The sequence below is a fragment of the Clostridium nigeriense genome (assembly GCF_050585265.1).
GTDB classification, from domain to species: domain Bacteria; phylum Bacillota; class Clostridia; order Clostridiales; family Clostridiaceae; genus Clostridium; species Clostridium nigeriense_B.
Map to the genome: position 1 here is coordinate 57,672 of NZ_JBNOOE010000012.1, position 55,758 is coordinate 113,429.

General features: G+C 26.6%; 50 protein-coding genes and 1 other annotated feature (1 of these 51 cut by a window edge). Of the genes, 41 read left to right on the forward strand and 9 right to left on the reverse strand.

Going from position 1 to position 55,758, the window contains the following annotated elements; all coding sequences use genetic code 11:
• The 4 genes from ACQPVP_RS11800 to ACQPVP_RS11815 form a co-directional block, all read left to right on the forward strand.
• On the forward strand, nucleotides 1-1,395 hold the 3' portion of the coding sequence (locus ACQPVP_RS11800; RefSeq protein ID WP_430850177.1) for a hypothetical protein. 231 nt of this gene lie to the left of the window's left edge; 1,395 of the gene's 1,626 nt are visible here — the last part of the coding sequence; its start codon lies off the left edge, out of view; its stop codon occupies nucleotides 1,393-1,395.
• Nucleotides 1,396-2,109, forward strand: a complete 714-nt coding sequence (locus ACQPVP_RS11805; RefSeq protein WP_430850179.1) for a DUF6063 family protein — start codon at nucleotides 1,396-1,398, stop codon at nucleotides 2,107-2,109.
• Complete coding sequence (locus ACQPVP_RS11810; protein ID WP_430850181.1) at nucleotides 2,102-6,487, forward strand: hypothetical protein; 4,386 nt, start codon at nucleotides 2,102-2,104, stop codon at nucleotides 6,485-6,487. Before ACQPVP_RS11805 ends, ACQPVP_RS11810 begins: the two co-directional genes overlap by 8 nt.
• Before the next feature lie 63 nt (nucleotides 6,488-6,550).
• On the forward strand, nucleotides 6,551-7,018 hold the full coding sequence (locus ACQPVP_RS11815; RefSeq protein WP_430850183.1) for a DUF3990 domain-containing protein: 468 nt from the start codon (nucleotides 6,551-6,553) through the stop codon (nucleotides 7,016-7,018).
• 133 nt (nucleotides 7,019-7,151) lie between these two features.
• On the opposite strand, the gene ACQPVP_RS11820 is transcribed toward ACQPVP_RS11815, so the two are convergent.
• Nucleotides 7,152-7,307, reverse strand: coding sequence for a hypothetical protein (locus ACQPVP_RS11820; protein ID WP_430850184.1), 156 nt, complete (start codon nucleotides 7,305-7,307; stop codon nucleotides 7,152-7,154).
• 297 nt (nucleotides 7,308-7,604) lie between these two features.
• On the opposite strand from ACQPVP_RS11820, the gene ACQPVP_RS11825 reads away from it, so the two are divergent.
• The 11 genes from ACQPVP_RS11825 to ACQPVP_RS11875 all read left to right on the forward strand — a co-directional run bounded on the left by ACQPVP_RS11825 (nucleotide 7,605) and on the right by ACQPVP_RS11875 (nucleotide 22,014).
• The gene (locus ACQPVP_RS11825) at nucleotides 7,605-9,599 is read left to right on the forward strand and encodes a YgiQ family radical SAM protein (protein WP_430850186.1); all 1,995 of its coding nucleotides are present in this window, start codon (nucleotides 7,605-7,607) and stop codon (nucleotides 9,597-9,599) included.
• A gap of 52 nt (nucleotides 9,600-9,651) precedes the next feature.
• On the forward strand, nucleotides 9,652-10,452 hold the full coding sequence (locus tag ACQPVP_RS11830; protein WP_430850188.1) for a RelA/SpoT domain-containing protein: 801 nt from the start codon (nucleotides 9,652-9,654) through the stop codon (nucleotides 10,450-10,452).
• A 343-nt stretch (nucleotides 10,453-10,795) separates the two neighbouring features.
• The gene (locus tag ACQPVP_RS11835; protein WP_430850190.1) at nucleotides 10,796-11,977 is read left to right on the forward strand and encodes a class I SAM-dependent methyltransferase; all 1,182 of its coding nucleotides are present in this window, start codon (nucleotides 10,796-10,798) and stop codon (nucleotides 11,975-11,977) included.
• Nucleotides 11,978-12,244: 267 nt separating this feature from the next.
• Nucleotides 12,245-12,520: an ArsR/SmtB family transcription factor gene (locus ACQPVP_RS11840; RefSeq protein WP_430850192.1), complete on the forward strand. Its 276-nt coding sequence runs from the start codon at nucleotides 12,245-12,247 to the stop codon at nucleotides 12,518-12,520.
• A gap of 4 nt (nucleotides 12,521-12,524) precedes the next feature.
• Nucleotides 12,525-13,862: an MATE family efflux transporter gene (locus ACQPVP_RS11845; protein ID WP_430850194.1), complete on the forward strand. Its 1,338-nt coding sequence runs from the start codon at nucleotides 12,525-12,527 to the stop codon at nucleotides 13,860-13,862.
• Entirely contained in the window at nucleotides 13,837-16,155 is a 2,319-nt protein-coding gene (gshAB, locus tag ACQPVP_RS11850) for a bifunctional glutamate--cysteine ligase GshA/glutathione synthetase GshB (protein WP_430850196.1), read from the forward strand. Before ACQPVP_RS11845 ends, gshAB begins: the two co-directional genes overlap by 26 nt.
• Nucleotides 16,156-16,421: 266 nt before the next feature.
• Entirely contained in the window at nucleotides 16,422-17,459 is a 1,038-nt protein-coding gene (locus ACQPVP_RS11855; protein WP_430850198.1) for a M42 family metallopeptidase, read from the forward strand.
• A gap of 123 nt (nucleotides 17,460-17,582) precedes the next feature.
• The gene (locus tag ACQPVP_RS11860; RefSeq protein ID WP_430839757.1) at nucleotides 17,583-18,083 is read left to right on the forward strand and encodes a DedA family protein; all 501 of its coding nucleotides are present in this window, start codon (nucleotides 17,583-17,585) and stop codon (nucleotides 18,081-18,083) included.
• 65 nt (nucleotides 18,084-18,148) lie between these two features.
• The gene (locus ACQPVP_RS11865; RefSeq protein ID WP_430850200.1) at nucleotides 18,149-19,786 is read left to right on the forward strand and encodes a multicopper oxidase family protein; all 1,638 of its coding nucleotides are present in this window, start codon (nucleotides 18,149-18,151) and stop codon (nucleotides 19,784-19,786) included.
• A 78-nt stretch (nucleotides 19,787-19,864) separates the two neighbouring features.
• On the forward strand, nucleotides 19,865-20,467 hold the full coding sequence (locus tag ACQPVP_RS11870; protein WP_430850202.1) for an HAD family hydrolase: 603 nt from the start codon (nucleotides 19,865-19,867) through the stop codon (nucleotides 20,465-20,467).
• Nucleotides 20,468-20,568: 101 nt separating this feature from the next.
• Nucleotides 20,569-22,014: a DEAD/DEAH box helicase gene (locus tag ACQPVP_RS11875; RefSeq protein ID WP_430850204.1), complete on the forward strand. Its 1,446-nt coding sequence runs from the start codon at nucleotides 20,569-20,571 to the stop codon at nucleotides 22,012-22,014.
• Between the two features lie 69 nt (nucleotides 22,015-22,083).
• On the opposite strand, the gene ACQPVP_RS11880 is transcribed toward ACQPVP_RS11875, so the two are convergent.
• The 4 genes from ACQPVP_RS11880 to ACQPVP_RS11895 all read right to left on the reverse strand — a co-directional run bounded on the left by ACQPVP_RS11880 (nucleotide 22,084) and on the right by ACQPVP_RS11895 (nucleotide 24,215).
• Nucleotides 22,084-22,761, reverse strand: coding sequence for a GntR family transcriptional regulator (locus ACQPVP_RS11880; protein ID WP_430839761.1), 678 nt, complete (start codon nucleotides 22,759-22,761; stop codon nucleotides 22,084-22,086).
• 41 nt (nucleotides 22,762-22,802) lie between these two features.
• The gene (locus ACQPVP_RS11885) at nucleotides 22,803-23,261 is read right to left on the reverse strand and encodes a DUF3284 domain-containing protein (RefSeq protein WP_430839762.1); all 459 of its coding nucleotides are present in this window, start codon (nucleotides 23,259-23,261) and stop codon (nucleotides 22,803-22,805) included.
• 161 nt (nucleotides 23,262-23,422) lie between these two features.
• Nucleotides 23,423-23,737, reverse strand: a complete 315-nt coding sequence (locus ACQPVP_RS11890; protein ID WP_430839763.1) for a PTS lactose/cellobiose transporter subunit IIA — start codon at nucleotides 23,735-23,737, stop codon at nucleotides 23,423-23,425.
• A 175-nt stretch (nucleotides 23,738-23,912) separates the two neighbouring features.
• On the reverse strand, nucleotides 23,913-24,215 hold the full coding sequence (locus tag ACQPVP_RS11895) for a PTS sugar transporter subunit IIB (RefSeq protein ID WP_430839764.1): 303 nt from the start codon (nucleotides 24,213-24,215) through the stop codon (nucleotides 23,913-23,915).
• Between the two features lie 332 nt (nucleotides 24,216-24,547).
• Between ACQPVP_RS11895 and celB the strand changes: the two genes are divergently transcribed.
• From celB to ACQPVP_RS11925, 6 genes are all read left to right on the forward strand, one after another.
• Complete coding sequence (gene celB, locus ACQPVP_RS11900) at nucleotides 24,548-25,825, forward strand: PTS cellobiose transporter subunit IIC (protein WP_430839766.1); 1,278 nt, start codon at nucleotides 24,548-24,550, stop codon at nucleotides 25,823-25,825.
• Nucleotides 25,826-25,849: 24 nt separating this feature from the next.
• Nucleotides 25,850-26,749 carry a haloacid dehalogenase-like hydrolase gene (locus ACQPVP_RS11905; RefSeq protein WP_430850206.1) on the forward strand — a complete coding sequence of 300 codons (900 nt, stop codon included), beginning with the start codon at nucleotides 25,850-25,852 and terminating at the stop codon, nucleotides 26,747-26,749.
• Nucleotides 26,750-27,052: 303 nt separating this feature from the next.
• Complete coding sequence (locus tag ACQPVP_RS11910; protein ID WP_430839770.1) at nucleotides 27,053-27,322, forward strand: ATP cone domain-containing protein; 270 nt, start codon at nucleotides 27,053-27,055, stop codon at nucleotides 27,320-27,322.
• Between the two features lie 84 nt (nucleotides 27,323-27,406).
• A complete protein-coding gene (gene yidA, locus ACQPVP_RS11915) occupies nucleotides 27,407-28,216 on the forward strand; it encodes a sugar-phosphatase (RefSeq protein WP_430839771.1) in 810 nt (269 codons plus the stop codon).
• A gap of 264 nt (nucleotides 28,217-28,480) precedes the next feature.
• Nucleotides 28,481-30,319 carry an asparagine synthase (glutamine-hydrolyzing) gene (gene asnB / locus ACQPVP_RS11920; RefSeq protein ID WP_430850208.1) on the forward strand — a complete coding sequence of 613 codons (1,839 nt, stop codon included), beginning with the start codon at nucleotides 28,481-28,483 and terminating at the stop codon, nucleotides 30,317-30,319.
• Nucleotides 30,320-30,407: 88 nt separating this feature from the next.
• A complete protein-coding gene (locus ACQPVP_RS11925; RefSeq protein ID WP_430850210.1) occupies nucleotides 30,408-31,262 on the forward strand; it encodes a CorA family divalent cation transporter in 855 nt (284 codons plus the stop codon).
• Nucleotides 31,263-31,435: 173 nt separating this feature from the next.
• On the opposite strand, the gene alr is transcribed toward ACQPVP_RS11925, so the two are convergent.
• Complete coding sequence (gene alr / locus ACQPVP_RS11930; protein WP_430850212.1) at nucleotides 31,436-32,593, reverse strand: alanine racemase; 1,158 nt, start codon at nucleotides 32,591-32,593, stop codon at nucleotides 31,436-31,438.
• A 121-nt stretch (nucleotides 32,594-32,714) separates the two neighbouring features.
• Between alr and ACQPVP_RS11935 the strand changes: the two genes are divergently transcribed.
• Together ACQPVP_RS11935 and ACQPVP_RS11940 are read left to right on the forward strand one after the other, a co-directional pair.
• Nucleotides 32,715-34,109 carry a PLP-dependent aminotransferase family protein gene (locus tag ACQPVP_RS11935; protein ID WP_430850214.1) on the forward strand — a complete coding sequence of 465 codons (1,395 nt, stop codon included), beginning with the start codon at nucleotides 32,715-32,717 and terminating at the stop codon, nucleotides 34,107-34,109.
• Between the two features lie 51 nt (nucleotides 34,110-34,160).
• Nucleotides 34,161-35,351, forward strand: a complete 1,191-nt coding sequence (locus ACQPVP_RS11940; RefSeq protein ID WP_430850216.1) for a pentapeptide repeat-containing protein — start codon at nucleotides 34,161-34,163, stop codon at nucleotides 35,349-35,351.
• 98 nt (nucleotides 35,352-35,449) lie between these two features.
• Here ACQPVP_RS11940 and ACQPVP_RS11945 read toward each other — a convergent pair whose 3' ends face one another.
• Entirely contained in the window at nucleotides 35,450-35,782 is a 333-nt protein-coding gene (locus ACQPVP_RS11945; RefSeq protein ID WP_430850218.1) for a winged helix-turn-helix transcriptional regulator, read from the reverse strand.
• A 244-nt stretch (nucleotides 35,783-36,026) separates the two neighbouring features.
• Here ACQPVP_RS11945 and ACQPVP_RS11950 point away from each other — a divergent pair, with 244 nt between their 5' ends.
• The 15 genes from ACQPVP_RS11950 to ACQPVP_RS12020 all read left to right on the forward strand — a co-directional run bounded on the left by ACQPVP_RS11950 (nucleotide 36,027) and on the right by ACQPVP_RS12020 (nucleotide 45,718).
• A complete protein-coding gene (locus tag ACQPVP_RS11950; protein WP_430850219.1) occupies nucleotides 36,027-36,521 on the forward strand; it encodes a DUF2975 domain-containing protein in 495 nt (164 codons plus the stop codon).
• A gap of 13 nt (nucleotides 36,522-36,534) precedes the next feature.
• Nucleotides 36,535-36,741 carry a helix-turn-helix domain-containing protein gene (locus tag ACQPVP_RS11955; RefSeq protein ID WP_430850221.1) on the forward strand — a complete coding sequence of 69 codons (207 nt, stop codon included), beginning with the start codon at nucleotides 36,535-36,537 and terminating at the stop codon, nucleotides 36,739-36,741.
• A gap of 12 nt (nucleotides 36,742-36,753) precedes the next feature.
• A complete protein-coding gene (locus ACQPVP_RS11960; RefSeq protein WP_430850223.1) occupies nucleotides 36,754-38,604 on the forward strand; it encodes a DUF4153 domain-containing protein in 1,851 nt (616 codons plus the stop codon).
• Nucleotides 38,605-38,712: 108 nt separating this feature from the next.
• Nucleotides 38,713-38,832, forward strand: a complete 120-nt coding sequence (locus tag ACQPVP_RS11965) for a DUF5412 family protein (protein ID WP_430850255.1) — start codon at nucleotides 38,713-38,715, stop codon at nucleotides 38,830-38,832.
• A 182-nt stretch (nucleotides 38,833-39,014) separates the two neighbouring features.
• The gene (locus ACQPVP_RS11970) at nucleotides 39,015-40,235 is read left to right on the forward strand and encodes a S41 family peptidase (RefSeq protein WP_430850225.1); all 1,221 of its coding nucleotides are present in this window, start codon (nucleotides 39,015-39,017) and stop codon (nucleotides 40,233-40,235) included.
• A 293-nt stretch (nucleotides 40,236-40,528) separates the two neighbouring features.
• Complete coding sequence (locus ACQPVP_RS11975; protein ID WP_430850227.1) at nucleotides 40,529-40,711, forward strand: hypothetical protein; 183 nt, start codon at nucleotides 40,529-40,531, stop codon at nucleotides 40,709-40,711.
• A 56-nt stretch (nucleotides 40,712-40,767) separates the two neighbouring features.
• The gene (locus ACQPVP_RS11980; protein WP_430850229.1) at nucleotides 40,768-41,361 is read left to right on the forward strand and encodes a hypothetical protein; all 594 of its coding nucleotides are present in this window, start codon (nucleotides 40,768-40,770) and stop codon (nucleotides 41,359-41,361) included.
• A 139-nt stretch (nucleotides 41,362-41,500) separates the two neighbouring features.
• Nucleotides 41,501-42,283, forward strand: a complete 783-nt coding sequence (locus tag ACQPVP_RS11985) for a phosphorylase (RefSeq protein WP_430850231.1) — start codon at nucleotides 41,501-41,503, stop codon at nucleotides 42,281-42,283.
• Between the two features lie 45 nt (nucleotides 42,284-42,328).
• Entirely contained in the window at nucleotides 42,329-42,484 is a 156-nt protein-coding gene (locus ACQPVP_RS11990; protein ID WP_430850233.1) for a hypothetical protein, read from the forward strand.
• Nucleotides 42,485-42,779: 295 nt separating this feature from the next.
• Complete coding sequence (locus tag ACQPVP_RS11995; protein WP_430850235.1) at nucleotides 42,780-43,331, forward strand: GNAT family N-acetyltransferase; 552 nt, start codon at nucleotides 42,780-42,782, stop codon at nucleotides 43,329-43,331.
• A 118-nt stretch (nucleotides 43,332-43,449) separates the two neighbouring features.
• Nucleotides 43,450-43,851 carry a type VII toxin-antitoxin system MntA family adenylyltransferase antitoxin gene (gene mntA, locus ACQPVP_RS12000; protein ID WP_430850237.1) on the forward strand — a complete coding sequence of 134 codons (402 nt, stop codon included), beginning with the start codon at nucleotides 43,450-43,452 and terminating at the stop codon, nucleotides 43,849-43,851.
• 474 nt (nucleotides 43,852-44,325) lie between these two features.
• Complete coding sequence (locus tag ACQPVP_RS12005) at nucleotides 44,326-44,508, forward strand: hypothetical protein (RefSeq protein WP_430850239.1); 183 nt, start codon at nucleotides 44,326-44,328, stop codon at nucleotides 44,506-44,508.
• Nucleotides 44,509-44,771: 263 nt separating this feature from the next.
• Entirely contained in the window at nucleotides 44,772-45,179 is a 408-nt protein-coding gene (locus tag ACQPVP_RS12010) for an NUDIX domain-containing protein (RefSeq protein ID WP_430850242.1), read from the forward strand.
• 24 nt (nucleotides 45,180-45,203) lie between these two features.
• Nucleotides 45,204-45,356: a hypothetical protein gene (locus ACQPVP_RS12015; protein WP_430850244.1), complete on the forward strand. Its 153-nt coding sequence runs from the start codon at nucleotides 45,204-45,206 to the stop codon at nucleotides 45,354-45,356.
• 68 nt (nucleotides 45,357-45,424) lie between these two features.
• Entirely contained in the window at nucleotides 45,425-45,718 is a 294-nt protein-coding gene (locus ACQPVP_RS12020; protein WP_430850256.1) for a GNAT family N-acetyltransferase, read from the forward strand.
• A 100-nt stretch (nucleotides 45,719-45,818) separates the two neighbouring features.
• On the opposite strand, the gene ACQPVP_RS12025 is transcribed toward ACQPVP_RS12020, so the two are convergent.
• Complete coding sequence (locus ACQPVP_RS12025; RefSeq protein WP_430850246.1) at nucleotides 45,819-46,976, reverse strand: glycoside hydrolase family 3 protein; 1,158 nt, start codon at nucleotides 46,974-46,976, stop codon at nucleotides 45,819-45,821.
• A gap of 193 nt (nucleotides 46,977-47,169) precedes the next feature.
• Nucleotides 47,170-47,395, forward strand: a binding site (T-box leader).
• Between the two features lie 202 nt (nucleotides 47,396-47,597).
• Here ACQPVP_RS12025 and gltX point away from each other — a divergent pair.
• The 3 genes from gltX to ACQPVP_RS12040 all read left to right on the forward strand — a co-directional run bounded on the left by gltX (nucleotide 47,598) and on the right by ACQPVP_RS12040 (nucleotide 54,735).
• A complete protein-coding gene (gltX, locus tag ACQPVP_RS12030) occupies nucleotides 47,598-49,259 on the forward strand; it encodes a glutamate--tRNA ligase (protein WP_430850248.1) in 1,662 nt (553 codons plus the stop codon).
• A gap of 391 nt (nucleotides 49,260-49,650) precedes the next feature.
• Nucleotides 49,651-54,378, forward strand: a complete 4,728-nt coding sequence (locus ACQPVP_RS12035) for a discoidin domain-containing protein (RefSeq protein ID WP_430850250.1) — start codon at nucleotides 49,651-49,653, stop codon at nucleotides 54,376-54,378.
• Between the two features lie 174 nt (nucleotides 54,379-54,552).
• Nucleotides 54,553-54,735: a MarR family transcriptional regulator gene (locus ACQPVP_RS12040; RefSeq protein WP_066895046.1), complete on the forward strand. Its 183-nt coding sequence runs from the start codon at nucleotides 54,553-54,555 to the stop codon at nucleotides 54,733-54,735.
• A 172-nt stretch (nucleotides 54,736-54,907) separates the two neighbouring features.
• On the opposite strand, the gene ACQPVP_RS12045 is transcribed toward ACQPVP_RS12040, so the two are convergent.
• Nucleotides 54,908-55,510, reverse strand: a complete 603-nt coding sequence (locus ACQPVP_RS12045) for a DUF445 domain-containing protein (protein ID WP_430850252.1) — start codon at nucleotides 55,508-55,510, stop codon at nucleotides 54,908-54,910.
• Nucleotides 55,511-55,758: the final 248 nt, after the last annotated feature.

Below are 55,758 nucleotides of genomic sequence, written 5' to 3' on the forward strand. Positions count from 1 at the left end.
TCTATATATTATAAGAAAAGTATTTCTTATGAGGAGTGTAAAGAACTTGCAGAGTTTGTTGTTAATGTAATTCTTTGTGATGAAGGAAAGGCAATGTATTTTAAGGCTTTAAATTATAAAAAAGCAGAATATGATGATATAAATGTAAGCTTCTTAAAAAACTCTATGGAATATATAGAAGGAGTTAGACGTGTATCTTATTCTTTAACAGATGCAGGCTATGAATTAATTTTATCAACATTAGAAGTAGAAGAAAGCTTAAAATTAACCATTCAGGAAATAATATTTAAACTTCATTTAGATAAAGCTTCCTATGATAAAGCTTTAGATGATATGAAAAATATTTTTAATAATATGAGAAGAAGAGTTCAAAAAATGGAAGATGACATAAGAAGAATTAAGGAATCTCCACTTACTTATTCTGTAGGTGAATACAAATCAATGATGGAAGGTAATATTGAAATTCTAAATGAGAATAAAAAGAAATTTTTAGCACATAAGCTAGCCATTGAAGAAAAAATTCAGGTTTTTGAAGAAAAAGATATTCATATTAAAGATTTAAATGAGGAAGAAATGGAAAACTTAATGAATTTAAGATTTATAAATGAGTATCTTGGTAGAACTATAGATGAAGAACAAAGAATATTAAAAAGTCATTTTGACTTAAAAAGAATTTATGGTGAAGAACTTGAAAATATATCAAAAATGGCTCTTATTGAAAGATTCGATATTAAAAAGGAAGTATTTAATAAGATATTAGAAAATCCAAATAAATTAGATAATATTCATTTATTATTTTCAGCACTTTTTACTAGAAATCCAGATAAAAATTATAATTTAAATAAAGCATTTCAATTTCAACAGCCAGTAAGAGAGAAGGATAATGAAGATGATGAAGAGATTTTATCTTTTAATGAGGAAGATATAATAGAAGCAGAAAATAAGAAAAAGCTAGAGCGTATTGAAAAATGTAACAAGATAATTGAATTAATATTAGAGTTTGCATGTGAAAAAGATAAAATTACTTTAAGTGAAATTAATAATAAGATTAAGGAAAGTGAAGTATTAAAAGATGTACTTATACCAACTGTAGAGATATTTAGAGAAGTTATTATTGAAATGCTAAAAGTTAGAGATATAAATATTAAGGAGCTACAAGAAGAAAGAAAAACTTCAATTGATAATAATGAAATAGAGTTTCAACTTAATAAAAGTATATTAGAGATTATTGATAGAAATGATTTATTATCAAATATATTAGAAATTAGAATAAATAAAGTAGAGTTTGGTGAAGATGTTAAGCTTGAACATGTAAAAGATAAAAATGGAGATTATAAAAATTTTATTTGCTCTGATATAGTTTTTGAAGTTTATAAGAAAAGAGGGGTTATATAAATGGATTATTCAATAGAAGAAATAAAGGTAAGTAATAAAATATTATATTATTTATTAAAAAATAAAGAATTAAAAGAAAATGAAAAAGAACTATATAAAGCTTATTCTGAAAATGAAAATATAGCAGATCTTGTAAAAGTAGCGGGAGAAGAAGTAGAGTGTGAAGTTAAGAAGTTTGGAGCTACTATATATTTAATTCCTAAAGAAGATAATGACTTTTTAGGCTATTCTAAAGGGGAATTAAAGAAAGAACTTTGTAAATCAGGGGCTAATGATAAAGATTATTATTTATCACAATTTATTATTTTAACATTAATAGTTTTATTTTATGGCTCAACAGGTCTTAGCAGTAAGTGTAGAGAGTTTATTAAGGTTGGAGAGTTTTTAAATATTATAACTGACAAGTTAAGAGAAGGTGTTGAAAGATCTGGTGAAGCTGATGAAGATAAAAATGGTATAGCTTATACTAATATATTAGAAAGATTTGAAGCTTTAAAAGCTAGTGATAAAAAAAGTACATCTAAAACAACAAAAGAAGGTTTTGTACATACTATATTAAGCTTTTTAGACAAACAAGGGTTAATTTATTATATTCAAAATGATGATATGGTAAAAACAACTCAAAAATTAGATAATTTTATGGATTGGCATTTATTAAATAAAAATAATTATAATAGAGTTCTTAGGGCGTTAGGAGAGGCAGTATATGAGTAATATAAATAATATTAGAATTGTAAATTTAAATTACAATAATAATACTATGAAAATAGATGATGAAATATTTTATTTTGATGGTGATAATACCATGCTTAATTTAAGAAATGGTGGAGGAAAATCAGTTTTAGTTCAAATGATGATGGCACCATTTGTTAATAGAAGACATAGAGATTTAGGGGATAGACCATTTGAGAGTTATTTTACTAGTAAAACTCCTACATACATATTAGTTGAATGGAATTTAGAAGATAATGCAGGTTATTTATTAACAGGAATGATGGTTAGAAAAAAAGAGTCATCATCAGATGAAAATTCAAAGGATAAGTTAGATATAATTAATTTTATTTATGAATATAAGAATAAAAATGAATATGATATAAAGAGAATTCCAGTAATAGAAGAGGATAGTAAACATAGAAGAATAAAAAGTTTTGCTAATTCAAAAAAACTATTTGAAGATTTAAAGAAGGATAATAATTATAATTTCAATTATTATGATATGAATAATTATACTACATCAAAAGCATATTTTAATAAACTTCAGGAATATGCCATTGATAATAAAGAATGGGAAAATATTATTAGAAAAATTAATTTAAAAGAATCGGGATTATCTGAGCTATTTAAGGAAGCTAAAAATTCAGAAGGATTAATAAAAAATTGGTTTTTACCAACTATAGAAAAGAAGTTAAGTAAAGATGAAGATAGAATAAAAAATTATAAGGAAATAATAACGAGATATATTATTCAATATAAAACTAATAAAAGTAATATAGATAGAAGAAACAAAATAGAGTTATTTAATGAAAGATCTATAGAAATTTTAGAAATAGCTAATAATTTTAAAGAAATGATTTTAATTAAGGAAAGTCATGAAAATAAGATAGCTAATTCAAAAAAATACTTTTATGATGAGATTTTATCTAATGAAAATATTTTAAATGATATTGAAAAATTAATAGAAAATGTACTTAATGAAAAAAGAGAAATTAAATATCAAGAGCTTTCTATGAAAATATATAACTTTTTAGATGAATTAGATGTTATTAATGAAAAAATTAATAATGATAATAGAGAAAAAGAAAAGTTTGAAGAAAAAGTAAATTTATTAAATAAGGAAAGAAATATATTAAGATGTGCAGAAATTTACGAAGAGTATAGAAATACATCTAAAGAGTTATTAGAAGTAGAAAATAAAATTAAGGTTTTAAAAGAGGAACAGGGAGATAAGGAACCAAGGATAAATGATTTAGGATTTTCTATTTTAAATTTATTAAACTTAGAATTAAGTAAGTTAGAAGAAGAAGTGTCAGTATTAGAAGAGGAAAAAGATGCTTTAAATAATAAGCAAATAAATTTAAATATATCACTAAAAAATAATAGAGTTTTTGAAAATAATTTAAATAAGAATATTGGTTCATTAAAAGAAAAGTTAAATAGTTATAATAAAATTGAAGATAAATTTAATAAAAAATATGGAGATAATTTATCAAGAAATATTACAGGATACTATAACGATGAGGATTTAATATCATTATCTACAGAAATTATTAACTCGATAGATTCACTTAATAAGAAGAAGATTGATGAAGAAAAAAGAAATTCAGATTTAAATGAAGAGCTTAAATCAAAAAAATCTTTAAAGGAAATTAAAAATAATCAAATAAGTCAATTAGAGTTAGAGCAAGATTATAAAAATAGAAAGTTAATAGAGTATGATAATGAACTTGAAAAAAGAAAAGATATATTAAAATACTTAGATGAAGATGAAAGTATAATTTTTAATCAAGATATAATTATTGAGAAATTAGAGAAAAAAACTCAAATATTAAATAATGATATAAGAGAATTTAATAAAATTTATGATAAACAAGCAAAAGAATTAAATACGCTAAAAACAGGTAAGGTTTTAGAGTTACCAAAAGAGCTTGAAATAGAGTTAAATAAAAGAGATATAGATATTATTTATGGGATGAAATGGCTAAAGAATAATGGATATTCAAAAGAAAAAAATGAAGCTATTGTAAAAACAAATCCTTTTATTCCTTATTCATTAATTATGGATAGAAATAAAATAGAAATTTTAAAGGAAGAGAAGCTTGAAGCTTTTACATCAAGTCCGATTGCAATTATTGATAGAGAAAAGTTAGAAGAGAGCTTAATTAATGATAATTATAATATTATAGAATGTAATGGAGTTAATTTTTATATTTCCTTTAATAATAAACTTTTAGATGAAAAGGAGTTAAATAACTTAATAAAAGAATATGAGGAAAATATAAATAGTTTAAATAAAAAAATATCAGAAAAAGAAGAGGTAAAAGACTTCTATTTAGATAAAAAAGCTTTTATAAAAGAATCATCTTTAACTAAAACAATCTATGACCAATTGCTAGATGAAATAGATAAAATTAAAGAGAAGATTCTAACCAATAAAAAGGAAATAATATCACTAATTAATAAATTAGGTGAAGTAGAAAATGAAATTAAAAAGAGTTCAGATACAATAGATAATTTAAAGCATCAAATAATAATATTTAATAATAAAAATGATGATTATGCTGAATTATGTAAAGAATATGAGGATTATAAAAATAATAAGAAAGCTCAAGATGAAAATGAAGAAAAATTGAAAATAATAATAGAATCAATTAAAAGTGAGGAAATGTTATTGGAAGAAACTCTACAAGAGTTAAAGAGAAAAGAAGAGTCTAGTAGAAATTGCAATGATTTATTAAATAAAGTTAAACTTGACGTTAAAAATTATTCTTCTTATGAAGAAGGGAATATTATAAAAAAGGATTTAGAAGATTTAAAGTCCGAATATAATGCGTTAGTATCAGAAATAAAAAATTCTTATGATGAATTAGTAGAAAAAAAGAAAAGTCTTAATGAAAAGTATTTAATAATTCAAAAGAAATTAACGGACACTGCTTCAAATTATAAATTAGTAGATGAAGATTATATTAATGTTACTCCTAATTATTCAAGAACTATTGAAACTGAAAATGAAATAAATAAATGCGATAAAGAAATAAACAATATTAAAAATGAAATAAATAAATTAGAAGTTGAAAGTGCAGAAATAAAAACAAATATTCAGCACTTAAAAGAAGAAATTAATAAGTTAATAAATACTTTTGAGCTTAAAGGAAGAAATCTTATTTTTAATAAAAATTTTGATGAAGAGTTAGCAAAGTTATCGGTAAGGGAAAAAGAATTATATTTAAAGAAGGAAGAAAAGAATAAAATTATTAATGATCTTAGAATATATGCAAGTTCTTTAGAGCAATTTGATTTTGAAATAACAGAGGTTATAGAATTAAATTTAGATGAGGTTAATTTAAAAGAATATACAGGTAAGTTAAATAGAGATAATAGAATAAATAATGAAAATGTTAATAAAGCAAATAGGAATTTAGAAAGAATTGTAGAAAAATTAAGTAAAGAAGAAGTATTTATTGAAGATTCATTATTTAAGGAATCTATAGCTGGGTTATTAAGCTTTGTAAACAATCCAGAAAAGTTTATTGCTCAACTAAATATAATATTACAATCTTATAATACAATTATAGAAAAACTAAAAGAAGACATAGAGTTAATAAATAAAGAGAGAAATAATATTATAGATAATATTATGGAATATATATCTATTGTTCACAAAAATATTAGTCAATTAGATAATAATTCATCTATTGATATTAATGGTAAAAGGGTGAAAATGCTAAATATTATTCAACCTGACTTTGAAGAGAATGAGGAAGTTTATAAAATAAGAGTAAAAGGCTTTGTTGAAATCTTAAGAAATCAATGTATAGATTTATTAGAGAAAAATGAAAATATTAGTGAGTTAATAGATAATAGAGTAAATATAATTAAGTTATATGATGAAGTAGTAGTTATTAGTAGTATAAATATTAAATTATATAAAATAGAAGAGAATAAACAAAAGCAAATTAGTTGGGATGATGTTTCTAAAAATTCAGGGGGAGAGGGATTCTTATCTGCCTTTGTAATTTTATCAAGCTTATTATCCTATATGAGAAAAGAAGAGAAAGATATCTTTACAAGGAAAGAAGAAAGTAAAGTATTGATTATGGATAATCCTTTTGCTCAAACTAATGCAGCACATCTTTTAAAACCTTTAATTGATATTGCTAAAAGAAGTAATACTCAACTTATATGCTTAACTGGATTAGGTGGAGACTCAATTTATAGTAGATTTGATAATATATATGTATTAAATTTAGTTAATTCAAAACTGAAGAATGGACTTAGATTATTAAAGTCAAATCATATAGTTGGTGATGAAGAGAAGGAAGTTTTAGTATCTACCTATACAAAGATAGAAGATGAACAGATAAAGTTATTTTAAAGTAATAAATTTAGTATGTTATAATTAGTAATATTATATATTGGAGGATAGGAGGAATAGATTATGCCAAGAAACTTGGAATTAATATATCATGGAAGTTATATGAAGATAGAATTTCCTGAAATTCGTAAGCATAGATTTACGAAAGATTTTTCATGGGGATTTTATTGTACAAAAATAAAAGAACAAGCAGAAAGATGGTCAGAAAAATTTAATACGTCAATAGTAAATGTTTATGAATTTAAAAATATTGATTCATTAAACATTAAGATATTTGAAGATTATAGTGATGAATGGCTTGAATTTGTAGTAAGTTGTCGTAGTGGAAATACACATGATTATGATGTTGTTATGGGACCTATGGCAGATGATACTATTTATGACTATATTGAAGCATATAAACTTGGACAGATGAATAAGAAAAAGTTTTTTGAATTAATGAAATTTAAATATCCAACTCATAAAATAAGTTTTCACACAATTAAGGCTTTAGATTGTATTAATTTTATTGAAAGTTATCAAATTAAATAATTTATATAAGAAATATAATTTGAGGCTGTAATATACAGCCTCTCAATTTTTTAAACTCTGTAAGGAGTTTTTTCTTATTATGCATTATTCATTGTAAATTATTCATTAAAAAGCTATTCAAAGACAGCTTTTTCTAAAACCCTTTTTTCTTTGCCTCAACTCCACTTTCATTTAGAGCGGGCTCTTCTGTAGTAAAGTTATAATGATTGTTAGCAAATTGGTTTTGTGTTTTTGATCCATTTTTCAAGTAATTTTCTTTAGAATGTTTTTTTCTATTTTGATTTTTCATATGCTTTCCTCCTAAAAATATTAGTCATTTATATTATTAGAAGATTATTTAAAATTATGAATTAAAAATATTTTTAAATTTAATTTATAAAAAATAAAATCTAGAGGGGAGATAAATTTATTAGTATATAGGTTTTATTTTGGAAATTATTATAGTAACATTATGTAATTTAAAAAAATAAATGATTTAATTCATTTATAATGTTATAATCAATAAGCAATATGATAATTTTAAATGTAGGAAAATTAACTTTTAGTTTAGAATAAATTATCTAATTAATAAAAAGTAGGTGTTTAAATGTCAAGTAATAGATTTCTACCAATAAGCAAAGAAGATATGAAAGAACGTGGATGGGAGCAATGTGACTTTATTATAGTTACAGGGGATGCCTATATTGACCACCATAGCTTTGGAACAGCAATTATTTCTAGAGTCTTAGAGGATGCCGGATATAAAGTTGGTATTATCCCACAACCAGATTGGCATAGTACAGATGATTTTATGAAGCTTGGAAGACCAAGACTTGCTTTCTTAGTTAATGGAGGAAACATGGACTCCATGGTTAACCATTATACTGTAAGTAAGAGACCTAGGGAAAAGGATCTTTATACTCCAGGTGGAAAAATGGGAGCAAGACCAGATAGAGCAACTATAGTTTATTGTAATAAAATAAGAGAAGCATATAAAAACATTAATGTAGTTATAGGGGGAGTAGAAGCTAGCTTAAGAAGAATGGCTCACTATGACTACTGGGGTAATAATGTAAGAAATTCTATATTAATAGATAGTGGTGCTGACCTTTTAATTTATGGAATGAGTGAAAGGCAGATTGTAGAAGTAGCAAATGCATTAAATGATGGCTTTGAAGCTAAATATATTAGACACGTTAATGGAACTACATATGCTATAGATTCATTAGATGAAATTTATGGAGATTACAAATTATTACCTTCAAAAGAAGAGGTTACAAAGGATAAGATGAAATATGCTGAAGCCTTTAAAATTCAATATGAAGAACAAGATCCAGTAAGAGGAAAAGTTCTTGTTCAAAAGCATGCTGATAGATATGTAGTAAGTAATACTCCAGAAATGCCACTTACAAGAGAAGAGTTAGATAAGGTTTATGCACTTCCATATACAAAAGAGTCTCATCCTATATATGATGAGTTTGGTGGAATAGCAGCTTTAGAAGAAGTTAAATTTAGTATAGTAAGTTCAAGAGGATGTTTTGGTAACTGTTCATTCTGTGCAATAACATTTCATCAAGGAAGAGCTGTTCAAAGTAGAAGTGAATCATCAATATTAGATGAAGCAGTTGAAATAACTAATCTTAAAGATTTTAAAGGATATATACATGATGTTGGAGGTCCAACAGCAAACTTTAGAAAACCAGCTTGCAAAACTCAACTTACAATAGGTGCATGTAAGAGCAAACAATGTTTAACTCCAAAACCATGTAAAAACCTAATAGTTGACCATAGTGAATTTTTAGGAATCTTAAGAAAAATAAGAAAGCTTCCAAAAGTAAAGAAGGCCTTTGTTCGTTCAGGATTAAGATATGATTATATAATGGCAGATAAGAATGATACATTCTTTAGAGAATTAGTTGAGCACCATGTAAGTGGACAATTAAAAGTTGCTCCAGAACATGTAGCTGCTAATACTTTAAAATATATGGGGAAACCATCAGGAGATACTTACGATAGATTTAGAGAAAAATTCTTTAAAATTAATAAACAGTTAGGAAAAGAGCAGTATTTAATTCCATATTTAATGTCAAGTCATCCAGGTAGTGGATTAAATGAAGCAATAGAATTAGCTGAATATTTAAGAGATACAAAGTATCAACCAGAACAAGTTCAAGATTTTTATCCAACACCAGGAACTTTATCAACAGCTATGTTCCATACAGGAATAAATCCGTTAACAGGTGAAGAAGTTTATGTTCCAAAAACAAGGGAAGAAAAAGCAATGCAAAGAGCACTTCTTCAATTTAAAAATCCTAAGAACTATAACCTAGTTCATGATGCTTTAGTCAAGGCTGGCAGAGAGGACTTAATAGGTAATGGACCAAAGTGTCTTATAAAATCAAAGGCAGATAGATATCTTGCTAAGGTTAAAAAAGAAGAAGCAATGGCAAGAGGAAATTCTAAATCAAGAAAATCTAACTCAAAACAAGGCTCTAAAACTAAATCATCTTCAAAACCAAGTTCAAAATCTAAGTATGGAGAAGTTAAAGGAAAAGGACAAAAGTCAAGAAACAGTAAGAGCACTAGTAGAAGGGGAAGATAAAATATTAAGATTATTTATTGGAGTAACCCTATAACTAAAGGAGAACTAGTAAATGAAAAAAAGTTTTAATATAGATAACTTTGTATTAAAATATCCACATGTGGAGCAAATAATTAAAGATAATAATATAGATGTTGAAGTATTAAAGGATATATATAATGATTTTGTAGATTATGAAGTTTCTTATGAGAATCAAGCAGACTTTATAGCTAATATTTTACGTTCTCAGCCAATGGTTCATTCAGTAAAATCAAGAATAAAGGAACCAAATAGATTAATTGAAAAAATTATAAGAAAAACTGAAGATAGAAAATTAAAATATGGTAACAACTTTCAATTTGCTCTAGATAATTATAAGAATGAAATAAATGATTTAATTGGAATTAGAGTTATACATATATTTAAGGATCAGTGGCAGGATATTCATGAATTTATAACTAAGACTTGGAAGGTTATTGAAGTTACTGCAAATGTTAGAGAAGGAGATAATACCAAGAAGTTTGAGGAACTTAATATAGAGGTTAGATCTAGAATATCAGGATATAGATCAGTTCACTATTTAGTAGAACTAAATTTTACCCATGAATACACAACAATTGCTGAAATTCAAGTTAGAACAATATTTGAAGAAGGATATGGAGAAATAGACCATTTATTAAGATATTCGCATTATCAAATTCCTGAAATATTAGCATCCAATCTATTATTATTCAACAGAATTGTAGGAAGTGCCGATGAAATGGCATCTTTAATTAATGATCTTAGTAAAGAATGGTTTAGTAAAGAAGAAGAATTATTAAAAATAATAGAAGAGCAAAAAGAAGAAATAGAAAAATTAAAAAGTTTAGAATAAGTGAAAAGCAGATTTGAATTATCAAGTCTGCTTTTTGCACTTCAATATACAATAAACCTTCTTCACCGAATGGAAGTTCATTAAGAATTAAAATAGAGATAAAAGTTAGCTATGTAAAAATTATGATTATTAAGATATTAATATGTATATAATAAAAAATAAATATTATAAAAACGATCACATAAAAAATATGTTTATTTATAGTATATCTAATTTGAAAAAAATATATTTTAAGTTAAATTGACATAATAATATCAAAGTTTTAAAATTAAAGAATATTTTAGATTTAAAGGTAAAAAATAGAATATAAAACTTTATAACAAAGAAAGAAGTGTTATCAACTATGTCATTAGAAAGTATGATTATTAAAAAATATTTTAAACAAAATGATCAAACGCCTTTTAAGGTCATATTTAAAGATGGAGAAGTATTAGATATGGGTGAGGGAGACCCTAAATTTGTAATCAATGTAAATGGAAATATAGACAAAAAGTTACTACTTAGTAGTACATCATTAGCCTTGGGCGAAGCTTATATGGATAAGACCTTAGATATGGAAGTAGGAGATTTATATGATGCTTTAGATATTTTATTAGGGAAATTAGATGAATTTGACGTTGACGAGAGTGCATTAAGTAAATTAATATTTACATCAACATCTAAGAAAAATCAAAAGAAAGAAGTAACTTCCCATTATGATATAGGAAATGATTTTTATAGTCTTTGGTTAGATGAAACTATGAGTTATTCATGTGCATATTTTAAAAATCAAGATGATACTTTATATGAAGCACAAAAAAATAAAGTTGAGTACATATTAAAAAAATTACAACTTCAAGAAGGTATGACTTTACTAGATATAGGATGTGGTTGGGGTTACTTGCTTATTGAAGCTGCTAAAAAATATAAAATTCATGGAGTTGGAATCACTTTAAGTGAACAACAGTATTTAAAATTCAAAGAAAGAATTAAAGAAGAAAATTTAGAAGAATATTTAACAGCTGAGTTAATGGATTATAGAGATTTAGAAAAAAGCAATTTAAAATTTGATAGAGTTGTAAGTGTAGGAATGCTTGAACATGTTGGTAGAGATAACTACAATCTTTTCTTTAAAAATGTAGATTCAGTGTTAAAGGATCAAGGAGTATTTTTATTACACTATATTAGTGGAAGAAAAGAACATCCAGGAGATCCATGGATTAAAAAATACATATTCCCAGGTGGAGTTATTCCGAGCTTGAGAGAAATCATAGATATAGGTAGTGAGTTTAATTATTATACATTAGATGTAGAAAGCTTAAGAAGGCATTATCAAAAAACACTACTCTGCTGGTATAGTAATTATAAAGATAATATAGATAAAATTTCAGAAATGTTTGATGAAAAATTTGTTAGAATGTGGGAATTATATTTAGCTTCTTGTGCAGCATCTTTTCATAATGGAATGATAGATTTACATCAAATTGTATTTTCAAAAGGAAACAATAACACATTAGAAATGACTAGAGACCATTTATATAAATAATATAAATTGATAATGCGTAATTGATAATGGATAATTAAGGATGTTTTGCACAGCAAAACTCAAATTCAATTAATGCGAAGAACTTTTTATTAAAAATTCGCTACGATTTTTTTCCTTAATTATGCGTTATGCATTATCAATTATCCATTAAAAAATGCATGCATTTTTTTTGCTATTGACTAAATATAGATAATAATCTATATTTAATAAAGAATATATAGATATATATCTATATACAAATAATGAATAGGAGATATTGGGATTTAAATGAGTAAAGATTATGAGATGAATATTAAAGTGCTTAAGGCATTAGGGGAAATAAACAGACTTAAGATTGTAGATATGCTATCTTCAGGGGAAAAATGTGCATGTATAATATTAGAAAGCTTTCAGTTTACTCAACCAACCTTATCACATCATATGAAAGTATTAATGGACTCTGGTATTGTTAAATGTAGAAAAGAAGGAACTTGGATATATTATAGTTTAGATCATGAATTATGTTCTGATTTTTTAAGTTTCTTAAAAAATATTTTGGAGTAATATAATGAGAAAGGTTGATTTAACTAAAGGAAATGTATTGAAGGTTTTAGTAACTCTAGCATTGCCAATAATGGGAAGTTCTTTATTACAGTTTACTTACAATTTAATAGATATGTTATGGGTAGGAGCTTTAGGTAGTGATGCAGTAGCAAGTATAGGTTCATCTAGCTTTTTTGTTGGACTTGGTTATTCAATTAATGCTTTTGTAGTTATAGGAACTGGAATAAAAGTTGCTCATTCAATTGGGAAAAAAGATGATAATGCTGTTGAAGAATATATATCTAATGGAATTATTTTAAATGCAATTGTAGGTGGAATATATTCCTTAATATTAATAATCTTTGGTAAAAGCTTTATACAGTTCTTAAATTTAGGAAACACTATAGTTGAAAGAGATGCATATATTTATTTAGTAATTAGTGCACCTATGCTATTTTTTTCTTTTTTTAATACATTGTTTATTAGATTGTTTAATAGCTTTGGAATTAATAAATCTGCATTAAATATAAGCGCAGTAGGTGTAATAATTAATATGATATTAGATCCAGTAATGATTTATATTTTAAAGCTTGGAGTTACTGGAGCTGCAATTGGAACTCTAATTGCAAATGGTATAATGTTCTTGCTTTTTATTAAAAAATCACGAAATTTGTATAATTTTAACTTTAAAATAGGATTAAATTATAATAAGATTAAGGAAATTACAATTTTAGGATTGCCAATGTCCTTTCAAAGAGTATTATTTACTTTAGTAAATATATTATTGGCTAGAATAATTGGAAGCTTTGGCTCAGAAGCTATAGCAGCCCAAAAAATTGGTTTACAAATAGAATCCGTGGTATATATGGTAGTAGGAGGACTAAATGGGGCTATAGCAGGTTTTGTTGGGCAAAATTTTGGAGCTAAAAAATATGAAAGAATAAATAAAGGTTATAATACAGCTATTAGTATAGGAGTTATATATGCTTTAGGTATAAGTATTTTATTTATATTTACTCCAGAAGTACTAGTAAGGCTATTTATTAGAGAAGAGAATACAGTATATATTGCAAGTAATTATTTAAGAATAATTGGGTATTCTCAAATTTTTGCTACTATTGAAATGATATCTAATGGTGTATTTACAGGCTTTGGAGTACCAAAGATACCTGCTCTTATAAGCATTGGATTTACAATTCTTAGAATACCATTAGCCATGATACTTACAGTATTTTTTGATGTTAATGGAATATGGATAGGGATTTCAATATCTAGTATTTTAAAAGGAACAGTAGCATATTTAATATATAAATTTAAAATATGGAAGGTGTATAAAGATGTTAGATGTGATTCAGTCACTTAATTATAAAGAAGGGTTATTAAAAGGAAATTATGGAATAGAGCGTGAAACATTAAGAGTAGATGAAGACGGGAAGTTAGCTTTAACTAAGCATCCAGAGGTATTTGAATGTAAAATTACCCATCCATATATAACAACCGATTTTTCTGAAAGTCAAGTAGAGCTTATAACTCCACCATTAAGAACTATAGAAGAGGTTTATAATTTTGCAAATTCTCTTTATGATATTACTGCTTTAGAGCTGAAAAATGAATATTTATGGCCACAATCAATGCCATGTAGTATTCCAGAAGATGATTTAATACCTATAGCAGATTATGGAAAATGCAAAAGTGGTGAAGATGCTAGTGATTATAGAAAAAAACTTTTTAAAAAATATGGGGGGAAAAAACAATTAATATCAGGAATTCATTATAACTTTTCTTTTAGAGAAGATTTAATTAAAGATTTATATGAAAAAATAGGTGATAGTGAATCATATAGAAATTTTAGAGATAATATTTATTTAAAAGTAGTTAGAAATTATTTAAGATATAGATGGTTATTAATTTATCTTTTAGGTGGAACTACTACTATGCATGAAAGCTTTGGAGAAAAATGTGTAGTAGATTTGGATAGGATATCTAAGGATAGTTTTAGTAATGAAGGTGCTATTTCTTATAGAAATAGTGAATGTGGTTATAAGAATCCTATAGATCTATATCCCAATTATACTTCTGTAAAAGAATATGTTGATAGTGTATATAAATTTATAGATGATAAATTAATAGATAGTCATAAGGAACTTTATACACAAATTAGATTAAAGGCTATGGATAATACTAGATTTTTAGAGTCCTTATTAGAAAAGGGAATTAATTATTTAGAGATTAGAAGTATAGATATTAATCCTTTTAGTAAAGCTGGGATATCTTTAGAAGATTTAAACTTTATTAATTTATTTACTATTTTCTTACTTATAAAAGATGAAAGTACTTATGAAAAATGGCAAGAAGAAGCTCAAAATAATCAAAATATAATATCAATGTATGGACAAATGGATGTAGTTTTATATAAAGATGGAGAAACCATTTCTAAAACTAAATGGGCTTTAAATATATTAAATGAAATGAAAGAAATAAATAATAAATTATCATTAGGAAAAGAAATCTTAATTGATAATATGATAGAAAAAGTTAAAGATCCTAAGTTAACTTATGCATATAGAATATCTGAAATGGTTAAAGAGGAAGGATTTATAGAAAGCCATTTAAGATTAGCTAAAGAATATAAGGAAGATGCTTATAAAAATAGATTTAAATTAGAAGGCTTTGAAGATTTAGAACTTTCAACTCAGATACTAATGAGAGAAGCAATTAAAAGAGGTATAACTGTAGAAGTTGTAGATAGATCAGAAAACTTTATTTCTTTAAAGAAGGGGAACCATAAAGAGTATGTTAAGCAAGCTACTAAAACTTCTAAGGATAGTTATATAACTGTATTAATGATGGAAAATAAGGTAGTAACTAAAGAAATATTAAAGAATAATGATATAGTAGTTCCAAAGGGAGATGAATTTTTAAGTCTAGATGAAGCTTTAAGAAATGCCTGTAGATATGTTAATAAAGCTATTGTTGTTAAGCCAAAATCAACTAATTTTGGACTAGGAATTTCAATATTTAAAGAAGGGCCTAAGGAAGAAGATATAAAAGAAGCATTTAAACTAGCTTTTGAACATGACAATACTGTTTTAGTAGAAGAATTCATAAAAGGAAAAGAATATAGATTCTTAGTAATTGGAGATAAGGTACCAGGAATTCTTCATAGAGTACCTGCTAATGTTTTGGGAAATGGAAAAAGTTCTATAAGAGAATTAGTTGAAGAAAAAAATAAGAATCCTCTTAGAGGAAAGGGATATAAAACTCCATTAGAAAAGATAAATTTAGATGATAATGCAAGATTATTCTTAAAGCAAATAGGAAAAGATTTTGATTATATACCTAAGAATAATGAAGTAGTATATTTAAGAGAAAATTCAAATATAAGCACTGGTGGAGATAGTATAGACTATACAGATGAAATACCACAAAGATTTAAAGATATAGCAGTAGAATCTGCAAAAGCTGTAGGGGCTAATATTTGTGGTGTTGATATGATGATAGAAGATTATAAGGATGAAAATTCTAAATATGCAATAATAGAACTTAACTTTAATCCGGCTATTCATATTCATTCTTATCCATATAAGGGAAAAGAAAGAGAAATAGCAAAAGAGGTAATAAATATATTAGGATTTCTAAAAGAAAATAATAATTAAATTACATTATTGTAATTGTAACTTTTTAAAATTATCTAGAGGAGATAGCTTATTAAATCAGCTATCTCCTTTTATGTTTTTATTTTTTTACTAAACCAATTGTTTTCTTGTAGACATATACTGCTTGATAAATATATAGTAATAAAATATGGATAGAAGTAGCAATAATAATATTAAATGTAGTAAAATAGAATAAAAGAATAATTGACTTTAGGTTTCAATTTTTGGACCTAGTAGCGTGAATTTTGAAAGGAGTTTTAATTAAGATGGAATATAAAATTAATAGGGAATATGTACTTAGTACAGCTAAAAAAATACTTGAATTCGATAGTCCAACAGGTTTTTGCTTTGATATTATGAAAGTAATTGAAGAAATTGCATCAGAATTTGGGTATAAATTTGAAACAACTAGAAAAGGTTGTGGGGTTATTACTATTCCAGGTGAAAGTAATGAAAAAGTAATTGGACTTTCTGCACATGTAGATACTTTAGGTGCAATGGTTAGATCAATAACTAGTAATGGTACATTAAAGTTCACATTGTTAGGTGGACCGATTCCAGCAACTATGGATAGTGAGTATTGTAAGATTAGAACTAGAGATGGAAAGATATACACAGGAACATTTTTAAGTACTAGTCCAGCTGTTCATGTTTATCCAGATAGTAAGGATAAAAAACGTGATCCAGAAAATATGGAAGTCAGAATTGATGAAAAAGTTCTATCAAAAAAAGATGTTGAAGATTTAGGAATATGTCCAGGTGATTTTATATTTATTGATCCTAAAACTACTATTACTGAAAGTGGGTTTATAAAGTCTAGATTTATAGATGATAAAGGTAGTGTATCAGCATTAATGGGGTTATTAGAAGTATTTAATAGAGAAAAAATAACTCCTAAATATAAAACTAAAATATTTATTTCTGTTTATGAAGAAGTAGGTCATGGATCTTCATATATACCTCAAGATATAACTGAAATGATAGCTGTTGATATGGGATGTATTGGTGATGATTTAAGTTGTACTGAATATGATGTGTCTATTTGTGCTAAGGATTCAGGTGGACCTTATGATTATAATATGGTTACTGATTTAGTTAATTTAGCAAAAGAAAATAATATTAGATATGCGGTAGATATATATCCAATGTATGGTTCAGACGTTGGAGCAGCGTTAAGAGGTGGAAATGATATAAGGGGAGCGCTTATAGGACCTGGAGTTCATGCATCTCACGGAATGGAAAGAACACATTATGAAGCTATTGAAAATACTATAAAATTACTTATAGCATATTTAATGTATTAAAGAATGTAATTTTTAATACAGTTTAGAAACTTTTAAGAAAAATTATAATTTATATTAAGGTTATATTAAGAAAGATGGGGTAAACTAAAAGTCGTTAAAAAGATGACTTGGAGAGTTGATAGAATGGATAGTATACAAATCGTAATTGAATATTTTGCAAGATATGGCTTAATATTTGTATTTATAATTATTTTTTTAGAGTATTTAAATTTCCCCGGTCTTGGGGCTGCCATAATAATGCCTGCAATAGGAATGGCAGCTGCAAAGGCTGGAATAAGTTTTTTTGTAGCACTTATAATTTCAGTAATAGCTGGAGCCTTAGCAAGTTATGTTTTATTTGGAATATCATATTGGTTCGGTCAACCAATATTAACTAAGATTTATAATAGATTTCCTAAGACACGGAATTCTATAGATAAGGTTTGCTTATATATAGAAAATTATGGGGATAAGGGAGTTTTATTTATAAGATTAGTTCCAGCAGTTAGAACATTAATTCCTTTTGTTGCTGGAATGTTTAGAATGAATATAATTAAATTTTCAATTTACTCAACTATTGGAATTGCAATTTGGAATGCAGCTTTTATTTATGCAGGATATGCCTTTGGATATTTTTTTATTTAATATATGACATATTTACATAGAATTGAATATATTGTTACTATGATCTAGCTTAAGGAGTTGAGTTTATGAACTTAAATAGAGATTTGTCATTATATGAAAATGAGGATGAAGACTATAATGAAGAACGTAGTAATAAATGTAATCTTGTAGATCCATCAGATCCAAGAACTATACCAAAGTTTGTAGATAAGCTACCAATACCAGTTATAGCAAAGCCTACACAAGGTATAGATAAAAAAGGAAATGAAGAGTCCGAGGAATACAAAATAATAATGAAAGAAGCTAAGCATTATTTTTCATGTTATTTTCCACCAACAAAAGTATGGACTTATAATGGATTGTATCCAGGTCCGACTATTGAAGCATTTAAGAATATTCCAACCTATGTATTATGGGAAAATCAGTTACCTAATAAACATTTTTTACCTTATGACAAGACCTTACATGGAACTGTAGATGATCCAGAAGTTAAAACTGTAGTTCATCTACATGGAGCAAAAGTTCAAAGTAGTAGTGATGGGCATCCAGAAGCATGGTTCACAAAAGATTTTAAAGTTGTGGGGCCAGAATTTAAGAAAAAAGTTTATAAATATGAAAACTATCAATCAGGAGCAACATTATGGTATCATGATCATGCTATGGGACAAACAAGATTAAATGTTTATGCAGGACTTGCAGGAATGTATATTCTTAGAGACGAATTAGAAGAAAGATTAAATCTACCTAAGGGAGAATATGAAATTCCATTAGTTATACAAGATAAATCTTTTACTAAAGAAGGAGAGCTTTTTTATCCAAGTAAACCTCCTTTTCCGGTAGAAGTTTTTCCATCAATAGTACCTGGATTTTTTGGAAATACTATTTTAGTTAATGGAAAGGTTTGGCCATATTTAGATGTAGAACCTAGAAAATATAGATTTAGAATTTTAAATGCCTCTAATAGAAGGCAATATATTTTAAGGTTAGATAATGATGAAGTATTCACTCAAATAGGTACAGATGGAGGTTTAATAGAATCTCCAACTAAAATATCTGAATTTAAGATTATGCCAGCAGAACGAATTGATTTAATTATTGATTTTTCTAAGTATAAGGGAGAAAAGATTACCTTGATGAATGATGATACTTCTTCTCAAGATCCTGGAACTGATATGATTATGAGGTTTAATGTGAATAAGGAGTTAAAGGGAAAGGATGAAAGCTCTATTCCTGATATTTTAAGAAATTCTCATGGACCAAATGAGAATACAGTTAGTAAAAAAAGAAGACTAACATTTGGTGCAATGACAGATAGATATGGACGACCTATGCTTCATATAGATGGAATGACTTGGAGTGATCCTGTAACAGAAAGAGTAGAGCTTGATTCAGTTGAAATATGGAATTTAATTAATCCTATGCCTGTAGCCCATCCTGTCCATATTCATTTAATTCAATTTAAGCTTTTATGGAGAAGACCATTTGATGTTGAGTGTTATGAAGATACAGGAAAAATAATATTTACAGGAGAAGAAGAACCACCTAAAGAGTATGAGAGAGGATTTAAAGATACTATAGATTCAGAACCAGGTAAGATTACAAGGATAATTATGCAGTTTAAGGGGTATTCAGGAGACTTTGTTTGGCATTGTCACTTCTTAGAGCATGAAGATCATGAAATGATGAGACCATTGAAAGTAGTTAAATATTTAAATTCAAAATAATAAATATTTGTTTAGTGACAGTAGATAGAAGATTAAAGGTCTATCTACTGCTTTTATAATTATTAGGGGGAAGAGGTTATGTATAAAAATATTATTTTTGATTTAGGAAATGTATTACTGAGTTTTAATCCAATTGAGTATTTAAAGAATAAAATATCAGAAGAGAAAATAGAAGATGTTTATAAGGCTATATTCCAAAGTGAAGAGTGGGTTATGCTAGATAGAGGAACAATTACTGAAAAAGATGCTATTAATAACATAATTAGAAGAAATGCCACGTACAGAGATGATATTAATTTAGTTTTTAAAGATTGGTGTGATATTTTAAAACCAATTGAGGAAACTGTAGAAGTATTACAAAGCTTAAAAGAAAATGGGTATAATATATATTATTTATCTAATTTCCATGAGCTAGCCTTTAGAGAAGTAACTACAAAGAATAAGTTTTTTAAGTTATTTGACGGTGGAGTTGTATCCTATGCGGAAAAATTAATTAAACCAGAAGAAGATATATATAAGTTGATTTTAAAAAGATATAATTTAAATCCAGAAGAAACTATTTTTATAGATGATACACAAGTAAATGTAGATGGTGCAAGTAAGCTGGGGATTAAAGCTATTTTTCTTGAAAACCCTAAGGAGTTAAGAGATAGTTTAAAAAAATTAAAAGTAGACATATAACAAATTAAAAAATATCTATAGACCTTTTACTTGATATATAGCATGATACTAGAGTAAAATATAGAAAGTTATTTAAAATGTTATAAAAGTGAGGTAATTTAATGAATATAGATAAATTTGAAGATATGGGTTTAAAGCCTGAGATTCTAAAAGCTCTAAAGAATTTAGGATTTGAAAATCCATCGGAGGTTCAAAAAGAAGTTATTCCAGAAATGCTTAAGAAAAAGGATATAGTTGTAAAATCTCAAACAGGTAGTGGTAAAACTGCAAGCTTTGGAATTCCACTTTGTGAACTTATTAATGAAGAAGAAAATATAGTTAAGGCGTTAATATTAGTTCCAACTAGAGAGCTTGCAATGCAAGTTAAAGAGGATATTTCTAATATTGGAAGACTTAGAAAAATTAGATCTGCAGCAATTTTTGGTAAGCAACCTTTTAATGAGCAAGTAAGAGAGCTAAAACAAAGAGTCCATATAGTTTGTGGAACTCCAGGAAGAGTAATAGATCATATAAAAAGAGGAAACTTAGACACTAGATATATTGAGTATGTAGTTATAGACGAAGCGGATAAAATGCTTAATATGGGTTTTATAGATCAAATAGCTGAAGTATTAAGTGCTTTACCAAGTAATAAAAATACTGCGTTATTTTCAGCTACTATACCTAGTGAAATAGAAGGACTTTATTCAAAATATATGAATAATCCTGAAGTTTTAAATGTTAAATCTAAAGTATTTAATAGAGAAAAGATAAGCGAAAAATATATAATATTAAGTAGAGAAGATAAGTTCAAAACTTTATTAAAACTTCTTTATACTAATACAGATGAAAGTGCAATAATTTTCTGCAACACTAAAGATTCAGTTAAAAATCTAAGTTCTTTACTTAGGAAAGAAAAGATTAAAGTAAATGAGTTGCATGGAGATATGGAACAAAAAGAAAGATTAAAAGTTATGGATAGCTTTAAAAACAAAGAATTTAAAGTATTAGTAGCCACAGATATTGCTGCAAGAGGAATTCATATTAATCACATAACTAACGTATTTAATTATGAAGTGCCAATGGAAAAGGAAAGTTATGTTCATAGAATAGGTAGAAGCGGAAGAGGAGAAAAGAATGGATTAGCTATTACATTAACTTCTTTAGGGGAAAAAAGATTTTTAGATGATATTGAAGAATATATTGGTTATAAGATTGAGGAAATTTTCATTCCATCATATGAAGAAGTAATAGAAGGAAGAAAGAAATTTTTTGAGGATCAAAAAAACAATTACGGTAATACTGTAAATAACAAAAAAACTATACATACCGAGGTTACAAAAATCCATATAGGTGCAGGTAAAAAGAAGAAGATAAGGAATATAGATATACTTGGAGCTTTCAGTAACTTAGAGGGATTAAGTGGTGAAGATATAGGCATAATTGATGTGCAAGATGGGTTTTCCTTTGTAGATATATTAAATGGAAAAGGTAATTCTATTTTAAAAAAATATAAAGAAATAAAAGTTAAAGGGAAGCTAGCTAAAATAAGTAAGGCAAAGAAATAGATAGCTATAAAAAGTATTATAATTGAAAATAAGAGTAAGCGTCAATTATTGATGATTACTCTTATTACGTTAAGATGTAATTTCTATAACTTTTTCATTAGGATTATTAAAAGTACGAATAAATATAAGAGGTTGCCCTTTTCTAGTGCTGATTAAAGTTTCTACCATTATTATTGGAGTTGTTAATTTTACATGTAAAAGATTAGAATACTGTGAGGGTACAATAATAGGTATAAACTTCTGAGTTATTTTGCATTCTGTAAGTATATGACTTATATCCAATAATTTAGGCAAATTATTAATGTCCTCATTATTTACAAAATCAGTATTAAAATATATTTCTTCAGCGCTAAGTGGACATCCTTCTTTTTGATTAAGACGTACTATACGTAAAACTAGATCGTCACTAGAAAGATTCATGATATGCCCAATTTCTTTATCACATTGTTCGGCTTTCTTAACCTTAAAATATAAAATAACACAATCTATTGAGTCTTGACCTCCTAAAATTTCAGTAGAGGTATTTTTCTTTATTAGTTTTCTATCCGCAACATAAGTTCCTTTATTTTTGTCACGATATAATATCCCTTCAGTAACTAGTTCATTAATTGCTTTTCTTACTGTCATACGGCTAGCCCCATATTTTATTGCCATATCTCTTTCTGAAGAAATAGGTGAAGTAGCTGGTTTATCTGCTATTTCTTCCATAATTCGATTTTTGATTTCTATATAAATCGGATTAGCCATGTGTTCACCACCTTTTATTACACAAACAATTACATAAAATTTTAAGAGTTAAGTAATTTTTTATCTTCAAGAATAGATTTTTCGATAGAATGTAGGAATTGAATAACTCTTTTTTTAGCCCCTTTTTTGAAAAATATATTTAAAAGTTTATAGTTAAAGTCCATTAAATATTTACTTCCTTTATAGTCTTCTATATAGGTTACATTTATATTATTTTTATCTAATGTTTCTATATAATAGGAAATTGTGTTTATTCCTGAACTAGACTGAAATTCAGCACTATAGCTTGTAGGTTTATTAAATTCAGTGATTTTCACATTTACTGTTCCTTTTCTTCCTAATTTATTATTTAAAATTTTTTTATAATGAAATCCTTTCTTTATATTATTCAAAGGAATTTCTTTTCCAGTAGTATTGCTAATATCATAAGCAATATTGTTTAAAAGATTGTTAAAAAAACTTTCAGCGTCAACATATAATATTTCGTTTATTTTTAGCATTTAAATCTTTCCTCACATTTCAAATGAATTAATATAAAAAATATTATAATATAAAATATCTATATTATTTTCTTAAAAATTGCATAGGTTAAGAAATAACCTATGCAATTATTTATATTATTATCATAATATATTTTTAATTATATTTATTATTAAGCTACTTATATATTTTCTATCTTTTTATTTAATGCAATAAATTTCTCTGCTAATATTTTAAATGATTCAGCACTCATCAATTGATCTTCAGCATGTATTAGTAATAAAGCAAATTCAGTATTATTTCCTTCAGCTTCTTGTTGGATTAATTTCATATGTGCAGAGTGACCTGAAGAAAAATAATTATCTCCTTCTAAAATTTTATCTTTAGCTCCATCAAAATTTCCTTCATTGGCAAGATCAATAGCCTCAATAAAACTTCCCCTAGCCATACCAACACTTGATATAATTTCAAAACAAATTAATTCTAAATTTTCCATATTTCCTCCAGTAAACTAATAAGGAGAGGAATTTTTCCCTCTCTTATATTGTTTTAAATTTAAATATTGGTTATTACTTCATTGTTAATTTTCAATACTTTATATAAAGTTTAAAATAATGTATCAATTCCAAATATAGAAGTTATATATACTTCAATTTGCAATATATAAATTATTACCTTTTTAATAATTGCAAAGCTTGATCTAATACTTTTTCACCATTCATTGTACCATATGCTTGCATATTGATAACTTCAACAGGTTTTCCTTCTGCAATTTCAACAATTTTTTTCTCTAGAAAACGAACTTGTGGTCCTAATAATATCATATCTGCTTTTCTAATATCGTTAGCTACATCAGCATTAGCAACTGCCCAAATATTCGCTTCAATCCCTTTTTTTATAGCAACCTCTTTCATTTTTTTTACCATTAAGCTTGTAGACATTCCTGCTGAACAAACTAGTAAAATATTAATCATTCTCTTCACTCCTTTATATTTTGGTATATACCATTTTATAAAATAATAGTATCATATTTTATAAATATTGCAACATATTTATTTTAAAAAATATATGTGATTATTTAATGAATTAAATTGATATTTGTCAGTAAATTTTAATGATAATAGAAAACTGAATTCTATTTATATTATAAATATGAAAGTTATATCTATTTTATAATATGGAAAACGATTATAGATGAAAATTGTTTAATATATTCATAAATATAAATTTTAATATTGACAAAAAAAAAGCAAACATTTACAATGAAAAATATACAATGGTATATACCAAGGGGAGGAGAAAATTAATGCAAGAAAAAGTACAGAATTTTATGGATGAAAAGTTACTTCCATGGGGGGTAAAAATTGGAGGGGAAAAACATTTAGTAGCAATACGTGATGGTTTGGTTACTACTATGCCTTTAATTATAGTAGGGTCAATATTTGTAATACTATCAAGTATTCCATGGGCTGGATTTAACCAGTTTATAGCTACCATTTTTGGAGTTGAATGGCAATCAAAGCTTGATTTTGTTGTACAAGCTACATTCAATATCATGGCATTATTAGATGCATTTACTATTGCTTATAGTTTAGCTAATTCTTACAAAGTTAGTGGCATATCAGCAGGAGTTTTATCTGTAGCAACTTTTGTACTAGTAACACCAATACAAGAAGGTGGAATTCAAATAGGATATTTGGGAAGTAGAGGATTGTTTGTTGCAATTATTGTAGGATTAGTTTCAACAGAAATTTTTAGAATTTTTGTACAAAAGAATATTGTTATTAAGTTACCGGAAAATGTTCCACCAGCAGTTAGTAGGTCTTTTGTAGCACTAATTCCATCGACTGTTTGTTTGACATTGTTTTGGGTTATTCGTTTATTAGTTGAAACTTATGGAAATACAAATATTCATGATCTTATTTATAAAATTGTAGGTCAGCCGATTTCTATTATCGGAGGTGGATTTATTGGTGGACTGTTTGCTATCTTATTTACTACAGTTTTCTGGTCAGTTGGTATTCACGGATGGGATTTAGTACTTAGTGTAATGCAACCTACATGGTTACAGTTTGTTGATGAAAATCGTATAGCATTTCAAAGCGGAGAAGCAATTCCACATATTATAAATTATACATTTATGAATACATTTGTATGGATTGGGGGAAGTGGTGTACTTCTTGGTTTAGCAATTTTATTATTCTTTAAAAGTAAAAGTAAATACATGAAAGAAATGGGTAAAATAGGTTTTCCGCCAACGGTATTTGCAGTTAACGAACCTTTGATGTTTGGATTACCAGTTGTAATGAATCCAATAATTTTGATTCCGTATGTAATAGCACCTATTGTTTGTTATATTATCTCTTATGTATCTATGTCATTAGGGATTGTCGCAAAAGCTGTAGTATTGGTACCATGGTCAATGCCGCCAATCATCGGAGGATATTTGGCTACTGGTGGACATATTTCAGGCGTAATTTTACAAATAGTAAATATTATTATTTCAATTATAATCTATTATCCATTCTTCAAGATTATTGATAGAAAATCATATATTGAAGAAAATGAGGAAAAAGAAAATTAATTTTAATAGGAGGCAATTAATTTTATGAAGATTAAAAGATTACTTAACTGTTCTGCGTCCGATTTTGCTAGTTTTGATAAATTAAACTTAATATCAAGTATTGCAGCAAGTGCTGGGCGAACTATTTTAGCAGAAAATGATGTGCAATTGGATCCAATGACAAAAGGAATAACTAATGCTGAATATGTAGCGGCATTTGGTACAGATTTAATTCTATTAAATTTATTTGATTTTGGAACTTGTGAAATAAAGGGTATAGATAAAACAGAGAATTGTATAAAGAGATTAAAAGAGTTAACTGGACGTCCAATAGGCGTAAATATTGAACCTGTTGATATAGAAGCAAAAACTCTTGAATTAACTAAAACAATTTCGCAAGGAAGAATTGCTAGTGAAAAAAATCTAAAATTAGCCAATGAAATGGGTTTTGATTTTATTTGCCTAACTGGAAATCCATCAACTGGAGTATCAAATAATGAAATTGAAAAGTCTATTAAATTAGCTAAAAAAATATATAGTGGTGTTATAATTGCTGGAAAGATGCATGGCGCTGGAGTGTCAGAACCTGTAATTGATGAACAGACAATCACTAAATTTATTGATGCTGGAGCTGATATTATTTTAATTCCAGTAGCTGGAACTATTCCAGGGTTAAGTGAAGCAGAAATGTCTTCTTTAGTTAATTATGTACATTCTAAAGAGAAATTAGTAATGGGAGCAATCGGGACAACCCAAGAAGGATCAGATATAGGAACTATTAGGGAGTTAGCATTAACGAGTAAACGTGCAGGATGTGATATACATCATATAGGAGATGGAGGATATTCAGGTACTGCAGATCCAGAAAATATTATGCAGCTATCTATATCAGTAAGAGGGAAAAGACATACATTTCATAGAATGGCTTTGTCTATTAATAGATAATATAGTATATGCGTGAAGGGTATAAGTAAATCATTAATGAAAGTTTTATTGCGAATTTTTGCAAATAGAACTTTCATTTTTTTAGTACTTAATGAAAATTTATATTTACTACTCTATAAAAGTCTTGATACAAAAAAGATAATTATTTATATAATAATAGTAAGAGAAAATTAAAAATGTGATTAATAAAGTATATTATTTAGATAGCGAGTGTAAAATTAGTATTTTATTAAAAATATATATAATACTTTAGGACATAATATTTGAGATTGATACAAAATTATATAGAAAGAAGGTATTACTATGAAAATAATAAAAAAGGATGGAAGGTTAGAGGAGTTTAATTCTAAAAAAATTAAAACAAGCATAGAAAATTCAGCTAATGATTGCGATGCAGTTTTAAATGAATCAGATTTAAAAATCTTAGTTTCTGATGTTGAAAAGACTTTAATTAATATTAGAAAAGATTCTTTGATAACATCTAGTTATGAAGTAACTGGAGCTATTTTTGAGGTACTAAAAAGAGACGGATTTAATAATGTGTTAAAAGCTTATATTGAATTTGGAAAATAGCTTAATAATGTAAATATTAAATTAATTTATATATAAAGGTATGATATAATCATATTAAAATTCAATTTAAATGGAGGATTATTAATGTATAAATTAGTAGCTATTGATATGGATGGTACTTTACTTAAAGGAGATAAAACTATATCTGAAAGAACTAAAAGTGCTATTCAGTCAGCTAGAGAAATGGATGTAACAGTGGTTTTAGCAACAGGAAGACCAATAGAAGGCGTTTCTAGATATTTAGAAGAATTAGATATGTATACTGATAAGGATTATGTGCTTAGTTATAATGGAGCCTTAGTACAAAGAACAAAAAGCAAGGAAGCTATAGCTAAGATAGCATTAGATGGATCTGATTTACATTATTTAAAAAAATTAAGTGATGAGTTAGGTGTTAATCTTCATGCTTTTTCAGAAAAAAAAGGCTTAATAACTCCTAAAAACAGCAAGTATACAGAAGTAGAGGCTGATATAAATAATATAGAAATTCATGAAATTAATATAGATACTATTTCAAATGATGAAGTTATGATAAAAATTATGATGATAGATGAGCCAGAAATTTTAGGACCTGCCATGGAAAAGTTACCTAAAGAGGTATTTGAAAAGTATACCGTAGTTAGAAGTACTCCTTATTTCTTAGAGTTTTTGAATAAGGAAGTTAATAAAGGTGTAGGTGTTGAAATGTTAGCCAATCACTTAGGAATCAAAAGAGAAGAAATAATAACTTTAGGAGATGCTGGAAATGACCTTCATATGATAGAATATGCAGGACTTGGAATAGCTATGGGAAATGCATTTGATGAAGTTAAAGAAGCAGCGGATTATATTACTGATACCAATGAAAATGATGGAGTTGCAAAAGCAATAGAAAAATTCATATTAAATAAATAAAAAAGTGCAACTATATAATTTTGCTTATTCCATCGACTAGCTCCAAGTCATCGCAAAATTAATAGATGCACTTCAAAGCTGAAGGAAGGAATTTATAAAACGTTATTCACAGGGTAACATTTTTATAATTTCCAAAAGAATAAATTTAAGAAGTTACTGTGTTTGCAGTAACTTTTTTGCTTTTCAAGGGTATTTTTTAAGAACTATTGTCAAATTATACTCATATAACTATAAATATAAGCTAATAAAGAAAGAAGGATAAATATGTGTGGAATAGCAGGCTTTGTTAATTTCAAGAAAAATATAAAAGAAGAATACAAAACACTAAAAAATATGACTGATACTTTGAAGGATAGAGGCCCTAATGCAGAAGGTCTGTACACATCTAGCAATATTATGTTTGGCCATAGAAGGCTTGTAGTAGTTGATCCAGAAGGTGGAGGTCAACCTATGAAAAAGAGTGTTAATGGAAAAGAATATATTCTTGTTTACAATGGTGAATTATATAATACAGAAGATTTAAGAAAAGAATTAATAAATGATGGATATACATTTGAAGGATATTCAGATACCGAGGTATTACTTTTATCATATATTAGATGGGGCATAGATGCTATATCAAAGTTTAATGGTATTTTTGCCTTTGCTATTTATGACGAAGATAAAAGACGGGTAGTTTTAGCACGAGATGCCATGGGGGTTAAACCATTATTCTTTACTTTTAAAAATGATACTTTTATTTTTGGTTCAGAAATTAAGGCATTATTTAAACATCCATATGTTGAACCAATTGTAGATAAAGATGGATTAACAGAATTATTTGCTTTAGGGCCAGCCCTTATACCTGGTACAACTTTATATAAGGGAATTGAAGAAGTTAAACCAGCTGAATATTTGATTGTGGATGCAAGTGGTATAAAGAAAGATATGTATTGGGAGCTTAAGGCAGAGGAGTTTAAAGAAAGTGAAGAAGAGGCAGTTGACCATGTAAGGGAACTTCTTGTCGATGCAATAAAAAGACAATTAGTTGGTGATGTACCACTTTGTACTTTCTTATCAGGGGGATTAGATTCTTCAGCAATATCAGCTATAGCAGCAGAAGAATTTAAAAAGAAAAATAAGATTTTAACTACTTATTCTATAGATTATGAAGATAATGAAAAGTATTTTAAATCATCACTATTTCAACCAACTTCAGATCAATATTATGCAGAGATGATGGCTAAATATATAGGAAGTGAGCATAGAACAGTTGTATTAAATCATATGGATTTAGTAAATTCCCTTGATAATGCTGTAATCGGTAGGGATTTACCAGGTATGGCAGATGTGGATTCTTCCCTATATCTATTTTGCAGGGAAGTTAAAAAAGATTTTGTAGTAGCCTTATCTGGAGAGTGTGCAGATGAATTATTTGGAGGTTATCCATGGTTTACTAACGAGGATATGATTAATGCAAATACTTTTCCATGGTCAAGATTTATTGGAGATAGAAGGAAAATATTAAGTCCAGAATTAAAAAAATTAGAAATAGAGGATTTAGCACAAACAGCATATAATGACACTTTAAAGGAAGTTCCTCATTTAGATGGCGAAAGTAAATTAGAATATAGAATGAGAGAATTATTTTACTTAAACTTAAGATGGTTCATGGTTAATTTATTAAACAGAAAAGATAGAATGAGTATGGCAAATAGCTTAGAGGTTAGAGTACCATTTGCAGATTATAATATAGTAGAATATGCTTTTAATATTCCTTCAAATATAAAGCTTTTAAATGGAAGAGAAAAAGGATTATTGAGAAAGGCTTTAGAAGGAATTTTACCAGAAGATATTATATATAGAAAGAAGAGTCCATATCCAAAGACTTATAATCCAATCTATACAGATTTAGTTTGTAATATGATGGGTGATATACTAAGAGATAAATCATCACCTATATTAAATATAATTGATGAAAATAAGGTTAAAGAAATAGTTGAAACTAAGGGAGAATCATATAAAACACCATGGTTTGGACAATTAATGTCTGGACCACAAATGATAGCGTATTTAATTCAAATAAATAATTGGTTAAAAAACTACAATGTAAAGTTAATATAGATAATTAATTTTTAAATGAGCTGTCTTTGCGACAGCTCATTAATTGTTTTATAATGAAAATAATAATTACTTTTTTAGGAGGAGTTGTATGACAACTTTAATTTTATCTAATGGAAACATGATTAAAGATAAAGAAATAGATAGTGGATTGACTAATGTGGTTGCATGTTTATCATCTTCAAAAAATATAAACAAGGTAAGGGATATACAGTTTAATAATATACATAAGGATATAATAATAAAAAATAAGAATAAAATATTTTTAAGAATACCAATTTTAATAGAGGGAGAAAAACTTATAATTAATGCAGTTATAGATAAGGACAAGGTGATTGTTAATTATGAAAATGACATACTTGTAAAATTTTTAAAAGAGAAGATATCATTACACGAAAAAATAGACAAATATATGATATGCTTATTTCTATTTCAGTACTTTGCATACCTATATAATGAAGAATTATTGAAAATAGAAGATAGAGTAGATGATTTGTTTCAAGATGCTATAAATTCAGGAAGTGTAGATAATAAGAAAATCTTAGAGATAAAAAAGGCAGTTTCATTGATCAAGAGATTTACATCATATTATAAATCAATGATAACCTATTTAGATGATGAATTCAGCGGACTAGATTTATATAACAAAGTTTTATTTGTTCTAGATAATACCCTAAGCCTAGTAGAAAATATAGAATCATCTATATTTTCATGTATAGATTTATATAATTCAGAACTATCAAATAAAATGAATCAAACTATGGAACTTCTTACTATAATAACTGTATTGTCATTACCTCTTACTATTATATCAGGAATTTTTGGTATGAATTTTGAAAATATGCCATTATTAAGAAATCCTTATGGTTTTATTAGTTCTATTATTTTTACAATAGGATTAATAATATTAGAAATTATTTATTTTAAAAGAAAAAAATACTTGTAAAAGATTGCAAAGTAATCTTTTAAATTAAGAATGAAAAATTCAGGAGGTTTTTCACAGCAAAACTTAATTTTAATTGCTATTAGACACCTTTTATTCAAAAATCCTAAAAGATTTTTTCCTAAATTATTCATTCTTAATTCTTAATTTTACATTATAAAAATGCTTGCATTTTTTTACATAAGGTATTTTATATCTAATATTTTATTATCTTTAATATAGACTCTTGGGGCTCTTCTTCCGATTAGGCAAAGGACTTCGTAGCTAATTGTATCTAATATTTTAGCCATATCTTCTGCATCAAACTTAACATTACCATCAGAGCCTAGAAGTATGGCTTCATCTCCTGTTTTTAAATCTTCAATATCAGTTACATCAACCATAAATTGATCCATACATACATTTCCTATAATTGGTGCTAGTTTTCCTTTAATTATTACCTTTCCTTTATTAGATAAACCCCTAGAATATCCATCAGCATATCCAACTGGTAGTGTTGCAACAATTGTTTTTCTAGTTGTTTTATAAGTCATGCCATAGCCTATGAATTCATTTTTTTCAACTTCTTTAATATGGACTATTCTAGTTTTCCAAGTTAAAACAGGTTTTATATTTATATTATATTTATTAACTTCATCAGAAGGATAATAACCATATTGAATTATTCCAGGTCTTATATAATTAAAGCAGCTTTCTGGTAAATCTATTATAGCAGCACTATTAGAAAGATTCTTTTTATTTACAGTAAGACCTTTATCTTTTAGTCTATTTAATATGGAATTATAAATATCTATTTGCTTTTGAGAATAGGATTTATCTTTAGAATCTGCTGTTGAAAAGTGTGAAAATACGCTCTCAATATTTAGGTTACTTAACTTTGATATATTTACTATATCATCTATATCTTTAAGATTATCTCTAAAACCTATTCTGCCCATTCCAGAATCTATAGCTATATGAATATTAACAATTTTATTTAACTCTTTAGCTTTTTCATTAAGCTTTTCTGCAAATGAAAGTGTAGATACAGTTGGTTCTACATTATATTTTATTAATGCATTAATGGAATAGTCTTCACTTATGCCAAGAAGCATTATTGGAGCAAAGATATCATTTTCTCTAAGTTCAATTGCCTCAACTATATTTGCAACCGCAAGCTTTTTAACACCGCAATTAAGTAAGACTTTAGAAATTTCAACAGCTCCATGACCATAAGCATTAGCTTTAACAACTCCTATTATTTCACTTTCTTTAGATTTTATTTTAATTTCATTTATATTATTAATTAAATTATTTAAATTAATTTCTGCCCAGATTGGATGTAATAAATTCATAATATAACCCCTTACTATTATTGACTTCTTAATCATATCATTGATAATATTATATACATAAACTGAATCTTTGATAAGTATCAGTTTTGATAAATTTGATGGTATCAGATTGGAGGGAAATATGGATATACTAACAATAAATTTAAATGTTAATAGTAATATTCCACTATATATTCAACTTTATAATTTTATAAAAAATGAAATTCAATTAGGAAATTTACAAGCAAATAGCAAGCTACCTTCAAAAAGAAAATTATCAAAATATTTAGATATTAGTCAAAACACAGTAGAAGCTGCATATGAACAGTTAATAGCAGAAGGATATATAATTTCTTTTCCTAAGAGAGGATATTATGTTACAGAGCTTCAAGAGGTGATAACCTTAGGAAATAATAGAAAAGTTAATAAAGATGAGTTAAAGGTAAAAAAATACTATAAGTATGAATTTTATTCTAGCAGAGTAGATCTTGAAAGTTTTCCATATGGCATATGGAAAAAAATAAATAAGGATATGATATCAGAAGAAAATAAAGACTTATTACAAATTGGACATTCTCAAGGTGATAGAAATTTAAGGGAAGCTATTTCTAATTATTTAAGATATTCAAGAGGTGTAAACTCAAATATAGATAATATAATTATAGGATCTGGTAGTGAATACCTAATCCAAATATTAATAAATATATTAGGAAGAAATAGAATTTTTGCGGTTGAAGAGCCCGGGTATTATAAAATTAGAAAAATATTAAAAGTTAATGAAATAACTCCAAAGGGTATTCATATAGACGATTATGGAGTTAATATAGAAAGCTTAAGATATAGTAAGGCAGAGGTAATTCACATTACCCCGTCTCATCAATTTCCAACAGGAATAATTATGCCTATTAATAGAAGAATACAACTATTAAATTGGGCTAATGAAGAAGATAAAAGATATATTATAGAAGATGACTATGATAGTGAGTTTAGATTTGAAGGGAGACCTATTCCAGCTTTACAAAGCTTAGATACTAAAGGAAAAGTAATATATTTAGGAACATTCTCAAAATCATTTTCTCCTTCTACAAGAATTGCTTATATGGTACTGCCGGATAAATTAATGCAAATTTATAAAAAAGATTTTAGTTTTTTAGCATGTACAGTTGCTAGAATAACTCAACAAGCTTTATTTAAATTTATTGAAGAAGGATATTTTGAGAGACATCTTAATAAAATGAGAAATATATACAGGAAAAAAAGAGAATTCTTAGTTTCTTTAATAAAAAAATATTTACCTAACACTGAAATTATAGGAACTAATTCAGGGCTTCATTTATTGATTAAAGTTAATAATGGTATGACTGAAAATGACCTTATTAAAGCTGCTGAAGAAAAAGAAATAAGAATATTAGGATTATCTAATTCTTATTTAAGTAAGTTAAATGAGACTAACACTGTTTTTTTAGGATATGCAAGTTTAAGTAATGAAGAAATGGAGGAAGCTATTATTTTATTAAAGGAAGCATGGAATTTATAATTAATATTTGGAAATAATAATATAAGCAAATAGATTAAAAGGAGTATTATTATGGCTTATATTAATTTTAAAGAAGAGGTATCAGTAGCTAGAGATCAGTTTGAAAAAAGAATAAAGAATAATAAAAGAATATTTGAAAATTTATTAGATAGTAAAGATGTTTATACAGAATATATCCCAAATGAAAGATATAGCTTTAAAGAGCATAATAACTTGGTTATAGGTGGTGGACACCCAAAGAAAGAAGATGAGTTTCAAGAAATTAAAGATGCAGATATAATTTGTACAAAGTTTATAAAATGTAGATTTTCTAATATAAAATTTACTAATTGTAGATTTATTGGATGCTATTTTGAAGAGTGTGAGTTTATGGGGGGAGGTGTTGTTTTTCAAGATTGTATCTTTGTTAAAAAGGATAGTGATGAAAAACCAAATTTAAATAAAAATGATAATTTTTCATGCGAATTTAATCATTGTAATATATATGCAAAGTTTATAAACTGCACATTGGAGTATATAATTTTCAATAAATCTAATTTAAAGAATACTAATTTTGAATTAAGTGATATGAGTAATGGTATGATATTTGATTCAAATTTAGATATGATTATTATTTCTGATACTGATCTTTCAGGTGTTAAAATAGTTAATACATATATTGAGGATTTAGAGTTTAGAGATAAATATAAAAGTAAATTAGATGAAAAGACATTTATAGATAAGATTAAAGTTAAGAAAAAGACTAGAGATGAGTATGAAGGTATTTATACAGTTTACGAAAATATTGCAGATAAGTTTAAGGATAACAATTTAACTAATAACTTTGGAGAATATTATTACTTGTGTAGAAAAACTCAAAGAAAAGTTCTTAAGCCTATACCTAAGATTGGATCTACCTTTGGACTATTAACCTGTGGATATGGAGAAAGACCAGTATATGCAGTTTATTTTTCTTTAATTGTAATTTTTCTATTTTCAATTTTGTATTTATTTTTTGGAATAAAGGTTGATGAAGAAATAATTACTTATGGTAGTAATATTAGCAAAGCATTTAATATAAGACAGTTATTAAAAGATTATAATGAATCTTTAAACTTAAGCGTTGGGATGTTTGCAGGAGTAGGACTAAATGAAGCACAACCTTCACCAAGGTCTTATATGCTTAGTAATATTGAAATGTTAATAGGTGTTTTGATGATGGGAGTTGGAATAGGAGCATTAGTCAAAAAGATAGTAAGATAATTAGAGTTGTATGATAAGTAAATTTAACTTATTATACAACTCCTTCACTTCTCAGAAATTTATAAAAAGATTATCTTATGAATAATTTTTTATAAATTTCATACTTCAGTTTTTGTAAATTTATTTTTATAATCTTCTCCCCAAATAACCATTGAGTCTAAAATAGGTTTTAAGCTATAGCCTGTCTCTGTCAATGTATATTCTACTCTTGGAGGGACTTCGGGATAAACTTTACGTGTTAAAAGTCCTGAGGACTCCATGCTTCTAAGATTCGAAGTTAATACTTTTTGAGATATTTCTCCAATGGATTTCTTTAGTTCACCAAATCTTTTTGTACCAGTAAGAAGGTCTCTTATTATTAATACCTTCCATCTATCTCCAATAAGTTTTAATGTCATTTCAACAGGACAATCTGGAAAATCCTTTGACATAAAATCAATCCTTTCTCTGTAATATCATAAATATACTATAATTCTATTTATTATATATAGAAAATTATATACTAAAAATATTATAGGGACAAATGAATAATAATCTAAATAAGCATAATAAAATTATTTCTAGATATAAAATTATAGTTTCTAATCAATAAAAAAATATCGTTTTACAATAAAAATATCTTGATAAAGATTAAATACAATGTTAATATATAGATAAACAACTAGGAGGGATTTTATGGAGTTAAAGGACGAAAAATTTTTATCTAAGGCATTATCAATTATTCTTAACGTAGCTATTATTTTTGGTATAATTCTTACAGGGATACTAGTCTATGACACCTTTATAAATAGAGGAATTCAAAATATAGTAGTAGATAAAGGCATAATTATAGTATTGTTAGTGGTAGGAATAAGTAATTTGTTTTTTATTGTTTTTATGCTAAAAGGAGTAATAAAGACTTTAATAAAAGGTGATCCTTTTGTTAGATCTAATGCTATTGCATTTAAAAAAATATCTTTATCATGTTTAATAATTGCTTTATGTTATTTAATTAATTTATTTATAAATTCAAATTTTAAAGAATTTAAATTTATTTATGTAGATAATATGGGTATTCATACTGATATGGAGGTATTTATATTTTTATTTGCATCTGCATTTATATATATTTTAGCAAAGGTATTCGATAAGGCTGTATCTTTTAAAGAAGAAAATGATTTAACAATATGATAAGGAGAATAGCATGGGAATAGTAGTAAATTTAGATGTTATGATGGCTAAGAGAAAAATTTCTTTAAATGAATTAGCTGAAAGAGTAGGAATAACTAATGCAAATCTTTCTATATTAAAGAATAATAAGGCTAAGGCAATAAGATTTTCAACATTAGAAGCCATTTGTAGGGAACTTAATTGTCAGCCAGGTGATATATTAGAATATGTAAATGAATAGTGGAGGTGTATTATGGTCAATGCTGTATCTTTAGTTTTAATGAAGGGAGAAAAGCTTCTTTTATTAAATAGAGAGAAAAATAGGTTACCGGTTATAGTTATTAAGGATAACGAAACACCAGAGAAATGTATTGAGAGATGGACTAAGGATAACATAGAAGTAGGAATATCAAAATTAATAAGACATGACAAAATATTTAAAATTGAAAATTATAATATAACTTTAATATTTATTGATGCTACTAATTCTGAAGTAAAATTAATTAATGAAGATTTAGTATTTGAGGATTGTAAATATATTAATAATATTAATAAAGTAGAAGAGGACTTTTTAAAAAATGTTATAAGAAAGTGTAACTTAATTAATTATAATTCATTAGCAGTTGAAGCTTTAGCAAAAGTATATAATTTGAATAATAAATTTGAAATAAGAAATCCTTTTATGAGTTTTGAAAAAGGAAGGATGAAAAGCAATAAGGCTATTAATCTTGTATTATTATCATTATTATTAGGAGTTTTATTCTCTATTTTTGTATTTAGTTATTTAGGAATATCAGTACCAATTATAATAATTTTAACTTTTATAATATTTATTAGTATAGTTGGTATTAGAAATAAAAGTATTTTAGGTTTCTTTTTTGTGTTTTCCAGTATAGCATTATCTATAACTTATGGTATTTTTACTAATGAATTATTTAGAGCTTTGAATATACTAGTAATTCCAATAAATTTATTTTCAGGTTTCTTACTTTTAACTTACGATAATATACCATTTAAATTAACTTCATTTATAAGAGCATTTTTAGAAATAATAGTAGGACAATCAATAGAAAATACTTCAAAGCTTCCATTAGAATTAAGAGAAAGATATGGAAAAACTGATGGTAAAAATAAAAAAGATCATTTTAAATATATAATTAAAGGACTACTAATATCTATACCCTTAGTTATATTCTTGTTAATTCTACTTTCTGGAGCAGATGAAGTATTTAGATATTATATATCAAATATTTGGGAATTTATCGTTATAGAAAATATATTTAATTTTATAGTTAGACTTTTAATAGCTGTAGCAGTCATGTTTTTAATTTATGGATTAAATTATGGATTAGCATCTACTAAGGTTACAGTAAATAGCAAGAGCTTTAATAAGACATTTAATCCAGCTACAATTATAACTGTTCTTATTTCTATTATTTTAATATATCTAGTGTTTACTAAGATTCAAGTTTCATATCTATATTTAAATAAAGAATTACCAGCAGGATTTAGTTTTTCAGATTATGCAAGAAAGGGATTTTTCCAATTAGTATTTTTAGTATTCTTAAATCTTATTATGATAATTTCAATTAAGGTTAAAACAGTAGTAAATAGCAATAAGATGAATAATGTTTTAAATACTTTTTATAGTATAATAACTATTTTAACTGTGAATATGGGGATAGCCGCAATATATAAGATGAATTTATATATTGGAGAATTTGGATATACAAGACTTAGAATTTTAGTTCAAGCCTTTACAGTATTTTTATGTATATCATTATTAACGCTTCTTATATTTATTTGGAGAGAAAAGACATTATTTAAGCCAATTGCTGTAACAGGAATGATTATATATCTTGCTTTAAATTATGTTAACATAGATAACTTTATTGCAAGAGAAAATATTAAGCTTATAAATCAGAGAGCAGAAATAGATTTATGGTATATATCAACTCTTTCTTTAGATGCAAAAGAAGCTATTGATAAAGGAAGAGAAGATGGCGTAATAAGCAGTGAATATTATAATTTATGGGAAAATAAAAAAGTGTTAACTAATCATTGGTATGAGTACAACTATTTTAATAATAATATATTGAAATGAAAAAGCTAGGCTGTCTACGGACAGCCTAATTAAATAAAATGAATAATATTAACATATTAGGTAGTAGAGATAGTAGGGGTGAAGAGTATATGAGAAAAACAAAAAAATATTTATTGGCAATATCATTGCGAAAAAGCAGAATTAGAGTGGATAAGTGATGAAGTTATAAAAATTAATGGTATTAAATTAAATATAAAAAAAGAAATTTATGATTATAGAAGAAAATAATATATTTTTAGATGATAAGTGCGTCTATTAGTTTTGAAATTACTTGGAGAGAATTCCAAATAATAAACAAAATTAAATAGATGCACTTTTTAAATTATACAAAATTGTAAAAATAGTAAAAATATTATATAATTACCAATAAAAACTAACTTGGAAAGGGAATAAATTGGGGGTATTTAATTTTGAGGAGATATAATTTAGAAAAGGTTAAAAGAAAATATTTATTAATTTTATTATCAGTAATTTTGGCAATATCTTTATTAATTTATAAAAGTATAAATGCTTTAGACAATAATCTTACTAAGAAAGAAAAGATTGAAGATTTTCAATATATGTATGATGTAATTAAGAAAAGCTATCCTTATCTTGAGTTAAATAAAAGAGTAAATAATGTTGATTGGCTTGAAAATAAGGATATTTATTTAGAGAAAATAAAAAATACAAAAAATGATAATGAATTTATTAATGAGTTAAATAATATTTTAGGAGATTTGAATAATGGACATACTCATTTAATTGATAATTATTCACTTTTTAAGCTTTTTAATAATTCTTATGGAGAGTTAGGTTGGTATGATTTTTTTGATGAGGATATAGTAAAAAAGAGATATGAAGGATTAGAAGAAATAAAGGGCAATAATAAATCATTTTCTAAAGAAGATTTAATCTTAAAGGATATAGTTGAAGGAGAAGTTGGTTATATATATTTACCTGAAATGACTCCAAGAGGAAATTCTATCGAAGAAGATATTGATTTAATTTCAAAATATATTAAAACTTTAGAAAATCATAAGTCAATAGTAATTGATATAAGAGGCAATGGCGGTGGAAATGATAGCTATTGGATGGAGGTAATATCTAGAATTATCCCAAAGTCATATAACGCTTCAGGTTATATTTTATTCAGAGACAGTGAAATAATAAATGAGTATATTAATTCAAGAGATATCAATGTAGAAGATATTCAGTATTTACCAAAGGAAATAATAAATAATGGACCAAATGAGATAAATAGTGATTTCAAGTATTTTGTTAAAAATAATAGGCTTATAGAAACAATGGATAGTATAAATTTTAAGGGGAAAATTTATTTATTAGTTGATAGAGTCGTATATTCATCAGCTGAATCATTTTCTATATTTTGCAAAGAAAGCGGTATTGCAACTGTCATTGGAGAAACTACTGCTGGGGATGGAGGGGGATATGATCCTATATTATTTAAACTCAAAAATAGTGGATTAATTGTTAGAATGGCTGGAGATATGTATTTAACTGGATCTGGTATTTGTAATGAAGAGTTTAAAACTATTCCGGATTATATAATTGATAATCCTATAAGAACTAAAGAGTTTAGTGATGATAATTGCATTAATAAAGTATTAGAGTTAAATCAGAGTAATTAGTAGAAATATAAGTAGTTAATGGTTAAAAGATTATAAGGGTATTAAAACGAATAAAAAGTTATTATAAATTGTAAAAGTTATGGATTAGATAAGATTCTTGTAACTTGTAATAAGGAGAATATAGGAAGCAAAAGAACCATAATTGCTAATGGAGGATTATTTGAAAATTATATTGAAGTATATGGCGATATTATGGAACGTTATTGGATAAATACGGAATAAAGAGTTAAAGTTTTTATGAGAAAATATTATTTTTAACAAGGTTCCTCAAATTAATTAAGGAGATAGATGTTATGATAAATGGAATTATATTAATTGCTGGAGGGCTATTATGTTTATTGCTACCAAAGGCTAACTGGTATAGGGAATCTATAATAAAGCATAATCACTTAGAAACAGAGGAGTTTTTATCTTTTATTAGAAAAATAGTGGGCTTCGTATTTATATTTTTAGGTGTTTTATCTTTCTTTTCATAAAATAATTATTAATCCAATACAAAATTAAAAATATTTGAGAAGGTGGGGTAAATAAAATGAAGAAAATAATATTAAGTATTTCTATAAGTTTTATTTTAGTTATATCATTATTAATATTTATCTTAATAAATGCAAAAAAAGAATTTGAGGAATATTTAAAAGTAAATTATCCGAATAATATCTTTCAGGTTAATTTACCTAAGATAGATGTTATTTATGGAAGTTACTATTCAGATGTATTTTGTATAAGTGATAGTATTTCTTTTAAAATAAGCAAATCATGGAATACAAAGCAAGTATCAGAGCATTATTCCGAAATAAAAAATAAAGAAAAAAATAATTTTGAAATAGCACAAATTTTTAGTAATAGTGAAGTTGAAAAATATATAAGTAGTATTAGTGCAGGAAGTAAATTTCCTACAACAGAGAAATACAAATATGATGCAATATATATAAGTGTTATTCCAGATACGGATATGCTATATATAACAAAAGATATTTTTAATTTGTTAAAGGAAAAGAAAATTGAAGTAGCTGAAATTAATATTACTTATGAAAAAAATATGGGTGTGTACGAAGGACATTTTTCGGATAAAGATTATGATTTAAATATAAATGAAATAGAAGATAAAATAATCAAAATAAAGTGATTTTAAGTACTGGGAATTAGTTTAAATTATATTATTAGTTTAATTAATAATGGTTAGATGATGAAATGGAAAAATATTTATCTGATCCTTATAACTTCAATAAGTATTATATTGCTTATTTAAAAAGAGGGGGATGAATTTGGATTTATATAATAAATTTAGGTTTAATATGGAGAGCTTTAGTGGAGGTATAGATTTCCTATATAACATATATGGGTTAGATGAAAATGAAGATTATGAAGCTATTATTTTAGCACCATCATGGAAGCCAGAAAAGATATTCAAGAATTTTAATACTGAAATCAAATCCATTAAAATAGGACCATACTATAGTAGTTACATTGTACAAGTAGATAGTAAGAAATATGGATATATACAAACTTCAGCAGGAGCATCTAATTTAGTAGATTGCTGTTTGACATTAGGAAATACTAAATGTAATAAAATAATATTTATAGGTGCAGTTGGAGCGTTAAAAGATGATATGAAATTAGGAGATATTATTACTCCATCAAAATCTATTGCAGGGGATGGAGCATCACTTTATTTGTATGAAAATATATCTACTGATAAGTTTCAAGCACTAATATATCCTAAAGTAGAGTTAAAAGAAAATTTAATAAGTATTGCAAATAAAATTGGAATTGAAGTTAAAGAAAAAGTAGTATATTGCACAGACTCTATATTTTGTGAATATTTTCATTTAAATGAGATATTAGAGTTTGGGAGTGAAGCAATAGAAATGGAAACAGCAGCATTTTATCGTTGCATGGAAATTATGAATAAAGAAGGAATTGCAATTTTATGTGTTTCAGATAATACAGCTACACAAAATGCATTAATTGGAAGAAGTGAAGAAGACACAGAAAAATTTCATAAAAGTAGAGAACAATTAATTTCTAAATTAATATTAAGTTTATAGAATATATGTATTATATGATGAAGTATTTTGTTGGGGGAGAATGTATTGAAAATAATTTTGTTAGGTATTGCTGTTATATTATTTGGAATTGCATTGATATTGTGTTCATCAGGTGGTGCTACTGCATTAGGATTAGGTATAGCAGCCATAGGTTTAATAATGTCCATTATTGGGGTTTTTACTGAAGATAGATATAAATAATATAATACTACGAAAGAAAAATGAGGTGAAATAATGAGAGTTGGAATAATTGGTCCATCAGAAGATGAGGTTATACCTTTGGATGGGCAATATCTATTTTAAATGTCATAGCAACATTCTAACCTTAATTAGAAAAGTTTTAATGAGTATTTGAGACAAAAAGTAATTATTCGTAGAACAATTGTATTATAGGAGGAGTTAGTTTTACATCTAAACTTCTTGATAAATTCCAATTTAATGAACAATCTTAAGTTTGTGTGAATTAAAAATAGGAAAAGAGAATAGGTGAGAAATTATGATTATTGATAAGAAAGAAATTATATTAAAAAACGGACAAAAAATATTACTTAAAAGTGCAACAGAAAAAGATGCAGAATCACTTTGTCATCATCGTTATATTACTTCTTCTGAATCGTATTTTATGGCAAGATATCCAGAGGAAATAAGTTTAGATGTAGAAGGAATGAAAGAAAAGTTAGTTACTATTGAAAAGGATGAGAAAGATTTTACAGTTACAGCTTTTTTAGATGGAAAAATAATAGGAGATGCAGGAGTCACTAAAATTAGGAACCATATTAAATATCGTCATAGAGCATATTTTGGAATTTCTATTTTGAAAGAATATTGTAATAAAGGACTTGGAAAATATATATTAGATATAGCATTAGAACAGGCTAAGAGGAATGGATTTGAACAAGTTGAATTAGGTGTATTTGAAGATAATTTAAGAGCAATAAATTTATATGAAAAATGTGGATTTAAAAAAGTTGGGATTCAACCAAGAGCCTTTAAACTTAAAGATGGTATTTATAGAGATGAAGTTCAAATGGTGTATATTTTCAATTAATAATTAATAGGTATTTGTGGTTTATTTTGACTATGAAAAAGAAAAATTATAGTATAAATCCTTTGTGAAAGTGTTATAATTACATTAAATTGGATAATACTTTAATTGAGGTGAAATAATGTTTGAAGATAAGTTAAGGGAAGCTATTAAACTGTTATTAGAATATAACCCCATTATTATATATTTATTTGGATCTGCAAGTAGAAATGAGTTAAGAGAAGATAGTGATATTGATATTGCATTTTTATCTAAGGAAGATATTGATGAATATACTGTGTTTATGAAAGCACAAGAGCTTGCTGATATTTTTAAAAGAGAAGTAGATTTAATTGATATTTCAAAGTCATCAACAGTATTTAAAGCTCAAATCGTAGGAAATGGAAAAGTTATTTATTGTTCAGATGACAAAGAAAGAATGTTTTTTGAGATGCGTGCTTTTAAAGAATATGTTTTATTTAATGATGAGAGAAAATGTATTATTGAAAAGATAAAAGAAAGAGGTTCAGTTTATGGGAAGTGATGTAATTTTAAATAAAATAGATACTATAGAAAGATGTATAAATAGAATAAAGGAAGTTTATGCTGACAATCCGGAAAATTTAAATAAAAATTGTTCAGATGATAATTGAAAGACATTTAGAGGATTTTAAAGATTTAATATATTATATGAATAAGTTAATATAAAAAGAATTTAATCAAACAAGATTTATTCACATAACTTTTAGGGGGGAGCAAAGAAAATGTTGATAACGTACAGTGAAGTTAACCCCAGGATGTAGGAAGAATTGTGTAAAAGCAAATCTACTACATCCTTTTTTATATTTATTTCCTAACAAAAGGAGTTCACTTTATTGTAAAAATACTTTATTTTTAGCTATTATAGCCAAGTAATATTAGCTGTAAGTATTTTCATAAAATTTATTTTAGAAATTAATTAGGTTGGTTGAAAAATATGATATAATTGGTATTAAATTACATTGATTAAGGGGAGATTATGTTGTATGGAATTATATTAATTATTGCAGGGTTATTGTGTATATTATTACCGAAAACTAACTGGTATAGAGAATCTATAATAAAGCATAATCACTTAGAAGTAGAGGAACTTTTATCTTTTATTAGAAATATAGTGGGTTTTATATTTATATTTTTAGGGGTTTTATCTTTCTTTTCATAAAAATAATAAATATTTTTAAAATTGGTGGGAAAGAAAATGAGATAGATGATTACAGTAAGATTAATTATAGGCCTTGGAGTCTTAATTATTAATATTTAATAGTCTTAAAGGAAGAAGATAAAGTAATTAGTGAATAGGATTATATAAGAGAAAATTTGATGTTTCTTTGAAAAATTAGAATTTATTGCTTAGCTTATTTTAAGTAATGAACTATTGTATTAAGTTTGGGTGGGGTATTAAATAGAAATTTTAGGAGGGGTGTTATGCAATATGAAGTATCAAGTGGAGCAGTAGTATTTACACGCAAAGAAAATGATATTTACTTCGTTATTGTGAAATCTTTAGAAGGAGATTATGGATTTCCAAAAGGACATATTGAAGGAGCAGAAACAGAAGAAGAGACTGCATTAAGGGAAGTATATGAAGAAATAGGTGTAAGAGCGCAAATTATTGAGAGCTTTCGGACAACTGATGAATATATAATTCCTAATAAGAAAGAGATAATTAAAAAAGTAATATATTTTGTTGCAGAGTACGATAATCAACAGATATGCTATCAAGAAGATGAATTAGAAGGGGCTTATTTAATGAGATATGAAGAATCAATGGAAGTCCTTCATTTTGATAGCTCAAAAAGAATACTAAGAGAAGCAAAGGTCTTTATTGAATAAATTTCAATTTGGGGAGGTATAACAATGAAATTAAAACTAGTAAAACTTGAAAAAAAGTATAGAAGGCAATTAAATAATATGTTAGATGAGTGGTGTAGTTATGACGAAGAAATTATACCTTATGCAATAAGGAAGGTTGATTATCATGATTTCGATAGATATATTGTGATAGCTTAGAACTTAAAGAGGCTAAATATGGTTTAGTACCTGATTCAACATTCTTTTGCCTTGATGAAGAAAGAGATATTTTTGTTGGAGCTGTTAATATTAGGCATTATCTAAGTGAGAGTTTGTTGCTTAATGGAGGGCATATCGAAGACGGTGTAAGACCTTCAGAAAGAAGAAAAGGAATTGCTACTCAAATGATAGGTCTTGCATTAGATGAATGTAAAAAACTTGGAATTGATAAAGTGTTAATGGTTTGCGATAGTAACAATATTGGTTCCGCCAAGAGTATAATAAATAACGGTGGTGTGATTGAAAATGAAATCGAAATTGACGGGATAGTTGAACAAAGATTTTGGATTAATAACAACTAGAAATTTATAAAGATTACCTCGAATATAAAAATATTAAATAGTATTTTATTGGGAAAAATAATTATAGATTTTTAAGTAGGCTGTCACATGGACAGCCTACTTATATTATACCTAACTTTAATTTTAGTTTTAAAACTCTTAAAACTGCCTCATCTACAACTTCTTCTTTTATATCTCCATTATTTACAGCTTCTATTATAGATGGAATTTGAACTTCATAGTCTGAAGATATAATTAAGTCATTACCTGAATTTACAGCAAAAATTGCAGAGTTAACTTCTCCAATATAATCTTTTATAGCACTCATCTGTAAATCATCTGTCATTATTACACCGTTGAAATTTAATTCATTTCGAATAACATCATGTACTTTTTTAGATAGAGAAGCAGGTAAATTTTCATCTATAGAATTTATTATATTATGAGAAACTAAAATGCTATCAGCTCCTGCGCCTACACCGGCTTTAAAAGGAATAAAATCATTATTTAAAAAACTTTCATAGCTTCTATTATCTATAGAAATACCTGAATGAGTATCTAAATTATTGCCATATCCAGGAAAATGCTTTAAGGTTGAACCTATATTATTTTCTTTCATAGTTTTAACTACAGTTTTAATATATTCAGCAGTTTCTTCTGCAGATTTTCCAAAAGTCCTAGGATAAATATAATCATTAGGATCAGTTGAAATATCAGCAACTGGAGCTAAATTCATATTAATTCCAATGGATTTTAAAAGAGTAGCTTTTTCCTTAGTATCAGTAATAATTAGGGGATATCCTCCTTCATTATATAGTTCTTGTGGTGAGTAAAACGGAACTGATCTAAACTCTGAATACCAGCTTAACCTATTAACAGTGCCACCTTCTTCATCTATTGCTATAAAAAGTTTAATAGGTGAGTTTGCTTGATAAGTATTTATAGTAGAGGAAAGACTTTCTTTATTTTCACCGTCTATATTTTCATCAAATAAGATAAACCCACTAACGCTATATTCATTTATATCATCAATGGCGGTATATTCATTGCATCTAATTAAAAACATTTGTCCAATTTTTTCTTCTAAAGACATAGTCTTTAATATTTCATTAGCATTCTCATCAATACTATCTTTAACTTCTACGCTTTCTTCAATAGTTTCTTCTGGATTAATTGCAGATTGGATAATATCATTATCTCTATTAATAAACTTACCAAGTAAAAATCCAGAAAGAAGGGATGTTATAATAATAAATACAATTAAAATAAATTTTTTCATGTTTACCTCCACAAAAAATTACTGTTTACTATAAATATTAACACTTATAGCCAAGCTTAAACATTATATAATATAAGAAATTTCAAATTTTTGTTCCAATGTAGGCTAGAAAATTGAAAATAATAAAGAATACAGCATAAAATATTTACAAAGGGGAAATGTAAAGTTATAATGTTACTGATAATAAGTAAATAATTAAGCATTGAAAGAGAAGAGTATATAGTTATTTAATTTAAAGAGATCTAGGGATGGTGGAATCCTAGAAATTAAACCTATAGAAAGAAGCTCTGGAGCTATAAACTGAAAAAGCATTAAATGTAAGTAGGTTTATGGGATTCTTCCCTTAAAAAGAAAGAGTGGATTAATTATTATATTAATCAACTTAGGTGGTAACGCGGAATATGTCTTTCGTCCTAAGATTTTAGGATTGAAGACTTTTTTTACTTTTTAGGAAATTATAAAAATGTTACCCTGTGAATAACTTTTTATAATTTCCATCATTCAGCTTTGAAGTGCATCTATTAATTTTGTGATGACTTGGAGCGAATGCGACGGAATAAGCAAAATTAATAGATGTACTTTTTTATTTAATTTTATATTTAAAAGAAAGGATAGATAAGGATGAGTTTAGAAAAATTAGCAAATTTAATATTTCCTAATGTAGATAAAACACCAGAAGATTATATTAAAATGTATCCAAAAAGAAATTTAAAAGAAGGTGCTGTTGTTACAAGATATGCACCATCACCAACTGGATTCCAACATATTGGTGGAGTTTTTGCTGCATTAATTAATGAAAGATTAGCAAGTCAAACAGATGGAGTTTTCTATTTAAGAATAGAAGATACTGATCAAAAAAGAGAAGTTGAAGGTGCCATAGAAGATACTATTCAAACTATGCATAACTTTGGTATGGATTTTAATGAAGGTATGACTGGAAACAATACTTCAAAAGGAGAATATGGTCCATATAGACAAAGTGAAAGAGCTGATATATACAGAGCTTTTGCTAAGGATTTAATTAAGAAGGGATTAGCTTATCCAGCTTTTGATACACCAGAAGAGTTAGCAGAACTTAGAGAAAGACAAACTGCTGCTAAAATAACTCCAGGATATTATGGAGAATATGCAAAAGATAGAAATTTAACTCCAGAAGAAGCTATGGAAAAAATAAATAATGGAGATGCCTACATAATTAGATTTAAGTCACCGGGAAATATAGAAAATAGAGTAGAATTCCATGATTTAATAAAGGGAGATATAAGCTTTCCAGAAAATAATCAAGATATAGTTATTATAAAGGGAGATGGACTTCCAACTTATCACTTTGCTCATGCTATAGATGATGCTTTAATGAGAACTACTCATGTTATAAGAGGAGAAGAATGGTTATCTTCATTACCAATACACGTTCAATTATTTGATGTATTAGGTTTAGAAAGACCAAACTACGCTCATATTCCAACTATAATGAAGAATGATAATGGCTCAAAGAGAAAACTATCAAAGAGAAAAGATGCAGAGGCTGCAGTTTCATACTATAAAGAAGTAGGATATCCAATGGTATCAGTAATTGAATACCTATTAAATATAATAAATTCTACTTTCGAAGATTGGAGATCAGAAAATCCAACAGTGGATTATCATGAATTTGAAGTAGCTTTAGATAAGATGAGTAAGTCAGGAGCATTATTTGATATAGTTAAATTAAATGATGTAAGCAAAGAAGTTATTTGTAAGATGAAAGCTGATGTAGTATATGATTATTATACAGCTTGGGCTAAGGAATATGACAAAGAAATGTATGATTTAGTAACTGCAAATGAAAAAATGTCTAAAGAAATCTTCAATATAGATAAAGAAGGTCCAAAGCCAAGAAAAGATTTTGCAAAATGGGATGAAGTAAGAGGAAAGATTGATTATTTCTTTGATGAATTATTTAACAAAGAAACATCAGAAAATGTTGAGCTTCCAAAGACTTTAACTTTAGAAAATGCAAAAGAAATAATAAAGGTATATAAAGAAAAATTCAATTTCAATGCAGGAAGTCAAGAAAATTGGTTTGAAGATTTAAAGGCTATTGGAGCAGAACTTGGATATTGTGCAAATAGAAAAGAATATAAAGCAAATCCAGATCAATATAAAGGAATGATTTCTGATGTAGCTGGAGCTGTAAGAGCTGCACTATCTCATAGAAGTAATACTCCAGATCTTTATACTATTATGCAAATATTAGGTGAAGATAAAGTAAGATCTAGATTCGAAGCGTTTTTAAATTTATAAAATTAAGGGAGTAGTAATGTACTCCCTTTTTGTTTTAAAAACTAACTTTAAATTTATTTTTCTGTGAACATAAAGGTGAAAATCATAAAAAGATATTTACAAATACATATTTGAATTGTATAATATATTTAGAAAATTCAGGAAAACAAGTAGTTGATTTGTATGCGTGTTACCGATAGGGCATTAGCTTTCTTACAAGTTTAGTAAGAGAGCTTTTTTTTATATATCTTTAGAACTAAATATACATAAATTTAAAAATATAAAGTATGAGGAGAGGTGGGTTTTAAAATGTAATTTTTTTATTTGTGTCAAATTTATGGATAATTATTGAATAATAGGGTAATGCTAATAATTTTAAGTGAAAATTTTAATTATTAACGGGGGGAAATATATGAAAAGAAAAAGATTGATAAGCATTGTATTAACGGCTGCTATAGTTGCAAATTTTATAACAGTTAAATCGAAAACTGTACAAGCGGTAGAAAATGTGAATTTAGCTCTTAACAAACCAATAACTGCTAGTAGCTATGAAGTTAATACTACATCACCAGAAAAGGCTGTAGATGGAGATTTAACAACACGTTGGGGAACAGCTCAAAATAAAGCGGCTAATGAATGGGTAGAAATAAATTTAGAGGAATCTAAACAAATAAGACAAATTAATATTAGTTTTGAAAGAACTGATGAGAATCAAAATATTTTAAGCTACAAGATAGAGTTAGAAAATAACGGAACATATACTGAGGTTTATAAAAAGACAGAAAAAGCAAAACAAAATGAAAAAATAGTATTTGATGAGGTGAAAACGGCTTCTAAGGTGAAAATAACCATTTTAGATGCAAATGGTGGAACTTTAAACTGGAAAAATGTTGGAATAAATGAAGTTGAGATTTATAGTGATGTTGTGAAAGATGTTGAATCAAGAGAAAATGTTAATCATGTTCTTAATTCAACTATGACAGCTTCTAGTGTAGAAGAAAATTTAGAAAGATTAAATGCTTCAAAAGCAAATGATGGTTCAAAAGACACTCGTTGGGCAAGTAATTATGATAGTCCTTCTACACAATGGTTAAAGGCAGAGTTTCCAAAGTTAACAAAAGTAAAACAAATTAATATTAATCTATTAAATAGAGATATAGCTCCTAATGATTCTAATGTAGAAAAATTAAGTATAAAGTACACTGATGAAAATGGAGAGGAAAAATATATTAAAAAGGATTTTGCAAATACCTCATTAGGTTCAGGAAAGGGTTGGAGTACTAATGTATCTATCTTGTTAGATGAAGCTATTGTAGCTAAGGATATTACAGTTTGTGAATTTGTTGCAAACAGTACTTCATATAATAATATAAGTATTACAGAGTTAGAGGCTTACTCAAATGAGAAAAGTCAAGAGGTGTCATTAGACAGTGTAGTTGCTGGAATTGTTGGACAAACTGTTGAAAATGATGTTGAAAAATTACCAATGCCTTCAATGCCAGAGGGATATACAGTTAAAATAAATGGTGCTGATTTTGAACAAATTATTGCTGATGATGGAACAATTGTAAGACCATTAACTGATAAAAGTGTAAAAGTTTCTTTCGAAGTAACTGAAGAAGCAACAAATAAAACAAAGAAAACTGATGATTTGGAATTTATTATTAAAGGTAAAAATACACAAAAAGAAGGTATGAATTCAAAACCTGTTGTTATTCCAGAAATTGCAGAGTGGTATTCAGATAGTACAAATACTTTAAATATTAATAGTGTTGATAAAGTAGTTTACAATGACGATTCTTTAGAGGGGGTTGTAGACGAATTCATTAGTGATTATGAAGAGTTTACAGGAATAAAATTAAGTAAGGAAAAGGGTAGTACTAAAGCAAATGCATATAATTTTGTAAAAGAAGCACCAGATTCTTTATTAGGAGATGAAGGATATACAATGGATATCCAAGGGGATAGAATTATTGTAAAATCACAAAGTGTTACAGGTAATATGTATGGAATGCAAACTATACTACAAATGTATAAGCAAAATGAAAGTTCATTCAATATAGGAACAATGAGAGATTATCCTCGTTTTGAAAAACGTGGTTTCTTATTTGATGTAGCTCGTAAGCCTGTTTCAATGGAAATGATAAAAGATGTTGCAAGAACTATGAGATATTACAAGATGAATGATTTCCAAGTACATTTATCTGATAATTATATTTTCTTAGAGCAATATGGAAAAATGGAAAATGAAGATGAAGCATTTAAGGCATATGAAGCTTTCCGTTTAGAATCAGGATTAACAAACGATGAGGGGGAATCTCCTACAGCAAAAGATTATTGGATTTCAAAAGAAGATTTCAATGATTTTATAGTTAGCGAAAGAAATGTTGGAATGAATATAGTTCCAGAAATAGATGTTCCAGCTCATGCTACATCTTTTACTAAAATTTGGCCAGAATTAATGGTTTCAAACAAAGTATCTTCATTAAATGCAAATAGACCATTAATAGACCACTTTGATGTATCTAAACCAGAAGTTGTTGAAAAAATTAAAGAAATATTTGATGATTATACAAAGGGAAATAATCCAACATTTGATTCACAAACTACAGTACACATTGGTGCAGATGAGTTCTTATCAGATTATACAGCATACCGTAACTTCTTAAATGAGTTAGTACCTTATATAAAGGAAACTAATACTGTACGTATGTGGGGAGGATTAACTTGGATTGATGATAAGAAAACTGAAATTGATAAAGATGCTATAGAAAATGTAGAAATGAATTTATGGTCTAGTGATTGGGCAGATGGATTACAAATGTATAATATGGGGTATAAATTAATTAATACTATTGATGATTTTGGTTACATGGTACCTAATGGAAGTATGGGACGTGCAAACGCATATGGAGATTTATTAAATATTAATCGTATATTTAATGAATTTGAAGCAAACCGTTTAAAAACAAGATCAGGGTATAAATATGTTCCTTCTGGGGATGATCAAATGCTTGGTGCAGCTTTTGCAATTTGGAGCGATAATATTGATAAATCTGCTTCTGGACTAAGTGAGTCAGATTTATATTGGCGTTTCTTCGATGCTATGCCATTCTATGCTGAAAAAACTTGGGCAGCAACAGGTAAAGAAAAAGGAAGTGCAGATGAATTAAGTACATTAGCAAATGAAAAGGGTATAGGACCAAATGTAAATCCATACTATCAAGAAGAAAAAGAAGGGGAAGTATATGAAAGCTATGATTTTGAAAATGGATTAGAAGATACTTCAAAGAATGATAGGGATTTAATTGAAGGAACTGCTAAAGTAGAAAATGGAGCTTTAACTCTAGATACAGACGAAAGTTATGTAACATCTCCTATAGAAAAGCTTGGAAATGGTAATGAGTTATCTTTTGATATTACCTTAGAAAAAGCATCTAAACCAGGAGATATATTATTTGAAGCAGATGCTGCATATGGAACACATGACATAAGAATTATGGAAAATGGAAAGCTAGGCTTTACAAGAGAATTATATAATTACTACTTTGATTATGAATTACCAGTAGGTAAAACTGTAAATATTAAAATTGTTTCAGAGCAACAAAAAACTAAATTATATGTAGATGATGAGTTTGTTTCTGATGCTAGTGGAAAATTTATTCATAATGATATAGTGAAAAAAGAAAATATCACCAATTCTACATTTGCATTACCTTTAGAAAGAATAGGATCTAAAGCAAATGCTATTGAAGCAGTTATTGATAATGTAGAAGTTTCAGAGTCTAAAGCAGTAGAGGATATTTACCATAAAGAAAATTGGACTGGTAAAACTAATACTGAAACTATTTATGATGATACAGAAGGTAAATTACAATATGCATTTGATAATAAGCAAAATACAATTTGGCATTCTAATTGGCAAGGAGCAACTGATAAATTAGATGGAACAAATTCATTCTATGCAGAATTAAATTTAGGTAAAGCATATAAAATTAATCAATTTTCATTTACACCTAGAGTAAATAATGCTAGTGGTTATGTTACTAAGGCAGATTTATATGTTAAAAATAAAGAATCTGATGAATGGAAGCTAGTAGCTGAAAATGAAATATTTGAAGCAAATGCAAATAAAAAGACATTTACATTTGATGAGCAAGAAGTTCAATATATTAAGTTTGTAGCTAAGGAATCCAATGATGGTTGGGTAGCAGTTTCAGAGTTTGATATTGCAAATAAGCCAGAACAAACATTTACTGTACATGTTGATGCTACTGAAGGTGGAACAGTAAGTGGTGGAAAAGAAGCAAAACAAGGTGAAGAAGTTACTGTAACTGCAATTCCTAATAAGGGATATATATTTGATGGATGGTATCGTTCTACAGGAGAGAAGGTTTCTGAAAATGATAAATATACATTTAATGTAGATGGAAATATATCATTAATAGCTCACTTTACTAAAAATGGAGAAGTTGAAGTTAATAAGGAAGAACTTGAAAATCTTTATAACACAAATAAATATAAATTAGAAGATAAATATACACCTGAATCATGGTCAATATTTAAAAATGCATTAGATAATGCAAAAGTAGTATTAGACAATGAAAATGCAACTCAAGAACAAGTAAATGAAGCTATTAGCAATTTAAACGAGGGAATATCAAAACTTGTTAATAAGCCTGAAACTTCTGAGGTTGATAAATCTAAGCTTCAAGAAGTAATAAACAAAGCAGAAGCAATAGACACAACTAAGTATACTAAGGAAAGTGTTGATGCATTTAATGAGAAGTTAAAAGAGTGTAAAGATATTTTAAATAATGAAAAAGCTACTCAAGAAGAAGTAGATAAAGCAATAAAGGAATTAGAATTAGCATTAAATAATCTAGAATTATTGAAAGATAATGATAACACTGGAAATGATAATGGAAACAGCAATAACGGAAATAATAATAATGGAAACAACAATGGAAATGGTAATGCTGGAAATGGCAATGCAAATGATAATGCTAGTAATAATAGTACTGGAAAGGGTAATGATTCAAATAAGTTACCAAGTACAGGGGGAACTTCATCAATGGCTGTTGGAGTAATGGCATTAATAATGACTGGTGTTGGAATAGTTATAAGAAGAAAGAGATAGTTAATAAGTTTAAAATTTAATAAAAATGAGCTGTTGTACTAATTAGTGCACAGCTCCATTTTTTTATAAGCAGAAATAATAGAATTAAATAATAAAAATTTTTATTTAATAGTTGAAATTAATTAGTGTTATTATGTAAAATATTTATGAAAAGATAATAAAGGAGATGAATCCATGGAAAACTATAATGTTGTATTAGAATGTTTTGAAAAGAATGATGAGCCAATGAATGCCACTGCAGTTGCAGAAAAAACAGGTATAGACAAAAAAGAAGTATCTAAGGTAATGGATAAACTTAAGAAGGAAGAAAAAATTTATTCACCAAAAAGATGCTACTGGCAAATAAAAAGAGACTAGAAGGAGCTGTCAAAGACAGCTCCAATTACAAATTAAAAATGAATAATTTAGGTTGAAATTTCACGGAAAGTGAAATTTCTTTCCTTCCTTTAGTTCAGAAGTACTTCTATTAATTTTGTAATGACTTGGAGCGAATGCAACGGAATAGGCAAAATTATATAGAAGTACTTTTTTAAAGGAAAATAACTAAAATACCTTGAAGAACTCCAATAATAGCACCTAGTACAAGACCTAGAATTTCAATATGCTTTAACTCTTTTTTAGAAACTTTAATTATTATATCTTCTAGCTTTTCTAAATCTAATTCATTAATTTTTTCTTCAACAATTTTTTGAATATTAACATTTTCTTTAGCTTTAACTAATAAATCAGCACTGATTTCATCAATTGCACTAGGAACTTCTTTATTTAAAATATCATCAATATAAGGAGAAGCCATCATTCTAAATGGCATAGGAATAATATTTAATTTTTCATTTATTATATTTTTTATTTTATTTATCACATAAGAATTAAAATTTTCCCCGTCTGAATTATTTAATGCTTGATCTAATATATCATCTATTGAAAGTAGTTCATTAGAAATAACTTCTCCTATATTAGCAGCAATTTCATTTTTTCTTTTAGGAATTAAACCTAATATTTCAATATTTAAAATAGGAATTTTAATTGGATTAATTGGTCTAAATAAAAGTTTTATGGCTAAGATGTTAGTTATCCATCCTATAAGACCACCAACAACTGTTAATATTAAAATGGTTATAAAATTATTCATAAGTGCCTCCTATTTATGTAAAGTGTTAAATATATAAACAATTTTATAACTTAATATAAAATATTTCAATATAAAGTTTGACTAATTAGTATAAAAATATAATTTGAATATTAAAGAAGCTGTCAAAGGACCAATGTCACTTAGTTAACATTATGGCAGCCTAATAAAAATATGAAGCTATCGCTATCTGTATAAAAAATCCGCTAGCGATAGCTATTTTTTATATTTAAAATAAATTGTTTAAATCT

Excerpts from the sequence above, each read along its gene's own strand:
- ACQPVP_RS11805 (WP_430850179.1), top strand. The coding sequence starts at position 1,396 with ATGGATTATTCAATAGAAGAAATAAAGGTAAGTAATAAAATATTATAT.
- ACQPVP_RS11810 (WP_430850181.1), top strand. The coding sequence starts at position 2,102 with ATGAGTAATATAAATAATATTAGAATTGTAAATTTAAATTACAATAAT.
- ACQPVP_RS11815 (WP_430850183.1), top strand. The coding sequence starts at position 6,551 with ATGCCAAGAAACTTGGAATTAATATATCATGGAAGTTATATGAAGATA.
- ACQPVP_RS11820 (WP_430850184.1), bottom strand. The coding sequence starts at position 7,307 with ATGAAAAATCAAAATAGAAAAAAACATTCTAAAGAAAATTACTTGAAA.
- ACQPVP_RS11825 (WP_430850186.1), top strand. The coding sequence starts at position 7,605 with ATGTCAAGTAATAGATTTCTACCAATAAGCAAAGAAGATATGAAAGAA.
- ACQPVP_RS11830 (WP_430850188.1), top strand. The coding sequence starts at position 9,652 with ATGAAAAAAAGTTTTAATATAGATAACTTTGTATTAAAATATCCACAT.
- ACQPVP_RS11835 (WP_430850190.1), top strand. The coding sequence starts at position 10,796 with ATGTCATTAGAAAGTATGATTATTAAAAAATATTTTAAACAAAATGAT.
- ACQPVP_RS11840 (WP_430850192.1), top strand. The coding sequence starts at position 12,245 with ATGAGTAAAGATTATGAGATGAATATTAAAGTGCTTAAGGCATTAGGG.
- ACQPVP_RS11845 (WP_430850194.1), top strand. The coding sequence starts at position 12,525 with ATGAGAAAGGTTGATTTAACTAAAGGAAATGTATTGAAGGTTTTAGTA.
- gshAB (WP_430850196.1), top strand. The coding sequence starts at position 13,837 with ATGTTAGATGTGATTCAGTCACTTAATTATAAAGAAGGGTTATTAAAA.
- ACQPVP_RS11855 (WP_430850198.1), top strand. The coding sequence starts at position 16,422 with ATGGAATATAAAATTAATAGGGAATATGTACTTAGTACAGCTAAAAAA.
- ACQPVP_RS11860 (WP_430839757.1), top strand. The coding sequence starts at position 17,583 with ATGGATAGTATACAAATCGTAATTGAATATTTTGCAAGATATGGCTTA.
- ACQPVP_RS11865 (WP_430850200.1), top strand. The coding sequence starts at position 18,149 with ATGAACTTAAATAGAGATTTGTCATTATATGAAAATGAGGATGAAGAC.
- ACQPVP_RS11870 (WP_430850202.1), top strand. The coding sequence starts at position 19,865 with ATGTATAAAAATATTATTTTTGATTTAGGAAATGTATTACTGAGTTTT.
- ACQPVP_RS11875 (WP_430850204.1), top strand. The coding sequence starts at position 20,569 with ATGAATATAGATAAATTTGAAGATATGGGTTTAAAGCCTGAGATTCTA.
- ACQPVP_RS11880 (WP_430839761.1), bottom strand. The coding sequence starts at position 22,761 with ATGGCTAATCCGATTTATATAGAAATCAAAAATCGAATTATGGAAGAA.
- ACQPVP_RS11885 (WP_430839762.1), bottom strand. The coding sequence starts at position 23,261 with ATGCTAAAAATAAACGAAATATTATATGTTGACGCTGAAAGTTTTTTT.
- ACQPVP_RS11890 (WP_430839763.1), bottom strand. The coding sequence starts at position 23,737 with ATGGAAAATTTAGAATTAATTTGTTTTGAAATTATATCAAGTGTTGGT.
- ACQPVP_RS11895 (WP_430839764.1), bottom strand. The coding sequence starts at position 24,215 with ATGATTAATATTTTACTAGTTTGTTCAGCAGGAATGTCTACAAGCTTA.
- celB (WP_430839766.1), top strand. The coding sequence starts at position 24,548 with ATGCAAGAAAAAGTACAGAATTTTATGGATGAAAAGTTACTTCCATGG.
- ACQPVP_RS11905 (WP_430850206.1), top strand. The coding sequence starts at position 25,850 with ATGAAGATTAAAAGATTACTTAACTGTTCTGCGTCCGATTTTGCTAGT.
- ACQPVP_RS11910 (WP_430839770.1), top strand. The coding sequence starts at position 27,053 with ATGAAAATAATAAAAAAGGATGGAAGGTTAGAGGAGTTTAATTCTAAA.
- yidA (WP_430839771.1), top strand. The coding sequence starts at position 27,407 with ATGTATAAATTAGTAGCTATTGATATGGATGGTACTTTACTTAAAGGA.
- asnB (WP_430850208.1), top strand. The coding sequence starts at position 28,481 with ATGTGTGGAATAGCAGGCTTTGTTAATTTCAAGAAAAATATAAAAGAA.
- ACQPVP_RS11925 (WP_430850210.1), top strand. The coding sequence starts at position 30,408 with ATGACAACTTTAATTTTATCTAATGGAAACATGATTAAAGATAAAGAA.
- alr (WP_430850212.1), bottom strand. The coding sequence starts at position 32,593 with ATGAATTTATTACATCCAATCTGGGCAGAAATTAATTTAAATAATTTA.
- ACQPVP_RS11935 (WP_430850214.1), top strand. The coding sequence starts at position 32,715 with ATGGATATACTAACAATAAATTTAAATGTTAATAGTAATATTCCACTA.
- ACQPVP_RS11940 (WP_430850216.1), top strand. The coding sequence starts at position 34,161 with ATGGCTTATATTAATTTTAAAGAAGAGGTATCAGTAGCTAGAGATCAG.
- ACQPVP_RS11945 (WP_430850218.1), bottom strand. The coding sequence starts at position 35,782 with ATGTCAAAGGATTTTCCAGATTGTCCTGTTGAAATGACATTAAAACTT.
- ACQPVP_RS11950 (WP_430850219.1), top strand. The coding sequence starts at position 36,027 with ATGGAGTTAAAGGACGAAAAATTTTTATCTAAGGCATTATCAATTATT.
- ACQPVP_RS11955 (WP_430850221.1), top strand. The coding sequence starts at position 36,535 with ATGGGAATAGTAGTAAATTTAGATGTTATGATGGCTAAGAGAAAAATT.
- ACQPVP_RS11960 (WP_430850223.1), top strand. The coding sequence starts at position 36,754 with ATGGTCAATGCTGTATCTTTAGTTTTAATGAAGGGAGAAAAGCTTCTT.
- ACQPVP_RS11975 (WP_430850227.1), top strand. The coding sequence starts at position 40,529 with ATGATAAATGGAATTATATTAATTGCTGGAGGGCTATTATGTTTATTG.
- ACQPVP_RS11980 (WP_430850229.1), top strand. The coding sequence starts at position 40,768 with ATGAAGAAAATAATATTAAGTATTTCTATAAGTTTTATTTTAGTTATA.
- ACQPVP_RS11995 (WP_430850235.1), top strand. The coding sequence starts at position 42,780 with ATGATTATTGATAAGAAAGAAATTATATTAAAAAACGGACAAAAAATA.
- mntA (WP_430850237.1), top strand. The coding sequence starts at position 43,450 with ATGTTTGAAGATAAGTTAAGGGAAGCTATTAAACTGTTATTAGAATAT.
- ACQPVP_RS12005 (WP_430850239.1), top strand. The coding sequence starts at position 44,326 with ATGTTGTATGGAATTATATTAATTATTGCAGGGTTATTGTGTATATTA.
- ACQPVP_RS12010 (WP_430850242.1), top strand. The coding sequence starts at position 44,772 with ATGCAATATGAAGTATCAAGTGGAGCAGTAGTATTTACACGCAAAGAA.
- ACQPVP_RS12015 (WP_430850244.1), top strand. The coding sequence starts at position 45,204 with ATGAAATTAAAACTAGTAAAACTTGAAAAAAAGTATAGAAGGCAATTA.
- ACQPVP_RS12025 (WP_430850246.1), bottom strand. The coding sequence starts at position 46,976 with ATGAAAAAATTTATTTTAATTGTATTTATTATTATAACATCCCTTCTT.
- gltX (WP_430850248.1), top strand. The coding sequence starts at position 47,598 with ATGAGTTTAGAAAAATTAGCAAATTTAATATTTCCTAATGTAGATAAA.
- ACQPVP_RS12035 (WP_430850250.1), top strand. The coding sequence starts at position 49,651 with ATGAAAAGAAAAAGATTGATAAGCATTGTATTAACGGCTGCTATAGTT.
- ACQPVP_RS12040 (WP_066895046.1), top strand. The coding sequence starts at position 54,553 with ATGGAAAACTATAATGTTGTATTAGAATGTTTTGAAAAGAATGATGAG.
- ACQPVP_RS12045 (WP_430850252.1), bottom strand. The coding sequence starts at position 55,510 with ATGAATAATTTTATAACCATTTTAATATTAACAGTTGTTGGTGGTCTT.